The sequence below is a fragment of the Corynebacterium wankanglinii genome (assembly GCF_013601005.1).
GTDB classification, from domain to species: domain Bacteria; phylum Actinomycetota; class Actinomycetes; order Mycobacteriales; family Mycobacteriaceae; genus Corynebacterium; species Corynebacterium wankanglinii.
On the sequence record NZ_JABFED010000008.1, the window covers coordinates 1 to 57,671 of the forward strand.

Here is a 57,671-nt window from a genome sequence, read left to right on the forward strand (position 1 = left end):
TATCTCAGTCCCAATGTGGCCGTACACCCTCTCAGGCCGGCTACCCGTCGACGCCTTGGTAGGCCATTACCCCACCAACAAGCTGATAGGCCGCGAGCTCATCCCACACCGAAAAAACTTTCCACAACGGCATCCAAACCATCGTCCTATCCGGTATTAGACCCAGTTTCCCAGGCTTATCCCGAAGTGCAGGGCAGATCACCCACGTGTTACTCACCCGTTCGCCACTCGAGTAATCCCCGAAGGGATCCTTTCCGTTCGACTTGCATGTGTTAAGCACGCCGCCAGCGTTCATCCTGAGCCAGGATCAAACTCTCCACAAAAACGTTTCAGCAGAAACAGGCCGTGAAAAGCCCAAAACCCAACCAAAAACAAACCAACCAACACCACACAACGCAGTGCCGGACTGGCACAATCCAAAAATTACAAAGGTTCAAACACAACCGACCCCAACCCGACGGGGCAAAACAGGGCCGATCAAAAAACATATACGTGAAACATGTTCAACCACACCCCACGCACACTGAACCAAAACAATGACGCGATTAGTTATTGGAATTCAACCACGCCACCACCGGCACACACCCAAACACAGGCACACACCAACACAGTGCACAACAAGGCAGGCAAACACACCCACGCAACAAAAGTACATTGGCACACTATCGAGTTCTCAAACAACACCAGCACACCCCACCAACCAGAACACACCGTCCCAGCCAGCAAAGCGACTTCGCTAGAAGCTACACAACCAGGCAACCAAAAGTCAAACTCACGTTAAACCCCGGTTAACCAGACGGTAACCCCTATTCACTTAAAACCATTCCCTCCGACCAGCCGAACCGCTCGGAAGCAACGGATGGATATATAACCACGAACCAACAACCAACACAAACACCCAGGCAGAAGCAGTGTTTCAGCCTGGGTGTACGCAGTGGCAAGCGACTAGTTACACGCGCTTCGCCCCAGCGAAGTTTTTCTTGCCTCGGCGCAGGACCAGCCACGCCCCGTGCAGGTAGTCCTCCTCCGACGGGGACCAGGTTTCGTCTTCGATGCGGGCGTTGTTCACGTACGCGCCACCTTCCTTCACAGCGCGACGAGCTGCACCCTTGGAGTCGGATAGACCGGCGCCTACCAGCAAGTCGACAATGGTTACTCCATCTGCGCCGGAGAACTCGAAGACGTCCGTTTCGGAAACGGATGCCGCCAACGTTGCTTCATCCAAATCACTAAGTTCAGCGCGACCGAAGAGTGCCTGCGAAGCCAGTTCAACGGCTTCGCGTGCCTCAACGCCGTGAACCAGGTCGGTCATTTCCTGGGCCAGCCGTCGTTGGGCCTCGCGTTTGAAGGGACGCTCCTCAACCTCTACTTCGAGACGCGCAAGCTCCTCCTGATCGAGGAAAGTAAACCAGCGCAGGTATCGGATTACGTCTGCGTCGGCCGTGTTCACGAAGTACTGGTACCACGTGTACGGGCTGGTCATTTCCGGGTCGAGCCAGAGGGATCCGCCGCCGGTAGATTTGCCAAACTTCTTGCCTTCAGAGTCCGTGACTAGCGGGACGGTCAGCGCGTGGGTCTGGGCGCCGTCGATACGGCGGTTCAGATCCACACCTGCTACGAGATTGCCCCACTGATCCCCGCCTCCGATCTGCAGAATGCAGTTGTGCTCGCGACGCAACTGCACGAAGTCGTTAGCCTGCAGGAGCATGTAGGAGAACTCGGTGTACGAGATGCCATCGTTTTCCAGGCGCCGCTTGACCGTCTCGCGGCCGAGCATGGTGGAAAGGGAGAAATGCTTACCGATGTCCCTCAGGAATTCGATGGCGCTGAGATCGCGGGTCCAGTCGTTGTTGTTGACTAGTTTCGCGGCATTGTCACCCTCGAAATGCACGAACCGCTTGAGCTGACCGGAAATGCGCGCGGCCCAATCTTTCACCGTGTCTTCAGAATTCATCGAGCGCTCCCCGACCTCTCGCGGGTCACCGATCATCCCGGTTGCGCCGCCAGCCAACACGATAGGAGTGTGCCCCGCTTCTTGGAAGCGTCGGAGCATGAGCAGCGGCACGAGGTGCCCGGCGTGCAGTGACGGCCCGGTTGGATCAAAGCCGCAGTACAGGGTGATGGGCTCTGCGGTAGCGTCACGCAGGTTGTCTAGATCTGTGGACTGGTTGATCAAACCGCGCCACGTCAGCTCGTCGATGATGTTGGTGGAAGTCATGGTTACTTTCTTCTAGTTCGCCGGGGTGTGGGGCTCTGCTTCGTCGATAAGCAGGACCGGAATGCCGTCGTCGATGCGATAGGCGATGCCGAGGCGCTCATTGACCAGCAGCTGCCGGTCCTCGTCGTACTCGAGCGGCCCCTTGTCTTGAGGGCACGCGAGGACATTGAGAAGCTTCGGGTCAAGACTCATAGTTTGGGATCGTACCTGCAGCCGGTAGTAAACCGGCCGTCGCGTCTTGGAAAGACCAAGTGCTCCGCCTGCAGCAACAACTCACCCCACAAGACCACTGGGGCCCTGTGGGGTTAAAGGTTTGGCGCCGCTAACGGCGGTTTAGTTCGGGCGAACTGGTGTCGTCGCCCACGCGCGCGCTGCGGCGTTCGCCTCTCGCACGCGCTCCCGCTGTTCGACGACCCGCGGTTTCGCGGTTCCGCCGCGGGTATCGCGAGAGGCGACTGCGCCGTCGACGGTGAGCACCTCACGGACCTCAGGACGCAGGCGCTGATCGACGCTCGCCAGTTCCTCATCCGTCAAATCCACGAGATCCACGCCGCGGGACTCAGCGATGCGCACGCATGCGCCGGAGGCCTCGTGCGCCTCACGGAACGGCACGCCTTGACGCACCATCCACTCGGCAAGGTCCGTCGCCAGCGTGAAGCCAGCCGGCGCAAGCTCACGCATGCGGTCCTCGTGGAACGTCAGGGTGGAGACGAGCCCGGTGAACGCCGGTAGGAGGATGGAAAGCTGGGTAACCGAGTCCACCAACGGCTCTTTGTCCTCTTGCAGGTCGCGGTTGTACGCCAGCGGCATCGCCTTTAACGTGGCCAGAAGGCCGGTGAGGTTGCCAATCAAGCGCCCCGCCTTGCCGCGGGCGAGCTCGGGCACGTCCGGGTTCTTCTTCTGCGGCATGATCGACGAACCGGTGGACCACGCGTCGTGCAGTGTCACGTAGCCGAACTCCGGGGTTGACCACGCGATGATCTCCTCGGCGAAACGGGAGACGTCGATAGCGATCTGCGCCAGTACGTAGGCTGCCTCGGCAGCGAAGTCGCGCGAAGCGGTGCCGTCGAGGGAGTTGTCCGTCGCCGAATCGAAGCCCAGCTCCTCGGCAATCGCCTCCGGGTCGAGGTGCAGCGAAGATCCGGCAAGCGCGCCCGAGCCGTACGGCGAGACCGCCAGGCGCTTGTCCGCGTCCTGGATGCGCTCGAGATCGCGCAACAGCGGCTGCGCGTGCGCGAGCAGCGAGTGCGCCAGCAGGATCGGCTGGGCCGCCTGGAAGTGGGTCTTGCCCGGCATGATCGCGTCCGGGTGGGCTTCTGCCTGCTCCACAATCGCGTCGATCAGATCGGACACGTCCTGGGCTACTCCACGCAGCGCGTCGCGCAGCCACATGCGGAACATCGCCGCAACCTGGTCGTTGCGGGATCGACCAGCGCGCAGGCGGCCGCCGATCTCGGGGCCGACGCGGTCGATCAGGCCGCGTTCCATAGCGCCGTGGACGTCCTCGTCGGAGGGAAGCGGTCCGAAGGATCCGTCTGCGACGTCGCGGCCGAGTTGATCCAGGCCGTCGAGCATCACCGTCAGGTCCTCGTCGCCAAGCAGCCCTGCTTTGTTGAGCACCTTCGCGTGAGCTTTGGAAGCAAGGACGTCGTAGGGCGCGAGCACCCAGTCGAAGTGGGTGGACACGGAAAGGGCGAACATGGCCTCCGACGGGCCGCCGGAGAAGCGGCCGCCCCAGAGTGCGCCCTCGTTGGTCTTGTGCTGCTGCATTAGTTCTCCTGGGTGGCGGCAGCCGCCCTGTCGCGCTTGTTGGCGATCTGAGAGGACAGGCCGTGTAGGCGCACGAAGCCCTTCGCTAGCGTCTGGTCGAAGGAATCGCCGGTGTCGTAGGTGGCCAGGTTGAAGTCGTACAGCGAGTGGTTGGAGCGGCGGCCGTTGACGGTGCAGCTTCCGGCGTGCAGCACCATGCGGATGTCGCCGGTGACGTGCTCCTGCGTGGACTCGATGAAGGCATCCAGGGAGCGCTTGAGCGGGCCGAACCAGAGGCCGTCGTAGACCTCCTCGGACCAGCGAGCGTCGATGAGCCGCTTGTAGCGTGCCAGCTCGCGCTCGACGGTGACGTCCTCCAGAGCCTTGTGTGCGGTGATCAGCGCGACCGCACCCGGTGCCTCATAGACCTCGCGGGACTTGATGCCCACCAGGCGGTCCTCCACCATGTCCAGGCGGCCGATGCCCTGGGCGCCGGCGCGGCGGTTCATCTCCTCGATTGCTTCCAGGACGCTGACCTTGCGGCCGTCGATGGCTACCGGCTTGCCCGCCTCAAACGAGATGATTACCTCGTCCGGTGCGTTGCCCAGCGCCGGGTCCTCGGTGTATGCGTAGAGGTCCTTTGTCGGCGGGTTCCACAGATCCTCCAAAAAGCCGGTCTCAACCGCGCGGCCCCACACGTTTTGGTCGATGGAAAACGGCGATGCCGCAGACTGCTCGATCGGCAGATCCTTGCCCTCCGCGTACTCGATTGCCTTGTCACGGGTCCAGGCGTAGTCGCGCGCCGGCGCGATGATTTCCAGGTCCGGGTCCTGGTTGAGGAAGCCGACCTCGAAGCGAACCTGGTCGTTGCCCTTGCCGGTGCAGCCGTGGGCGACGTGGGTGCCGCCGTACTTGTGGCCGGCCTCCACCAGGTGCTTGACAATCAACGGGCGAGAGATGGCGGAAACCAGCGGGTACTCGCCCTGGTACATGCCGTTGGCCTTGATGGTGGGCAGGCAGTACTCCTCGGCGAATTCGTCTTTGGCGTCGACGACGATGGACTCCACGGCGCCGCAGTCAAGGGCGCGCTGGCGCACTGACTCCATGTCCTCGCCACCCTGGCCCAGGTCGAGCGAGACGGCGATAACCTCGCCGCCGGTCATCTCCCCGAGGTAAGGGATGGCCACGGAGGTGTCCAGGCCGCCCGAGTACGCGAGCACAACGCGGTTAGTCATGTTTGCAGATTCTCCTTATAGAAGTTGAAAAAATTATTGAGGTCGCGGCGCTTATTCGCCGGCAGTCGTCTGCAGCCCAAAGAGCTGGTGCGCCAGGTCCTTGCCAGTCAGCGGTTCTCGCCCGAGCACGAAGACCGTGTCGTCGCCGGCGATGGAGCCGACCACCTGCTCGAGACCTACGCGGTCAATGTAGCTGGCCAGGTACTGCGCAGCCCCAGGTGGGGTGCGCACTACCGCGATCTGACCGGAGAAATCGACGGATACCACAAGTTCCTCGATCATCCGGCGCAGTTTTTCCCGCGGACCGGAGTGCGCGGATTCCAGCGAGTCCGCTTCAGATCCCACGGTGTAGTAGGCACGACCTCCGGCGCGCGGCCGGACCTTCTTGGCACCCAACTCATCCAGGTCGCGCGACAGCGTGGCCTGGGTGATGTCAATGCCTTCGCCCAGGAGCAGCTCCGAGAGCTGCACTTGGGAGGACACCCGAGTCGTCTCCAGCAGCTCGAGGATTCTCGCCTGCCGCGCGGTACGGGATACAGGTTGGGTCATTCTTGGTGCTCCAAAAGCCAGGCCAGCAACGCTTTTTGGGCGTGCAGGCGGTTTTCCGCCTCGTCGAAGACGCGCGACTGTGGCCCGTCGATGACTTCTGCCGCCACTTCGCTCCCGCGGTACGCGGGAAGGCAGTGCAAGAATATTGCATTCTCCGCCGCACGCGACATCAGGTCCGTGTCTACCCCGTACGGCAAAAACGGCGTGCGCCGATCCTTGCCGTCATCCTCCATGCCCATGGACACCCAGGTGTCCGTGATCACCACGTTGGCCCCCTCCACTGCGGCTACATCCGAAGTTACAGCGACGGTGGCGCCGGTGTCTCGGGCACGACGACGGGCACGCTCGACGAATTCATTGCGTGGTTGGAATCCTTCCGGGGCAATGACGGTGATGTCCACGCCCGCCGTGGCAAACCCGATGAGGTAGGAATTTGCCATGTTGTTGTCGCCGTCGCCGAGGTAAACGGCGTTCAGCCCACGCAGGCCCGCTGGCCCGTCGTCCGGACAAAAGTTCTCCACTACGGTTTGCAGGTCTGCCAGGATCTGGCACGGGTGGAGGTCGTCAGACAGTGCGTTGACGATAGGCACTGTCGCCGTTTCGGCCATGTCCAGCAAATTCTGGTGTGCATAGGTACGCCACACGATGGCCTCCACAAACCGCGACAGAACGGCACCGGTGTCCTGGTAGCTCTCCTTCGCACCCATTTGGGAGTTGCCGGTCTCCGTGACAATTGCATGCCCGCCCAACTGCGCGATGCCCGCGTCAAAAGAAAACCGCGTACGCGTTGAGGTTTTGTCGAATAACACGGCGACGGATCTGGGGCCTTCCAGGGGCCGGTGCGAGAACGGGTGCTCCTTCAGCTCGGCCGCAAGGGCGAGAACCTCCGCCTGTTCGGACGGGGTGAGATCGTCATCGGCAAGGAAATGTCTGGCCATAATCTAGCTCCCTTCTTTCGCGTCCGCGATCGCCTCGGAAAGACGCGCAACCGCGGCACGGATTTCATCATCGCTTATAACCAGGGGCGGTGTGAGGCGAATGACGTCGTCTGCCGGCGCGTTCACGATGATCCCGCGCTCGAGCCCATGCTTGACGACGAGCTTCGCCACCGGCGCATCCAGCACCACCCCGACCATCAGGCCACGTCCGCGCACGGACGCAACCCCGGGCAGGTGCGAAGCTTCGTCCATAAGCAGCCGGCCTTTACGGCGCACCTCGGCAAGAAACTCGCCATCGATGGTGCCGAGGACCGCACCGGCCGCCGCACAAGCGACCGGGTTGCCGCCGAACGTGGTGCCGTGGCTGCCCGGGGAGAACAGGCCAGCTGCGGCCCCGCGAGCGATGGTGGCGCCGATGGGCAGCCCGCCACCCAGACCTTTCGCCATGGTGATCACGTCCGGCAAGATGCCGTCGTGTTGGAAGGCGAAGAAGTCCCCGGTGCGGCCCACTCCGGTTTGCACCTCGTCCGCGATGAGGAGGATGCCATTGGCGTCACATAGCTCACGCACCGCCGGCAAAAAACCCTCCGGGGCGGGGATAACGCCGGTTTCCCCCTGGATCGGCTCAAGGATGATTGCCGCAGTATCGTCCGGATCTTCCAACACCAGTTCCCGCAAAGCTTCGACATCGCCGTAGGGGTAGTACTCCACCCCTGCAGGGAGCGGTTCAAACGCCGCCTGTTTATCCGGCTGCCCGGTCAGCGCCAGCGCCCCCATGGTGCGCCCATGGAAGCCACGCTCTGCGGCGAGGATGCGACGGCGCCCGGTCAGGCGGGCGAGTTTGAACGCGGCCTCGTTTGCTTCGGCTCCAGAATTGGAGAAGAACACGCGAGCGGTCTCATCTCCTACTCGGGCTCGTAGCGCTTCCGCGAGCTCGACTACGGGGCGGGAGCCGAACAGGTTGGACACGTGGCCGAGGGTGGAAATCTGGCTGCTCACCGCTTCCACCACAGCCGGGTGCCCGTGGCCTAGGGCGTTGACCGCTATGCCCGCGAGCATATCGATGTACGTGTTGCCGTCCGCGTCGGTCACGGTGGCGCCTGCGCCGGACACCAGCTCCACAGGCGGTGCCGGGTACGTGTCTAGGAGCGCGCCTGACCAGCGCGCAGCGAAGTCGCTCATGCGTCATCCTTTCTAAAGATGGTCCCATCCGGGTAGTGGTTGCGGTCGTAGTCATCCGGGAGCACCATCGTGCCCACTCCACCCATAGTCAGTAGCTCGAGCAGCACAGAGTGCGCCACCCGCCCGTCAATGACATGGGCGGCCTTGACTCCCCCTTGCACCGCTGCGAGGCAGGCCTCCATCTTTGGGATCATGCCGGTAGCCAGATCGGGCAGCATCCGTTCCAGCTCCCCCGTTTCGATCTTGGATAGCAGCGAATCCTTATTCGGCCAGTCCGTGTACAGGCCCTCAACGTTGGTCAGCACCACAAGGCGCTCGGCGCCAATGGCCGCGGCAAGCGCGCCAGCTGCCTCGTCTGCGTTGATGTTATAGACCTCCCCATCAGCCCCCGGGGCGATGCCGGAAACGACGGGAATCCTGCCGGCCTCGATGATGTCCATCACTGCCGCCGGGTTCACATCAGTAATCGTGCCGACCAAACCGACGTCCTGGGCTTGTCCATCCACCTCCACCGTGCGCCGCTTGGCGGTGAACAGGCCGGCATCCTCGCCCGAGGTACCCACCGCGTACGGCCCGTGCGAGTTGATTTTGCCCAACAGGTCGCGACCTACCTGGCCGAAAAGCACCATGCGTACAACGTCAAGGATCTCCGGAGTTGTCACCCGGAACCCGCCGACGAACTCGCCGCCGTCTAAGCCCAGCCGCGCAAGCATCGCACTGATCTGGGGCCCGCCGCCGTGCACCACCACGGGTTTCGCTCCGATGGTGCGCAGAAACACCATGTCTGCGGCGAAGGCGGCCTTGAGATCCTCGTCGATCATTGCGTTGCCGCCGTATTTCACCACCACAATCTTGTCGCGGTAGTGCTGCAGCCAGGGCAGCGCTTCCGCCAGCACGGTGGCTCGCTGCTCATTGGTCAGATTCGGCATCATTATCGGCCACCTCCCTAGCTTGTGTAGGCCGAGTTGATCTCGACGTACGAATGCGACAGGTCGGTAGTGCGCACCATGGCCCGGCCCGCACCGCCGGTGCCCAAGTCCACCACCACGTCGATGTCGGCACCGCTGAGGTCCACCTCGCGCGCGCCGGGCGCACCCGTGGAGTGTTCGCAGACGGTCTGCCCGTTAAACGTCACCGAGATATCTTCCGCGTCCATTTCCGCGTCCGCCATGCCCACGGCGGCGAGCACGCGGCCCCAGTTCGGATCGGAGCCAAACATCGCCGTCTTTACCAGGTTGTCGCGACCGATCGTGCGCGCCGCGTTGAGCGCCTGCATGTTGTCCACCGCCCCTTCGACAGTGATGGTCACCCGCTTGGTCACGCCTTCGGCGTCGGATTGCATCATCGCAGCGAGCTCGGCGCACGCCTCACGCACGGCTGCATCGAGTTCCTCCTGCTCCGGGCTCACCCCGCTAGCGCCGCTAGCCATGGCGATAACGGTGTCGTTGGTGGAAGTAGAGCCGTCGATGTCCAGGGTGTCGAAGGTGGTGGCGGTGGCGCGCTCGAGTGCGGTTTGCAATGCGTTGCTGTCCACCTTCGCGTCGGTGGTAAGGCACACCAACATCGTCGCCAGCGACGGCGCCATCATCCCGGCGCCTTTCCCCATGCCTCCAAGCGTCCAGCCGTCGCCTTTGACCAGGACTTCCTTTGCGATGGTGTCAGTGGTCATGATTGCTGACGCAGCATCCGCACCGTGGTCTCCCAAGCACTGGACGACGTCCGCGATTCCGCCAGCCACTTTCTGCATCGGCAGCTGATCGCCGATGATGCCGGTGGAGCACACTGCGACCTGCGCTGGCTCAGCCCCGATCCCCTCGGCCGTCAGCCGCTGCATGGTTTGCGCGTCCTGCAGCCCCTGCTCGCCGGTGCAGGCGTTGGCGTTTCCTGAGTTGAAGACGATGGCCCGCAACTGACCAGCGGCGACGGCTGCGCGGCTGACCTTCACGGGTGCGGCGAACACTTTGTTGCGTGTAAATACCGCTGCCGCAGCGCTATCCGGACCGTCGTTGACCACGACAGCGAGATCAGTTTTGCCAGACGGTTTGATGCCAGCCTTCGCGGCGGCAGCTGAAAATCCTTGGGGCGCGGTAACTCCAATTGTGCTCATGATGAGTGGTCCTTCCAGGAATTGGATCAGCGGATGGGTCGTTGAGCCGGCGGTTACGGAGCCACCGCTGCTCGGGACAGACCCGCTCCCTCGTCGAACCCGAGCGCGAGATTCATGCACTGGACAGCCGCTCCCCCGGTGCCCTTGGTCAGATTGTCGATCGCGCTCGTGGCTACAACCCTCCGCGCCCCCTCGTCTACCTCAACCTGGAGGTGGCACATGTTCGATCCGACGACGTGCTGCGTTTGCGGCTGTTGCCCGGCCGGGAGCAGGAGGACAAAGGGCTCCTCGGCGTACGCCTGCTCGTATGCCCCGCGCACTGTTTTCAAATCCGCGCCTTCTGCCAGCGGCGCGGTCACCGTGGTGAGAATGCCCCGCGGAAGCGGCGCGAGCACAGGGGTGAAACTCACATTCACCGGCCTGCCCGCGACCTCCTCCAGGTTCTGGGCGATCTCCGGGGTATGCCTGTGGGCACCAGCGACGCTATACGCCTTCAGCGAGCCCATGGTTTCTGCCCCAAGCATTTCCACCTTGGCCTTCTTGCCCGCACCCGACACCCCGGTTACCGCGACAATGGCGAGATCCGGTTCCACGACCCCCGCCCGCAGCGCAGGCCATGCCGCCAACGTTGCACCGGTGGGGAAACAACCTGGCACTGCGATACGCGACGAGGCCGCCACCTCCTCTCTGTGGCCCGGCAACTCCGGCAAGCCATACGGCCACGCCCCCGCGTGCTCAGAACCGTAGTACCGCTGCCACGCGTGGGAGTCACGCAAGCGGAAATCTGCAGCGCAGTCAATGACGACGTCGTCCTCCCCCAGTGCCGCACCGATCTTTGCGGAGTGCCCGTGCGGAAGGCCCAAAAACACCACATCATGGCCATCGAGAACGTCGACCGTAGTTGGTTCTATGACACGGTCACCTAGTTCCGGCAAGTGCGGCATGAGTTCGCTGACCGGCTCGCCGGCATTCGAAGCCCCAGTCAGCGCACCTATGCGTAAGTTCCCAGCCTGATAGGCAGGGTGACCAACTAGCAGGCGGAGGATCTCACCGCCCGCATACCCTGTGGCCCCCGCAACCGCTACGTTCACAACCTTGCCGTCTGACATAACCGCCAGTGTATCAGTTATGCATTCGGCTGGAAGTTATTCACACGGAAATTACCCACGCATCTCCGCGCCGAACCGTTCCTTTGCTAACTCGGCGGCCTTCAGGCGGGCCTCGGAAGCTTCTTCCTCAGTCAGGGTGCGGTCCGCGGCGCGGAACGCCAGCCCGAAGGCGAGAGACTTCTTGCCCCGCCCGAGGGCTTCGGAGCGGTAGACGTCGAAAAGCGTCACCGCCTCAACGAGCTCCCCGGCGCCCTCCTGCACAGCCCTGCGCACATCTTCGGCTGCGACAGCCTCGTCCACGACAAGCGCAATGTCCTGGTTGAGCAGAGGGAACGCCGACAAACGCGGTGCCGGGAGGCGTTCGGCGAGCGGGATCGCCGTCAGATCGATCTCCATGGCGCAGGTGCGGACGGGCAGGCCGAGCTTCTCCAAGACCTGGGGGTGCAGTTCACCTGCGTGGCCGACGGTCGCTCCGTCCACCTTGAGTGCCGCGCAACGCCCCGGGTGCCACGGGAGGTGCTCCGCTGATTCCACACCCAACTCCACGCCGCAGGCGCGGGCCACTACCTGGGCAGCTTCGATCGCGTCCGACCATTCGTAGACGCGCCCCCGCCCCCAGGGGCCCTCCAACTCGGTATTGCCCAGCGCCACGGTCGCGGCGTGGAGATGTTGCTTGGGCAGGGACGCGACAAGTTCGGCCACTACCTCGTCATCAGGACGCTGCGACACATCCGGCAAGGGTGACGCATCCGCGCGCTTCTCAGCAGTCTGAGCTACAGAGTAGAGAGCCAGATCGCTGCGGCCACGTGCGACGTTGCGGCCCGCTGCCTCAAGCATCGGCGGCAGCAGCGTGCTGCCCAAGATGCCGTAGTCCGCATCCAGGGGGTTTTGCACCTTCACGGTGTTACGACGCGGATCCTCGGCGCTCAGACCCCATGTGTCGAAGGTGTCGTTGGCAATGAACGGCGTGGGGATAATCTCCGCGTAGCCCGAGTACGCCAGCGCGTGCGTCACGGCACGGCGGCGGCGCTGCAGCGGGCTCAGCCCCCGACCACCGCGAGGAGTGGGCAGGATCGACGGGATGGCGTCCAACCCCTCGAGACGGACAACCTCCTCGACCAGCTCCACCGGCACGGTGATGTCCGTGCGCCACGTCGGCGGCGTCACCAGCAAATTATCACCTTCGCCAGCGACTTCGCACCCGACCTCCTCCAAACGGCGCACAACCGCCTCGCGGCTGTAATCCACCCCGATCAACGCAGCCGGGCGTGAGGCACGCATGGCAATCGCGTCGCGGGCGACTACGCCGCCTACGAGCGTCCTGCCTGCGGTAATGGCACCGCCGGCGATGTCCACCAGCAAGGCGCACGCGATGTCGAGCGCAACCTCCACTAGCTGCGGATCCACGCCTCGCTCGAAACGGCGCGAGGCCTCAGAGCTGAGTTTGAGGCGGCGCGCTGTACGCGCCACCGTCAACGGGTCCCACGTTGCGGCCTCGAAGTGCACGTTCACGGTCTCCTCAGAAATCTCTGAGGTGGTCCCGCCCATCACGCCGGCCAAGGACTGGACGCCCTCGTCGTCGGTGATCACCACGTCCCCGGTGGTCAGCGTGCGTTCGACGTGATCAAGCGTCTCAAAGGTCTCGCCATCCGCAGCGTTGCGCACGTGCAGGCCTCCGTCGATCTTGTCAGCGTCGAAAGCGTGCATTGGCTGCCCGGTCAGCAACATGACGTAATTGGTCACGTCGGTCGCCGCGTTAACGGAACGAACCCCCGAAAGCATCAGCTCGCGCTGCATCCAAAACGGCGCCGTGGCTTTCGGGTCAATGCCCTCGACGGTGCGGATGCCGAAGCGCTGCGCTTTCGTCGATTCATCCACGGACACCGCGATGGATTCACCTGAGGCCGCGGGTACGCTCGACAGGTCAATGTTTGCAATGGACGGATCTTCGGCCACATCTGTGAACTCGAGATCGAAAGCGGATGCAATCTCGCGCGTGAGGCCGCGTGCGGATAGTGCGTAGCCCCGATCAGGCGTGACGTTGACCTCGAAGACGGTGTCGTCCGAGCCGAGGATGTCGCGCGCATCCTGGCCTGGGGTCGCGGAGCCGTCGTGAAGCGTGATGATGCCCTCACTTTTCGCGGTGAGCCCAAGCTCCGCTGCGGAGGCCATCATGCCATTCGAGATGTGGTCGTAGGTTTCACGCGCCGCGATCTCGAAGCCGCCAGGGAGCACGGCGCCCGGTAGGGAGACGACCACAAGGTCGCCCTCCGCGAAGTTGCGTGCGCCGCAGATGATGCCCTGCGGCTCGCCGGTGCCGTTGGCCTGGCCCACGTCCACCTGGCAGTAGCGGATCGGCTTTTTAAAACCGGTGAGCTCCTCAATTTCGGCGACACGGCCGATGACCAGCGGGCCGGTAATCTCCGGCAGCGGCTGGTAGCCCTCGGTTTCAAACCCGACACGGACGAAGCCCGCGTCAAGCTCTTCGTCGGTGGGATTGAAGTGTTCATTACCCGCGTTTTGCAGCAGGCGGACGATCCAGTTTTTGGAAATGAGCATTATGAGAGTCTCCTTTACGCCTGCACGCCGAACGGGATGGTGAAACGGACGTCGCCTTCGACCATGTCGCGCATGTCCGACAGACCATTGCGGAACTGCAGGGTGCGCTCCAAACCCATGCCGAATGCGAAGCCGGAGTAGACCTCCGGGTCGATACCTACGGCACGCAGCACGTTCGGGTTGACCATGCCGCAGCCACCCCACTCGATCCAGCCGGCGCCGCCCTTCTTGTTGGGGAACCACACGTCCACCTCCGCGGACGGCTCGGTGAACGGGAAGTAGTTCGTGCGCATGCGGGTTTTCGTCTCCGGGCCGAACAGCACCTTGGCCAGGTGGTCGAGTGTGCCGCGCAGGTGCGCCATGGTCAGGCCCTTGTCCACGGCCAAGCCCTCCACCTGGTGGAACACCGGAGTGTGGGTGGCGTCTAGCTCGTCGGTGCGGAACACACGCCCTGGGCATGCGATGTAGATGGGCACGTCGCGCTCAAGCATGGTGCGCACCTGCACCGGCGAAGTGTGGGTACGCATGACCTGCTTGGAGCCTTCCTCGCCGATGTAGAAGGTGTCCTGCAGCGTGCGGGCCGGGTGGTCCGGGATGAAGTTCAGTGCGTCGAAGTTGAAGTACTCCGCCTCCACCTCCGGGCCCTCCGCGACTTCCCAGCCCATGCCGATGAAGATGTCCGCGATGTGCTCGGAAAGCGTGGTGATCGGGTGCATCGCGCCAGCCTGCGTGCGGGAGGTGGGCAGGGTGACGTCCACCTTCTCCTCGCGCAGCTGACGCTCGCGGTACTCAGCCTCGCGCACCTGGTGCACACCGGCGTAGTGCTTCTCCGCCTTGCCGCGGGCTACGTTGACGAAGCGGCCGGCATCCTTTCGCTGATCCTTCGGCAGCGTACCCAGCGAGCGGCGTGCCAGGGAGATTGGCGACTTCTCGCCGAGATGAGCTCGATACGCATCTTCAAGCGCTGGCAAATCCGCAGCAGCATCGAAGGCGGCGATCGCATTCTGCGCCGCGGAATCGAGTGCTTCCTCCGTCAGTTCGACGGCCATCGCCGAGTCATTGTGAGCGTTCTTGTCTGTGTCAGTCACGTCAAACCTTTACCCAATCGGGTTGTTGAACCCCGTCCGATCAAAACGGTATCTAGCTTACCTACCCCCACGATATGGGCCTGCGACCTGTCGGGCGTCTAGTCAGGTGCCGCTCCGGGCCGGGTGGACCGGGTGGCGCTCCGCCAGCCGGCATGCCGACCCCTCCGAGCCAACAACCCGGCTCAGTTCGCTTCGTCGCGAATGGCTTCGGTGAGTTCTTTTACCGACTGCGAAAGGTGCAGCAGGTCCTGCTCCCCCAACTTTGCTGCCACGGCGTTGGCCCATTTATGCTGGCGAGGTCTGAGGGCAGCGAGTTCCGCGTATCCGTGCTTGGTGAGCGCCAGTAGCTGAGAGCGTTTGTGCTCCGGGTTCTCGCGCCACTCGGCGATACCCGTCTCAACGGCAACGTTGGCTAGGCGCTGAACGCTTTGCCTCGCGTGACCCAGACGCCGGGCAATCTCGGCGACCGACAAGGGATCGTCGATAAGCAAACCGAGTACCTGCCACATGGCGGGCGTGATCTCAGAGCCTTCGGTGATTGAGCCGGCGGCTTTGTCGAGGGCCGCCGCCAGCTCGAATACCGGCATGACTAGGCCGGTGAGCGCCTCACCCTCAGGAGTTCTGCCAGGCATCCAACTCCTCCATCAGCCGCGGGAATGCCTCGGGGTTGCCGAGGTAAAGCTCTTCCCATGCGTCCGTGAGGTCATCAGGGAACAGTTCGATCTCCCGCAGTACGGCTGCAGTGAACTGGACCGGATAGATCCCGGAGGCGGTGATCACCCCGCCGTCGTTAACTGCGGGCGTGTCTTGGTAGAGGTGCTGCCCCTTGTAACCGGTGGAATCGAGAACAATGGGCGCGTTCGAAGTGTGCTGATGGTGATCGAGCAAACCGGCCCGCGCGAGCACGAGCGTGCCGCCGCAGATCGCCGCTACCGGAATCTGGCGGGTTTCGCACTCGCGCGCGAGCTCCAGAAGCCGGCCGTGGCCCGTGTCGTACGTGTCGCCGCCGGGGATGACCAGGATGCTCAGACCCTCCAGCTCAAGGTTCTGCAGATCCTCGTCCGGCTCTATGCGCATCCCACCCAAGGTGCGCACTGCTTCCATCCCATCCCCGACAAACTGCAGTTCACTACTTTCCGGTCTCGCCTGCCGAGCTCGTTCAACATGCGTGGTCAGGTAGGCATATTCCCAATCAGCCATCGTGTCGGTTGCATACACCGCGATTCGTTTCGACATATCCGACAGCATACTGTCATTTGCGACGTCGTGAGGTCTAACCGAGAATGGTGAACGGCCCTCCCGGCCCGGCACCACGCTTCGGAGCGTTAGCCCAAGCGGTTTCAATGCTGGGACCGGCGGAACCATTCAGGGCCCACTGCTGGCGGAATTGCGGGTCATTGACCACCATCGGTTACATGCGAACGTCTTCGTCGATGTACTCGATCTTCTCACTCGTCTCAGCATTTGCACCGCCCGGTGCTAGGAATCTCTTCGTCGCCTACCGCCCGCGTGTAACGGAACGGTGGCGGAAGCGTAAACAACGAATCTGGTCGGGACTTGATAAACCCAAGCCGCTACTTAGATACACCTGAGATTTACATAAGCCCCTACAGGGAGTGCGAGGTCATGGCGATTCACATGCCATTTCTTTCTTAGAAATTGGCAGAATCACTACAGCTCGTTCGCGCCATCCTCCCGCTCGCTTGTGCGCAATGGTGATGCCGGCCGGCGATACCGCTCATCGTCACGCCTGGTATGTGACCTGTATGGTGTGGCCGAACGCCTCAACAGGCAGGAGGAACATACAGGGTGCGCAAGAATCGTCTCACGGAAGAACAGATGAACGCCATTGACCGTCTGCTCTGCGAGCCAACCTCCCACGCCATCGGCTACGTCCCCCACCGGGTGATGGCGGAGTCCTTCTTAGACCTCGACGCTTACCTGGAAGAGCACTACCTCCCGCGTTTCCTCGACCGTTACGCGTTGGTGGTGCTGGTACTTCTGTACACCTGGGCCGATCACGTGCGCATCGTGCCAGGTAAGCGCGGCCGCAACGAATACCTTCCGACGGTTATCGAAGACGACGGCACCCACTCCAGCGACGTCAAGGACATTGACAATCTCGTCCGCAGCACGCTGCTCAACGAAGGGCCGCACACGACAAACCTCTACATCGAAAGCCGGGGCATTCTGATCACGCTGCGCGGCGGCTGCGACGTCCTTTTCTTCGGCCTCGGCCCCGAAGAAGAACGCCTGGCACAGTCGCTTGCCGACGCCAACGGGCTCTTCCTTAAACGCGCCACCGAGGAAAGAACCGTCGAGGACTGCTTGAACGCGACCTCCCCGACCACCTATCCGCGCTTAGGAAGGACGGTCTCTAACCACGTCCTTCCCACTCCCAGCCCACTCCCAGCGAAGACTTCCCCGACACCGACACCCTCGGCGGGGCCAAGTTCACCCCGCAAGATTAGCCGTCCCCGAGGGCCTTCGACGATTCCCAGAGGCAGATCGCGGCGGCGGTGGCGAGGTTCAAGGACTCCGCATTCCCGTGGATCGGAATGGACACCCGCGCCGTGGCTGCGTCCAGCACCTCCGGGTCCAGCCCGTGCGCCTCGTTGCCAAACAGCCAGGCGGTCGGTTGCGTGAGCGTCTCCCCCGGGGCCGCCAGGTCCACCTCGCCGTTCATGGTGGTGGCGAAAGTTGAAAGGCCAGCGTCTTCGAGCTGCCCGATGACGCGGCGCACGTCGCGGTCGCGCGCGACGGGGATGTGAAACAGCGAGCCCGCGGTGGAGCGCACCACCTTGGGTGCCTCCGGGTCGACGGTGTCACCAGCAAAAATCACCGCGTCCGCGCCCACCGCATCTGCAATGCGGATAATCGTGCCGGCGTTGCCGGGATCGTTGGTTTCCACGCACACCGCCACCAGCTTCGGACGGCCCTTGAGAATCTTCGGCACGGTCCACAGCACAGGGCGGCACACCGCAAAAATGCCTGTGGACGTCACCGCGTCCGCGAGCGAGTCCGCGGCCTTGTCCGTGATCGCGTGCGTGTAGACGCCCATGTAGCCCGCCGCCCGCACGATTTCTTCGAAGCGTTCGGCGGCAGCTTCGGTGACAAAGAGGTCGGTTGCCGCACCCGTTGCCACGGCGGCTTCCACAGCGTTCTCGCCTTCCGCCAGGAAAGCCTTTGCTTTGCGACGAGCTTGCGCCCTCTTCAACTTTCCCGCATTAACCACACGCGGAGTGCGCTCTGTAAACGGCTGCTGGAAATCCAATGGCATAGCTCCAGACTACGTTGCGGGCGCTACGCTGTTTGCCGTGCCTACGTTTCCGGAGCTCGTGCGCGCCCGCCTTCTCTCACCGGCGGCGCGTGCTTGGCGCATCGGTTTTACGCTCGTAGTTTTCTGTTTTGCGCTTGGGCTTATGGCGCTGCCTGGAGCATCGATTGCCGTTGAATGGTCTCGCTTCGCGGTGGCGCTGTACGCGGCATTTCTCATCGTCGCCGCCTTCTTCGCACCAATCGCGGCAGGGCTGGGATACGGGTTTCTGCTGCAATTTTCCGCGGTAGCACCCGAGTTCCGCAGCGCGATCATCATCATCGGCATGTTCGCGATCGCCACTGTTGTGGGGCTACGTATTCCTGCGCGCTATAGCCTGCCACTACTGGCCTATCTCTGGTATCTCGCACAGACAGACTTTCCCTCCGGCGTCTATTTCCCCATTTCCTTTGAAACGGCAATCTTTTTGTTCGTGTTGCTCCTTGTCGCGTGGACAGTGGGCTGGATTTTTCGAGCTTTCCTTATTACTCGTGAACGGCAAGCCGAGCGGTTAAAGGCAGAACTCGAGCGTGAACGGGAGCGTACTGTGAAGGCCTTGCACGGGTCAGTGGCGTCCTCCCTTACTTCAGTTGTGCTCCGAAGCGAGGCCTTGGCGATGTCAGGTGACGACCAAACAGCAAAGGCGGCGAAACTCATCGCCGAGGACGCTCGACGTTCCATGCAGGAAGTCCGTCAGCTCATCCGGTTTATGCGTTCCGACGATCCCGCGGACTTCAGCGAGAACAACGCCATGAGCACACCCACATTGGATGACTGCTTGCGGACCTTTTCGGACACCTTGCGCAGTCACGGCTACACGGTCACGGAAAGCGGCATGCACGGCGAGGGGCTGAACTCAATTGCCTTGCGCCACGCTCCAAGCGCGTTCCGTGAGATCCAGACCAACGTGATCAAGTACGCAGATAAGCACCGTCCAGTGATCGTGGCCGCGGTCGAAGACGACCACGACGTGCAGATCTTGGTGCAGAACTTCGGCGCCCCGCAAAAGCAGAAAGTTGAGATGAGCACCGGCGTCGGCTTGGGGGAGGTCGCATCACTGTTGGCAGAAGACGGTGCCACTCTCGATGCGGGCTATCACGGCGATGCGTTCCGCTACCACCTCACCGTGCCGAAGGAACGAAAGTAGATTGCCACGTGGGCATGAAGGATACTTTCGTACCAACTTGTCCCCTAAGCGCCCGAATTAATTGCACATTGTTACCGTATGCACCCATAATTCGATGTAGCGATTTACAGCTTTAGTTCACGAAAGGACAAGCAAATGCGCAAGTTTGCTCGCCTCGCCGCCTCCGCCCTGGTTGCAACCGGCCTCATCGCCGTCGCCCCTGCAGCATCTGCAGACGCACAGACTGTGGCAACCCCCTACGCAGCTGGTGCCATCGGCGACACCTTCGAGTGCGGCGGCATGCTCGGCCGTCTGTGGTGCTAATCGCACCGAGATGACAACACCTGATCACCCAATCCGGGTTTTCCTCGTCGACGATGATCCGCTCGTCCGCGAGGTGCTGAAAAGCTATCTCGACAGCGCCGAAGGGATCACCGTCGTCGAAACCGCTTCGGACGGATCCGAAGCACTGGAGCGCATCCCCCAATTAGACGTGGATGTGGTGCTCTCGGACGTCTACATGCAGCACATGGGCGGCGCCGAGTTGTTGCGTAACCTGGTCGCGCGCGGGTCCGCCCCCGCGTTTTTGGCGATTAGCTCGTTGGACAACGACACCGCGATGCTGGACATCCTCGACCACGGCGGGCGCGGCTACATTCTCAAGAGCCAGCCGCGTGAGGAGATCATTCTTTCCGTGCGGCAGGCTGTCGCAGGCGGCACCGTGATCTCGCCTGCCGCGATGAACAAGCTGCTTCCCCACCTTTCGCAGCGGGAGCCGCAAGCTCCACAAAGTGATCGCGGAGCGCGCCCAAAGACCGCCATCGATGTCCCATCTGGTGTTTCCGATACCGAGCAAAAGGTGCTTGAGCTGCTTTGCGACGGCTTGAGCAACGCTGACATTGCAAAGCAACTGAACTACTCGGAGTCCACGGTGAAGAAGATGGTCTCCAAGCTGCTCTCGGCCTACGGAGTCTCCTCCCGCCTCGACCTCGTGGTCACTGTGCTCAACGGCCGCGGACCGCAAGTGCAGTAGCCGCTTCCTCCGCGCTGAACGAAGGTATCGGCTTCGGGAACGAAGGTTCCAAGCACCCGATTTTCTCTTGTCACGCGACAACTGCGTCCTTACATTGACCCCTGTAAGTAATCACCCCACCTGCTAGCGACGCTGGCGGTAGCTTCACAGGAAAGGACAACGTATGACCCGCAAGACCCGACGCATTACCACTGCGCTTCTCGGCGCTCTGATGGCCGGCGCTGCCATCGCTCCCGCGAACGCAACCACCATCGAGGAGTCCGCTCCCGAGACCCCGGCGAACAACGACAAGCTCCCGATCGTTCACACATACCGTGGCTCCAACCACCTGAAGGCGAACGTGCTCAACCCGCGCCCGGTGTGCAACTCCACCGAGGACTACCGCACCGTCGTGTACAAGGTGAAGGACAACTTCCTGCCGGTGGGCACCATCTCCACCACGAACCTTTCCGACGAGGCAATCCCGCTGCAGCAGGATCTCTCCCGCACTCAGACGGTCTCCGCTTCCGTGAACGGCTCCAAGACCGAGACCCTGGATCTCGGCGGCTCCGGCTCCAAGAAGGGCATCGAGGGCAACATCGGCTACTCCCTTGCCAAGTCACTCGGCTGGGATGTTTCCGCAGAGCTGTCCTGGAACGTCGGCCAGACCGTGGGCCCGTACGACGTGCCGGCAGGCAACACCGGTGAGGCCACCTACGGCTTCCGCACCGTCACCATGACCGGCACCCAGCAGCGTTGCCGCCCTAACGGCACTTGGGCAACCCCCACTGCCTGGGTTGCAAACATGCCGGTGAAAAACGAGGTTCGCGTGAAGAACTTCGACACCCCGGCTGATTCCTGGGCTCCCAACAAGGGTGCGCAGACCACCGAGGTCAAGGACGAGCCGAACGCTGAGTACGACAACGACGTTGACACCCTGAACAAGGGCGACAACATCGACGACGTGGAGAAGGTCGACGACAACAAGACCGCCGACATCAGCAACGAGGACGTCAACCTCGCCGCCGACAACGAAAACGCGGCCAAGGAGGAATCCGAAAAGGCTGACGACAATACCGAGGGCGCCATCGAGGTTGAAGCAGTATCCGACAAGAAGGAAGCTGCCACGGAGGCAGACGCTGACTCCGAGCAGGCCGAGTACGACCTGGACCTCGAGCCGTACTTCACCGTTTCCTCCGCGAAGGCACAAGGCTTCGCCGGTTCCACCGCGCTGCGCGTGAAGAACGTCGGCAACGAGCGCTACTGGGGTGAGTTCCCGGCTGTGACCTTCCGCGTCGCAGTCCGCACCGAGGACGGCCCGGAGGGCGTTGACCGTCTGATCACCACCACCACCCGCGAGGGCGGCTACGCCCGCGACCTGGGTTGGGACGAGGACGAGCAGGCGCGCATCTTCGAGGTCACTCTGTCCAACCCGATCAACCCGGGTGAGGAAGCAGACCTCGTGTCCTTCTCCTTCGGCGACGGCAACACCAAGGAAGGTCGACTGACCAACTACATCACCGTCACCCAGACTGGCCGTCTCGACGGTGACGACTCCGAGTACAACGACCAAGACGTCGACTCCCGCGACGTCACGCTCGACGACTTCGGCCGCGAGAACGAGGGCATCTTCTAAAACAGCCCCAATTCGTTGTCACGCACGAAAAAGCTCCCGCCTCACCCGATTGTTCGGGGTTGGGCGGGAGCTTTCGTCGCTAAGCAAGAAGTGCTTAAGCGGCCTTGGGGGCGTTGACGTCCTCCGGCAGAGCGTTCTTGGCAATCTCGCAGATCGCAGAGAACGCGGCAAAATCGTTGACCGCCAGGTCGGCGAGGATCTTGCGGTCCACCTCGACCTCAGCCAGCTTCAGGCCGTGGATGAGGCGGTTGTAGGTGATGTCGTTCATGCGGGCGGCCGCATTGATGCGCTGAATCCACAGCTTGCGGAACTCGCTCTTGCGCTTACGGCGGTCGCGGTAAGCATAGGTCTGGGAGTGCAGCCACTGCTCCTTGGCCTTGCGGTACAGGCGGGAGCGCTGGCCGCGGTAGCCTTTCGCGGACTTGAGGATTGCGCGGCGCTTCTTCTTAGCATTGACTGAACGCTTCACACGTGCCATGAGTCAAACTTCCTTGTCTTATCTCGTAGTCGGTTGGTTGATCGGGCAGTGCTTAGGACATGCCGAGGAGGCGCTTAGCGCGCTTGACGTCAGCCGGCGCGACGTCGGTGGTGCCGGACAGCTTGCGGCGGCGCTTCGAAGAGAGCTTCTCATTCAGGTGGCGCTTACCAGCCTGCTCGCGGCGCAGCTTGCCCTTGCCGTTGACCTTGATGCGCTTTGCGGTGCCCTTGTGGGTCTTCTGCTTCATGGTGAAAGCCCTTCAGAGTGTCGATTGTTGGAACTACTTTTTGCCCTTGCGAGCCGGTCCGAAGACCATCGTCATGTTTCGGCCGTCCTGTTTAGGACGGGACTCGACCACGCCGAGCTCCCCGATATCCTCAGCCAGGCGCTCCAGCAGGCGGTACCCCAGCTCGGGGCGGGCCTGCTCGCGGCCGCGGAACATGATGGTGACCTTGACCTTGTTGCCCTTCTCCAGGAAGCGCTCAACATTGCCCTTCTTTGTCTGGTAGTCGTGCTCATCGATCTTGGGGCGGAACTTCTGCTCCTTGACCACCGTCTGCTGCTGGTTCTTGCGGGCCTCGCGGGCCTTCTGATCCTGCTCGTACTTGAACTTGCCGTAGTCCATGATCTTGGCCACGGGCGGCTTCGCGTTCGGGGCAACCTCGACCAGGTCGAGGTCTGCCTCATACGCCAGCTTGCGGGCGTCGTCCGTACGGACAATGCCCACCTGCTCGCCGGACGGGCCGACGAGACGAACTTCAGGGACGCGGATTCGTTCATTGATCCGAGCTTCAGCGCTGATGAGAACTCCTAGAGACGTGAGAAACAATGTGTGCCGCACTCGAGCCGCAGTCGAACCCATCCCACACGAAAAACCCGCGCACCCTGGCAGGTGGCGGGAGATCGTCCATAGCGAACCGAACGGCAGGTAACTACCTCGGCTCACCGTTTGACCCGTATCCAACTCACCTATGTAAGCGGCTTGGGGTGGGATTCACTCCTCTTGCGGCCCGCGCATCCGCGTAACACGGACACGCTGGGCGGTGTGACAGGCACTGTACTCGGATGCGCCCGCATAAACCAAATCGGCGCGCCTACGCCTTGGCCAAAATGTCTCGGAGGAACTCACCGGTAAACGATCCATCCACCTTGGCGACGTCCTCCGGCGTGCCCTGTGCCACCACCGTACCTCCGCCTGAGCCGCCCTCCGGACCCATGTCGATGATCCAGTCCGCAGACTTGATCACGTCCAGGTTGTGCTCGATGACCAACACGGTGTTGCCCTTCTCCACGAGCCCGTTGAGCACGAGCATGAGTTTGCGGATGTCCTCGAAGTGCAGCCCCGTCGTCGGCTCGTCCAAGATGTAGATCGTGCGCCCGTTGGAGCGCTTCTGCAGCTCGGATGCCAGCTTCACGCGCTGCGCCTCACCGCCAGACAACGTGGTCGCGCTTTGCCCGAGGCGGACGTAGCCGAGCCCGACGTCGACAAGCGTTTGAAGATAGCGATGGATAGAGGTGATGGGCTCGAAGAATTCCGCGGCCTCCGAGATCGGCATCTCCAGCACCTCGGCAATGTTCTTGCCCTTGTAGCGCACCTCAAGCGTCTCTCGGTTGTAGCGCGCGCCGTGGCAGACCTCGCACGGCACGTACACGTCCGGCAGGAAGTTCATCTCGATCTTGATGGTGCCGTCGCCGTGGCACGCCTCGCAGCGTCCGCCCTTGACGTTGAAGGAGAAGCGGCCGGCCTTGTAGCCGCGCACCTTTGCCTCCTGCGTCTCCGCGAAGAGGTTGCGGATTTTGTCGAACACGCCGGTGTACGTCGCCGGGTTGGAGCGCGGGGTGCGCCCGATTGGACTCTGGTCCACCTGCACGAGCTTGTCCAGGTGTTCCAACCCTTCAACCTTCTTCACACGGCCCGGCACTTGCCGCGCGCCGTTGAGTTGGTTCTGCAGCGTCTTGGCAAGGATCTGGTTCACCAACGTGGATTTGCCGGAACCGGAGACACCCGTCACCGCCACAAGCACGCCGAGCGGGATGTTGACGCTGACGTTGTCCAGATTGTTCTCGCGGGCGCCGACCACCTTGAGCTGGCGCTGCTTATCGACGGGCCTTCGCTCTTCCGGCACCTCGATCACCTTCCGGCCGGCCAGATAGTCGCCCGTGAGCGAGCCCTTGGCCTTCAGAATGCCCTCCGGCTTGCCCTGGTAGACCACTTCGCCGCCGTACTCGCCGGCGCGCGGGCCGATGTCAATGAGCCAGTCCGCCTCGCGAATGGTGTCCTCGTCGTGCTCCACCACCACGAGTGTGTTGCCGAGGTCGCGCAGCTTCTTCAAGGTGGTGATCAGGCGCTGGTTGTCGCGCTGGTGCAGGCCGATTGACGGCTCGTCCAGGACGTAGAGCACGCCGGCGAGACCGGATCCGATCTGAGTGGCCAAGCGAATGCGCTGCGCCTCACCGCCGGACAGCGTGCCGGCGGAGCGAGCGAGCGTGAGGTAGTTCAGGCCCACGTCGAGGAGGAAGTGCAGGCGAGCCTGGATCTCCCGCAGCACGGCACCGGCGATCATCTCTTCGCGGTAGCCGAGCACCAGGTTGTCCAAGTACTGCGACGCTTCTTCGATGGAGAGCTCCGTCAGGCCCGCGATGGACTTTTCACCGTGCGTGGTGGATGCCAACCGCACCGCCAGAATCTCCGGCTTCAGGCGGGCACCGTTGCACGTCGGGCACGGCACCTCGCGGGTGTAGGCCAGCAGGCGTTCCTTTTGCGTATCGGATTCCGCCTGCTCCAACTTGCGTTCCAAGTAGCCGACGATCCCCTCATAGGCCGCGGTGTACGAGCGTTGGCGTCCGTAGCGGTTCTTGTACCGCACATTGACCTGGGTGGAGGAACCGTGGATGAGGTGCTTCTGTTGCGTCTTGGTCAGCGAGCTCAACGGCGCGTTCGCGTCGAACTTCTCTTCTTTCGCCAGCGCCTCGATGAGTTTGGTGAAGTACTTCTTGTTGGGGCTGGAGTTCCACGGCTGGAACGCGTCTACCGCGGGCGCGTCGGGGTCCGGGATGACCAGGTCCACGTCGATCTCCTTGCGTACGCCCAAGCCGTCGCAGGCCGGGCATGCGCCAAACGGAGAGTTGAAGGAAAACGCGCGCGGCTCGTACTCCTCCACGTTGAGCTTGTGCCCGTTCGGGCACGCCATCTTCTCCGAAAAAATCTGCACGCGCTCCGGGTCATCCGCGTCCAGCTCCACAAAGTCAAAACCGACTAGGCCGTCGGCAAGCTTCAGCGCGGTTTCCACCGAGTCAGTCAGACGCTGCTTTTGGCTGGCTTTGACGGTGAGGCGGTCCACCACCACGTCGATATTGTGCTTGATTTGCTTTTCCAGCTTCGGCGGATCCGACAGTTGGTAGGTCTCCCCGTCGACGTTCACACGCGAATATCCCTGCGCAGACAGATCCGCGAAGAGGTCCTGGAACTCGCCTTTGCGCTTGCGCACGATGGGCGCGAGCACCTGGAACTTTGTGCGCTCTTCCAACTTCAGCACGCGGTCGACGATCTGCTGCGGCGTCTGCCGCTCGATCACCGCGTCGCACACCGGGCAGTGCGGCGTGCCGGCGCGCGAGTACAGCAGGCGCAGGTAATCGTAGATCTCCGTGATCGTGCCTACGGTCGAGCGCGGGTTGCGGTTTGTGGACTTCTGGTCGATTGATACTGCCGGGCTCAGCCCGTCGATGTAGTCCACGTCCGGTTTGTCCATCTGGCCGAGGAACATACGCGCGTACGAGGACAGCGATTCCACATAGCGCCGCTGCCCCTCAGCGAAGATGGTGTCGAATGCGAGCGAGGATTTGCCGGAGCCGGACAGGCCGGTGAACACCGCCATCTTGTCGCGGGGCAGCTCGATGTCTACGCCCTTGAGGTTGTGCTCGCGCGCGCCACGCACTGTCAGCTTTTCGGCCACGTCACTCTCGCTTTCGTCGGTTGGTACTCCCAAGACGCTACCAACGTCGGCGACGGGTGAAACATTCCTGACTAGCCTGGGGCGCATGCTTGAACTGCGCCACATTTCCGTCTCAGACATGGACAACAATTGCTACCTCCTCTGCGAGGATGGGCAGGGGCTGCTTATCGACGCCGCTTCGCACGCCACCGACATCCTCGCAATGGCCGACGAGGCCGGCGTGAAGATCACCGCCGTGTTGACAACCCACCGCCACTACGACCACACGAGGGCCTTGGCGGAGGTGCTGAAGCACACCGGGGCCAAGCACTACGCACCGTTCCTCGACGCCCCCGCGATCCCCGCCCCCGCCGATGTGGAATTGCGCGACGGGGACACCATCGAGTTTGCGGGCCACTCCTTCCCCGTGTGCGTCCTGCGCGGCCACACTCCGGGCGGAGCATGTCTTGTTGCGGAGATCGACGGCACCACAAACCTCTTCGTGGGCGACTCCTTGTTCCCTGGGGGTTTGGGTAAGACCCAATCTGAGGGCGATTTCGTGCGCCTGTTCAACGACGTCAAAGAAAGGGTTTTCGACATCTACCCTGATGACAGCATCGTGTGGCCTGGCCACGGCAAACCCACCACGCTCGGCAACGAGCGTCCGGACCTGGACGACTGGTGGGACCGTCGTTGGTAAGGCCAAAAGCAGCCACTAGTGGAGCACAAAATCGCTACACTCGGCGGAAGCACATTCAGCTACAAAAAGTAAGGATTGGGTAAGAGTATGATCCGTAAAATCGCACGCCCGATGCTCGCTTCGGTCTACGTGATCGACGGCGTCGAGACCCTGCTGAACCCGGCGGGCCACAAGGAAGCCGCGGACAGCGTTTTGAAGAAGGTGCGCGCGCTGACCCCGCGCGAGTACCGCGGCTTCCTGCCGAAGAGCCCGGAGACCGCCGCTCAGATTGTTGCCGCTACCAAGGCCGGTGCAGGCGCGTCCTTCGCTATCGGCAAGTTCCCGCGCTTGTCCGCGACGCTGCTGGCCGCCACCGCCCTGCCAACCATCGTCGGCCGCCACGCATTCTGGGAGGCCGAGGACGACGACGAGAAGTCCCGCCGCCGCACCGGCGCGCTGACCGACCTCGGCCTCGCGGGCGGTGTGCTGCTGGCCACCGTTGACAATGACGGCAAGCCGGATTTGAAGTGGCGCGCCCAGCACGCCGCTCAGGCCGCGCAGAAGAACGTCAAGCAGGCGCTGCCCACGAAGTCTGAAACGGAGAAGGCGTGGAACAAGGCGTCTGACTGGTTCTCCGACGCTACCGACCAGGTCACCGACTACGTTGACGACAACAAGGGTGATTGGAAGAAGGCCGCCGCCAAGGCGGGTGGCGCGGCGAACGACTGGTTCGGAGACGCCAAGAAGCAGGCGTCCCACTTCCTGTCCGACGCAGGCGAATGGCTGGACGACGCCACAGATAAGGCCGCTGACAAGGCGGAGGACACCTACGACGACCTCAAGCCGTCCAAGGTCCAGAAGTTTAAGGCGAAGCGCAAGGTCAACGGCATCGTTGGTGACTTGCAGGACCAGCTGGACGACCTCCAGCCCTCCACCCTGGATAAGTTCAAGGCGAAGCGCAAGGTGAACAAGGCCTCCGCAAAGGCACAGGGCAAGGCCCAAGATGCGGTGGACTCGCTGCAGAAGGCTTGGGACAAGCTGGACGCAGACCCGTCCTGGATTACCAAGCTGAGGTGGAAGCGCAAGGCCAAGAAGGCTGAGAAGAAGGCGCAGAAGCTGGTGAAGAAGGCGCAGAAGAAGTTCGCGTAACCCTTTCGTGAATTCATGGCCCCGGGCTGGGAATAATCCCCGGCCCGGGGCCGTTTGTTGTGGGGATGCAGGAAACAGAGCAAGCGTATGTGGACACACTCTTCGCGCACCTCGACGCTGAGGTAGCACGAGCTCAGGCAAGGCTTGAGCAGGTGCAGCGTGATGTGGACCCGGATAACCCTGACTCGGACGCACTGGTGCGCCGCGAGACGGAGTACCACGGCCTGAACGCGAAACTTGATGCCCTCAATGTGGCGGAGACCGGCTTAGTGTTCGGCCGTATCGACGTGGCCGACCAGGACCCCGAGAATCCGGTACCGGGCCGTAGTGGCCTAGAGCGCAGGTACATCGGCCGCATGGGGATGGACGACCGGGAGGATAACTACCGGACACTCCTGCTGGACTGGCGTGCTCCCCTCGCTCGCCCCTACTACTTGGCCACTACGGCCCACCCGGAGGGTGTGGAGACCCGGCGCAACATTCGTATGCGGGGGCGAACGGTCACCGCAGTCGACGACGAGGTGCTCTCCGGCGACGGGGCTGAGACCTCCGCCGCAGGCGTCGGCTCCGAGGCGGCGCTGCGCCGCACGATGAACGAGGCCCGCACGGGACACATGCGCTCCATCGTGGAAACAATCCAGAGAGAGCAGGACGAGATCATCCGTGACCCAACTCGCGGTGTCATGGTGGTGCAAGGCGGGCCGGGCACAGGGAAGACGGCAGTTGCGCTCCACCGGATCGCCTACTTGCTCTACACCTGGCGCGAGCAGCTGACCCGTACCGGCGTACTCGTGGTTGGCCCCAACGCGACATTTTTGGAGTACATCTCGCGGGTGCTGCCGGAGCTCGGCGAGACCGGGGTCGTGCTCTCCACCGCCGACCAACTGGTGCCGGGGTTCGCGCCAGCCGGTGACGACTCGATCGCAGCCCGCGAGGTGAAGGGATCGGTCGAGATGGTGACTGTGCTCAAACGAGCAGTGCAGGCATACGAAACCGTGCCCGACACACCAGTGAAGCTGACCTTCGACTCCGTGCCGGTAGAAGCGACACCGCAGATGATCAAGGCTGCGCGGACCCGGGCGCGCCGCTCGCGGCGCCCCCACAACCAGGCCCGCGCGCATTTCGCAGAGCACCTGACTCAGTTGCTCGCCGAGACGCTGGCGCAGAGAATCGGCGAAGATCCGCTGGGTGGCGAAAACTTGCTCTCCGATGCGGACGTGGATCAGCTTCACGACGACCTTTCGGAAGACCCCCAAGTGCAGCAGCTCATCGACGCACACTTCCCCGAGCTCGACCCAGTGGAGGTGTTGGAGGCGCTGTTGACCGACCCTGAGGCCATCGCTGCGGTTGCATACGACTATGACGATTACACCCGCGCTGCGTTGTACCGCGAGCCCGGCTCCGCGTTTACCCGGTCGGACACGGCTTTGGTAGATGAGTTGGCGGTGCTCATCGGTACCGTTGACCCGGAGGAGCAGCGGCGCAAGGAAGAACAGGAGTGGCGCGAGCTAGTCGCCGAGGCCGAGGGGGCGCTTGATGTGCTGGCTTCCTCTGAATCCACGGACAACGACGACGACCAGTTCGACGCCGAGATCCTCTCCGCCGCAGACGTCATCGACGCGGAGACGCTGGCCAGCCGTCAGCGCGAAACGGACACCCGCTCCACCGCTCAGCGTGCCAGGGCCGATCAGACGTGGGCGTACGGCCATGTGATCGTGGACGAGGCGCAAGAGTTGTCGCCTATGGAGTGGCGGATGGTGTTTCGGCGCTGCCCGTCGCGTTGGATGACCCTGGTGGGCGATACCGCCCAGACCTCTTCCCCCGCTGGCGTCGATGATTGGACGGCCGCCCTTGAGCCGTTTGTGGGCGGCAGGTTCCGCCTCCACGAGCTCACGGTGAATTACCGCACACCAAAAGAGATCGCAGACTACGCGGCAGAGATTCTCGCCGAGATCGACCCGCACGCAACGGTCCCGGAGGCTATCCGCGCGTCTGGGGAGCCGGTGCAGTTTGTGGGGCGGCCGGAGGACGTCGAAAAGCGAAACGGCTTGACCAGGGTGATCGATGCGACCAATGTCGGCGAGATGAAAGGCCTGGAGTTCGACCACGTCGTAGTAGTAAACCCCGGAGAAATAAAAGAGGCCTCGCCACAGGGGTGGCAAGACCTCTACGTCGCCGTCACCCGCGCCACACAGACGCTGACGGTGGTTGGCGAATAACTAGTTGACCGTGTGGACGATCATGACGTCGCAGTCAGACTGACGGGCGACGTCCGCCGGCACGGAGCCCAGCAGGCGGCCGGTCAGCGAGTTGATCCCGCGGTTGCCAACAACAAGCAGATCAGCGTGGTTGTCGTTGACGATGGCCATGAGGGCCTGCACCGGGGTTCCCGGACGGGTCGCGGTCTGCACGTCCGGCGCGCCTACCGCACGGGCGTGATCAGCTGCACCCTCGAGGTTCTCCAGCGCCTTCTGGTCGCCGAGGATGGTCACAGAATCCTGGCGCAGCGTCTTTGCAGCTTCTTCCTCGTTCTCGTAGTAGGCGGTGCCGATGACGAGGGTGGAGCCGAAGGCTGCAGCAATCCTTGCGGCGCGCTCAACGGCCAGCAGCGAGGACTTGGAACCGTCGGAGCCGACGACGATGGTCTTGTATGGGGTATCGGCCATGGTGATCACCTTTCAAAGCTTTTGGGGCAGGACTAGTGTACCCCTCGGTTGTTTTAGTCGTGTCCCTCTGCCCTGGTATCCACGAGCATGACGTCCACCGGCGCCTTCTTGGCCACATTGCCGGGGATGTTGCCGAAGATTCGGCCCGCCATGGAGCGCATGCCCTTGTTGCCCACCACCAGGAGGTCGACGCCGTATTCCTCGACCGCTTCTAGCAGCACGTTCGCCGGTTGGCCGCCCTTGGACACCAGGTTGACCGTGCCGGCCTGCTCCTCCTTCGCAATCGTCTCCGCCTTGCTCAGGATGTCGCGCGCGTTCGTGGCAGTAACAATGTCCACCCGTGACAGCTCGGCGTTCGTGGAATTCAACATCGAGCCGGAGGCGGTGTAGTGCGCGCAGATGATGGTCAGGTCGGCGCCGTAGACGCGGGCCAAGCTGGCTGCTGCTCGTACCGCAACCATCGAGGTGGCTGAGCCGTCGGTGCCGACAGCGATGGAGTTGTAGGTGTGCAAGGCAGGGTCCTTTCGCTAATTGCCTGTGTCTTTAATACCACGCAGCTCGCGCTTCAGATCCGCAATCTCGTCGCGCAGTCGGCCGGCCAGCTCGAACTTCAGCTCTCCGGCGGCGTCGCGCATTTGGACCGTCAGGTCGTCGATAAGCTTCTGCACCTCGTCGGAGGCCATGTTGGACACGTCCGGCCGCTCCGCCACCGCCGCATCTGAGCTCAGACTTGCGGAAGCGTCCGCGTCGGCGTTCTCGTAGACCTGGTCCAAGATGTCCGCAATCGCTTTGCGCAGCGGCTGCGGGTCGATGCCGTGCTCCTTATTGTAGGCGATTTGCTTCTCGCGGCGGCGCTCCGTTTCATCGATAGCCTCCTGCATGGACTCGGTGACTTGGTCCGCGTACATGATCACTTCGCCCGAGACGTTGCGGGCTGCGCGGCCGATGGTCTGAATGAGCGACTTGGTGGAGCGAAGGAAGCCCTCCTTGTCAGCATCCAAGATGGCCACTAGCGATACCTCCGGCAGGTCCAAGCCCTCGCGCAGGAGGTTGATGCCCACCAGCACGTCGTACTCACCGAGGCGGAGCTGCCGCAACAGCTCGACGCGCTGCAGTGTGTCGATGTCAGAGTGCAGGTAGCGGACCTTGATGCCGTTGTCCAGGAGGTAGTCCGTGAGGTCTTCCGCCATGCGCTTGGTCAAGGTGGTTACCAGGACTCGCTCGTCCTTCTCCGTGCGCTGGCGAATTTCGTCGATGAGATCGTCAATCTGCCCCTTGGTGGGCTTGACGGTGACCTTCGGGTCCACCAGGCCGGTCGGACGAATGACCTGTTCGACGAATTCGCCCTGCGAGGCGGCCAGCTCATAGTCGCCCGGGGTGGCGGACATGTACACAGTCTGGCCCACGCGAGCCTCGAATTCGTCGAACGTGAGGGGGCGGTTGTCCACCGCCGAGGGGAGGCGGAATCCGAATTCGACCAGGTTGCGCTTGCGCGACATGTCGCCCTCGAACATGCCGCCGATCTGCGGCACGGTGACGTGGGACTCGTCGATGATGGTGAGGAAGTCCTCCGGGAAGTAGTCGATGAGCGTCGCCGGCGCGGAGCCTGCGGGGCGGCCGTCCATGTGGCGGGAGTAGTTCTCGATGCCGGAGCAGAAACCGACCTGCTGGATCATCTCCAAGTCGTACTCCGTGCGCATGCGCAGACGCTGAGCCTCAAGCAGCTTGCCCTTGCTCTCCAGATCCTCCAGCCGGTCCGCGAGCTCGAGTTTGATGGCCTCGATGGCCTTTTCCATGCGCTCGTCCGTGGCCACGTAGTGGGTAGCCGGGAAGATGCGCACCTCGTCCTCCTGGCTGATCACATCGCCTGTAAGCGGATGGATGTAGTACAGCGAGTCCACCTCGTCGCCGAAGAACTCCACCCGCACCGCGACCTCCTCGTAGGCGGGAATGATGTCCACCGTGTCGCCCTTGACGCGGAAAGTGCCGCGCTTGAAATCGATGTCGTTGCGCTCGTACTGCACGTCCACCAGCAGCCGCAGGAAGCGGTCTCGCTCCACCTCCTCCCCTGTGCGAAGGACGATCGAGCGGTCCAGGTACGACTGCGGGGTGCCAAGACCGTAGATACAGGACACTGAGGACACAACCACCACGTCTCGACGGGACAGCAGCGCGGACGTTGCCGAGTGCCGGAGGCGCTCCACATCGTCGTTGATGGACGAGTCTTTCTCGATGTAGGTGTCCGTCTGTGCGATGTAGGCCTCGGGTTGGTAGTAGTCGTAGTAGGACACGAAGTACTCCACCGCGTTGTTTGGCAGCAGCTGACGCAGCTCGTTAGCCAGCTGTGCGGCGAGCGTCTTGTTCGGCGCCATGACCAAGGTGGGGCGCTGCTGCTTTTCAATCAGCCACGCCGCCGTGGCGGACTTGCCGGTTCCGGTCGCGCCCATGAGCACCACGTCGCGCTCGCCGCGGTTGAGTCGCTCATCCAACTGCGCAATCGCGGTGGGCTGGTCGCCGGAGGGCTGGAACTCGGAGACGACTTCAAAGGGCTTCTCGCGCCGTTCGATCTCGCCCACGGGGCGAAATTCGGACTGCGCGAGGACGGGGTGTTCTGCAGCAAAAGCCATGCCGGCCAGTGTATCGCCAGCCCGTTTCCGGAGGGCAACGCTTGTTCACGCCCCCACCCACCACCCCCAGACGGAATACCTTTCATTTGCCTGGACCCAAAAAAGACAATACGTTTGTACTTAATATTTGCTGAGCGCGTTCACGCGCGCGATCACAGAATGTGCAGGTGAAGCGATGGTGCAAATGACGCGAAGACAGCTGCTGCGGGCGACGGCACTCGGCGGCGCGACGTTCGCCTTAGCATCCTGCTCGCCGTCCCCGGTCGAGCACTTCGACGTCGAAGGCCCACCCAAGCGCGGCGGAACGTTGCGTGTGGGACTCGTAGGCGGATCCTCCACAGACACAGTCGACGCCCACATCCCCACGAGTTCCTCAGATGCCACCAGGTTGATCAACATGTACGACTCCTTGGTCCGGCGCGATGAGAACTACGACCTGGAGTACCGCCTGGCAACCGCCGTCGAACCATCCCCCGACGCTACCGAGTGGACCGTCACCCTACGTGAGGGAGTGCAGTTCTCAGATGGACGCCCGGTCCGCCCCGAAGACGTCATCTTCTCCTACGACCGCATCCGCGACCCGGACGACCCGAAATCCGGCGCGGCGTCGATCAACCATATCGACTACATGGAGGCGACCGGACCGCGCGAGCTGCGGATAGTGCTCAGCGAGGCGGATGCAACGCTCGTCGATAGTCTCGCTGAGTACCAAATGGGCATTGTGCCGGAAGGCTACGACCCGAAAAACCCGGTCGGCTCCGGCCCGTTCAAGCTGGAGTACTTCTCCCCCGGCCAGTCGACCACGCTAGTGCGCAACGACAACTACTGGGGCAAGGCACCACTGTTGGACAGTGTGGAAATCATCGACTTCCAGGAAGAGGACGCGATGCTCAATGCGCTGCTCTCCTCCCAGGTCGATGCAATCGGCAATCTCAACCACTCGCTGGCGCGCGTGATCGAAGCAGATCCGCGTTTGTCCACCCTCGTCTCCGAAACCGGCATGTGGCTGCCGCTGACAATGCGAGTGGATGTCGCCCCCTTCGATGACGTGCGAGTACGCCGCGCCATGCGCCTCGTGGCGGACCGCACCCAGCTGGTCGATCAGGTCTACTCCGGGGAGGGCCAGCTGGGCAACGACATGTTCTCGCTCTACGACCCCGCCTATCCGAAGGATTTCCCGCAACGCGAGCAAAACATCGAAGAGGCAAAGCGTCTGCTGGCCGAAGCCGGCTACCCGGACGGGCTCGACGTCACGCTGAATGCGGCGGAGATCCAGACCGGCGCGCTGCGCAGCGCCCAGGTCTTCGCAGAGCAAGCCAGCGCTGCGGGCATTCACGTGCACATCAACCAGGTTGATTCCTCGACCTTCTTCGCTGACGGCAACTACTTGGAGTACCCGTTCGCGTTGACGTTCTACTACACGCGCAACTTCTTGCAGCAGGTCAACCAGTGCGCGACCGCAGCATCGCCATTCAACGAGACACACTGGTCGGACGATGCGTTCACCGCAAAAGCGAACAAGGCCCGCACGATTGTCGACGACGGCACCCGCCGCGAAATGATCCGTGAATTGCAGCGGCAACTCTACGACGACGGCGGATACATCATCTGGGGCTTCGCCAACCAGATCGACGCGTACCAGAATTACGTAGTGGGCTTGAAAACGCATCCGGGCGGTATCCCGCTAGGTCAGGCATTGTTCGAGCGCGTTTGGATAGCGGAGGCATAGGAACAGATGGGCAAATTCATTCTTCGCAGGCTCGGGGTGAGCATCTTCATCCTGTTCGCCGTATCCGTCATCATTTTCTGCGCCACATTGCTCCTGCCGGGCTCGCCTGCCACGGCAATTCTGGGCCAACAGGCCACACCGGAGCGCATCGCGGCGTTGGAAGCCGAAATGAACCTTGACCAACCACCACTGAGGCGCTACCTGCTGTGGCTCGGCGGGGTGTTCACCGGAGACTTCGGGACCTCGACGTCCACCGGTGGCCCAGTCTCTGCGTTGCTCGGTGAGCCGCTGGTGAATTCGCTGGTGCTCATGCTGCTGGCGGCCCTGATTTCGATCCCGCTCGGGGTGGTGCTCGGCGTTTACGCTGCCTGGTGCCGCGGCTACAAGCGCGACCAGGTGATCACCTGGGTTACGCTCATCCTCGCCGCGCTGCCGGAATTCGTCATTGGTATCGCCCTGGTGACCCTGTTCGCTACTTCGGTGTTCAAGGTCCTCCCTGCTGTAACCATGTCGCCGCCGGATAGCCACGTGTGGCAGTTCCCGTCCCAGCTGGTACTGCCGACGTTGACCCTCGCGTTCGTGGTCACGCCTTACATCGCACGAATGACCCGCGCGACCATGATCGAGACATTAGAGTCCGGTTATGTCGAAATGGCCCGCCTCAAAGGTGTGCCGGAGCGACGAGTGGTGTTCCGCCACGCGCTTCCGCACGCCGTCGGCCCGATCGCACAAGTGGTGGCGATCCAGCTGGCCTGGCTGGCGGGCGGCATCGTGGTCGTGGAGTACCTGTTCCGCTACCCCGGTCTCGGTGTAGCGCTCATCGACGCCGTGAACTACCGCGATGTGCAGGTCGTGCAGGCGGTCTCGCTGCTTATCGCCGCGGTGTACGTCGTAGTGAACCTGTTGGCGGACCTGGTGAGCCTTGCAGCCAACCCGAAATTGAGGAGTAACTGATGTCCGCACCAGTCCAACCCCAGGAAGCCGGGAGTAACGCGGAGCCTGAGCACGATGCGGCGCTCAAGACCTCCGTATCCAAGCCTGACCCACTGCTGGCTCGCATTTGGGCACAGACGGAAGGCAAGGTCGGTCTCATCCTCACGTCGGCCGTCGTGCTGCTGACCGTGTTGGGGTATCTGTTCGCGGAGCAGATTACGGGCCACAGCACCACCGAGTTCATCGGTCTGCCGTTCACAGACACCGGGCTTTTTGGCACGGACAACCTCGGCCGCTCCGTGTTCTCCCGGTTCGTCGCCGGCGGTCTCATCTTGCTTGTCACGGCGTTTTTGGCGACGCTTCTCGGCATGATCGTTGGCACCGTCATCGGCATGATCGCCGGTTACGCAGGCGGCAAGACCGACGCCGTGCTCATGCGGCTCAACGACGTGCTGCTGGCCTTCCCGCAACTCATTTTCGCCATGCTGGCGATCGTGATCTTCGGGCCGTCCGCCACGGTGCTCGTGCTCGTTATCGGTCTGACGCACGCGCCCCGCATCGCCCGCGTCGCCCGAGCTGCGACGCTGGACGTGACCAACGAGGACTACATCCTCGCCGCCCAGATGTACTCCGTGCCGCACCGGCGAATCCTCACCCAAGAAGTCGCGCCGAACATCACCGGGCCACTCGCGGTGGAGGCAGGCCTGCGCTTGACGTACTCGATCGGTTCGATCGCGTCACTGTCGTTCCTCGGCCTGGGCATCCAGCCGCCGGCCGCGGACTGGGGCCTGATGATCAACGAAAACCGCATCGCGCTTTCCCTCGAGCCGTGGGGCGTGCTGCTCCCGGTCGCAGCCGTCGCGGTGCTCACGATCGGCACCAACATGCTTGCCGACGCCACCGCACGGGCCACGGCAACCACCGCCACTGTGGCAAAGAGGGGCAAGGACAGAGATGCAGAGCCCCAGCTTCAGCCGAAGCACGACCCCATCCGCCACGACGGGTAGACAGAAAGGCGATCGGATTATGACGACCTCGATATCCGCTGGGCAGCCCGGCACATACGCGGCGGCCGACGATACCGTGCTCAGTGTGCGCAATCTGCGTCTGGGCACGATAGAAGGGGCAGAGATTCTCCACGGAGTGGACTACGAGCTCGGCCGCGGTGAGATCGTGTGCCTCGTCGGCGAGTCCGGCTCCGGCAAAACCACCGCGGGCCTTGCCGCGATGGGGCACCTTCGTCCGGGGCTACGGCTCTTTGACGGCACCGTGCACTTGCATTCCTCCAACGGCAGCGATTACGACGTGCTGAATTTGGGCAAAGACGAGCTGCGTGAGTTGCGCGGCAGCCGCATCGCCTACGTGCCACAAGATCCGGCGCTGAGTCTCAACCCGACCATGCGCATTGGCGAGCAGATCCGTGAGGTGCTCGACGTCCACGGCTACGACGGCGACCGCACCGCGCGCGTGCGCGAAGTAATGCGCGATGTCGACCTGCCGGACACCGACGAATATCTCGCTCGTTGGCCCCACCAGCTCTCTGGAGGCCAGCAGCAGCGCGTCGGCATCGCTATGGCGTTCGCCATGCGGCCGGACGTGCTTATCCTCGACGAGCCGACGACCGGCCTGGATGTGTCCACGCAGGCTCACGTTTTGGACACGGTGCGCGAGATGACGCGCAACAACGACATCGCCTCGCTCTACATCACCCACGACCTCGCAGTCGTCGCCGAGCTGGCGGACCGGGTTGTGGTGATGCTGCGCGGCGACATCGTGGAAGAGGGCCCTGCAAACGGTGTGCTCTACAACCCGAAGCACCCGTACACCAAGAAGCTGCTCGCTGCCATCCCAGACCTGCCGGGACACAAGAATATTACTGGCCACGGCCAGGCCAGCTCGGTTGCCACCGAGAAACCCGGCAGCGCTGCCCCGCTGCTCGAAGTGCGGGAACTCAAGATGGCCTACGGCGACAACACTGTGCTCCACGGGATCGACCTCACGCTCGAGCAAGGCGAATCGATCCTCCTGCTCGGTGAGTCCGGCTCAGGCAAGACAACACTGGCGCGCTCGATCGCTGGGCTCAACCCCGGCTACACCGGCGACGTCCGCCTGCGCGGCGAGGTGCTCGAGCACAGCAGCCGTAAACGCTCGCTGGATCAGCGCCAGTACATCCAGTACATCTTCCAATCGCCGTTTTCTTCGCTGAATCCTCGGCGCACTATTGGTGAATCGCTGAGTGTGCCGTTGATCATGTCGGGCAGGCTGTCGCGTCACGACCAGCGCAAAGCCGTCGAGGAAATTCTTGAGGCTGTGCAGCTCGACCGGAGCTTTTACGACCGCCGGCCAGGCGATCTCTCGGGCGGCGAACGCCAGCGTGCCGCCATTGGACGCGCACTGGTCAACGCCCCGGATGTGCTCGTCTGCGACGAGATCACATCCGCTCTAGACGTCTCCGTCCAGGCGTCTATCTTGAGCCTGCTCGCGGATCTTCGGGCCGAGCGCGACCTGTCGCTGCTGTTTGTCACCCACAACATCGCGCTTGCCCGGCACACGGCCACACGCATCGCGGTGCTGAACAAGGGCTTTATCGTGGACGAGGGGCCGGTTGATGAGGTGCTCGAGCATCCGACGCACGACTACACCAAGGCGCTCCTCGCCAACATCCCGGAGCTCTAGCGCCGTTCATCTCACGCAGCGAACACCTACTTGAAGAAAGGCGGCCGACGTGCCGATTACACCGCACCCAGAGACCCGCGACCTGAAGCCTCTGCCCGTCCCAGACCTCAACAACACGTTGGAGGGCTACCAGCGCGCTCTCGAGGCGGTGCTCGATGGCCCTGATCTTGAGCGTGCACACGAGATCACCGCGGACTTCGCGGAAGAACAGGGCCCGCGTCTCGACGACGCGCTGCGAACACGCGCGGCGCAGCGCGAATCGCAGGGCACGAACTGGCTGTCCGACGAGTGGTACTCTGCGTATCTGACCACCCGCGGCCCTTTGCCGCTGACAACCAACGTTGGCTTCCAGCTCTCGCTGCCGACGGGCGCAACCGGCCTCGACCGCGTCGTCGAACGTATTCAGCGCGCAATTGCTGTGCACTTGCAGTCCGCCTCCGGTGACCTACCGGAGAACGTGGATGCGCGCGGCAACCGGATTACGCAAAACCAGTGGTTCGTCTATGCAGGCGGACTCCGCCACCCGCGGCCCGGCGAAGACGAGATCATCGCTTCGACAGCGGGCGCCGCCAACCGCGAAATCGGCATCTTCCTCAGCGGGCGCCTATTCGCGCTCAAGGTCACGGACGATTCCGGCGCACCAATATCTGCCGCATCGCTGCGCGCCGCGCTGGAAGCGGTCCTCCAACGCGATGCTGAGCCCGGTGCCCGCACCGGCGAGCTCGATTTCAATGCGCCGTCGCTGCTCGGGTCGGGTGCGCTGGGTGAGCTGCTGCCAGAGCTGCTGTTGCGCGGTGAAAACGAGGCCGTCTACGACCGGCTTCGCGACATGCTGTTCACCGTCGACCTCATCGACGTGCACGGGCGGTCGCAGGAGACCGACGCCCAGCGCATCGAGCGCTTGACGTTCCTGCCTCGCGGAGCGTGGGTATACAAGCCGCTGAGCTACCAGTTCAGCCTGGCTGACGAATGGGCCGCGGTGCACGTCGAACACTCCTGTCAGGACGGCGCCACACTTGTTACCGCGGTAACCCGCATGCAGAACGCAACGATCCCGGCTGGAGTGGATTTGGCCGCCGGCCCCGAAGAGCTCGCCTGGAATTTCGGCGAAGATCTGTCGGAGCGCATCGCGGCCGGCGTCGCCGATGTGGCGCAGCAGGCCGGGGAGCTCCACACTGAAATTCTCGCTGTGCCGCACGATCTTCCAGCAGACCTGCCGTTCAAGTTCAGCCGCGACGCCTCCGCGCAGCTCACGATGACGATCACCCAGCAGCTGACTTACGGCAGGGTTCGCGCCGTTTACGAGGCGGTGGACATGCGCGAATACCGTGCCGGACGCACAGAGTGCCTCCGCGCCGCAACGCCGGAAGCAGTCTCGTTCGCACGCAAACTCGTCGCCGGGTCAGCACAGCAATCCGACCTCGAAGCTGCCGTCGACGCCCACCGTGCGTGGGTCAAGCGCTGTAAATCCGGCAACGGCTTCGACCGCCACATCCAGATGATGGCGACAATTGACGACTCGCACCCGTTTTTCACCGATCCCCTCGCGACCGCGGCGCGCCGCGACTTCTTGTCCACCACCTCGATCGGCGGTGCGGACCAAGTGGTGCGCTATTGCTTTGCGCCGTCGGTGCCAGAGGGCTTCGGCATCGCCTACACCCCGCTGACGGACGACGGCGAATTCTGCGTGTCGTTCAACGCGTTCACCGCGGAGCGGCCGAACGAGTTCACCGCCAACCTCACCGAGGCCGGTGCGTTGCTCTGGCGGTTCTGCGGGGAACTCTCCGCTGAATCCTAAACGGCGTATCTCCGGGCGGCGGCGAGCCATTCGTCCAGCTCGCCCGCTTCCTCCCACATCGAGTACAACGCGGAACCTCCTGGGCGCACCGCGGCCTGCGCGCGCCGGCGGATCCACCGCTTGTCGTCCATGGTGAACGGGTACTCAACCACCTCGCCCGCGTACCCCTCAGGCATGTGGCCGTTCAGCACCGCGGCTAGGGCAATAACGGACTCCGCCTCATCCGTGCCCAGCGCACCGAGACCGCACTCAAAGCGGAATTGATCCATGCGGAACGTGCCGTTGACCAGCGCAGCCACAGCGTCATTTGCAGAGTCGTTATCGAACGGCCCCGTGTTCCACGTACCCATGCCAGAGCAACGTAGGCGCACAAAGTAAATGGAACGTGTCACACCGGTAAATTTCGCCGGTATAACTTACAAATCTTTGATTTTCTCAACTAGCGCCGCGACCTGTGGTGCGAGTGCATCGAGCGGCCCGTTGTTGTCGATCACGACGTCCGCTGCCGCAAGGCGCGTCGAGTCGTCCACCTGTTGCGCCACCCGCGCCCGCGCGTCCGCTACATCGAGCCCACGCTTATCGACGAGCCTTCGGACCCTCTCATCCACATCCACACCAACCACAACGGTGAGATCCATCGTCGTGTGCAAACCGAGGTCCACTAAAAGCGGCATGTCGTATATCACGGCCTGCTCCCCCGCCTGCTCGGCCGCCGCAAACCGGCGCTCGGATTCCGCGCGGATGGCAGGATGCGTGATCCCGTTCAGTCGCTCGGTGGATTCCTTTGAGGCAAAGGCGCGGCGCGCCAGCTCCGCACGGTCAAGCTGACCGTCCTCACCGATGAGGTCGGCACCGAAGACCTCCGCCACCTCCTCTAAAACGGGCGAGCCTGGCTCCATTATTTCCCGCGCGATTTGGTCCGCGTCCACCACGACGAAACCTTCGTCGGCGAGCATCCGCGCTACCGTCGATTTGCCGCTGCCGATGCCGCCTGTTAGGCCCACTTTCTTCATGGGCCCGAAGATAGCAAAACGCCCCACCTCCACCGGTGCGGTGGGGGCGGGACGTGACGTCGCTACGCTAGCTGCGACTAGTTGCCGGCGAGCTTGTCGCGCAGAGCGGCAAGCTGCTCGTCGGAAGCCAGCGAGCCGATGTTCTCCTCAGCCTGGTCAGCCGCCGGAGCTGCAGCTGCAGACTCAGAGGAGTAGTTAGCCTGCTCGCCCTCCTGCTCCGCCGCCTCGGCGGCTGCAGCGCGGTGGCGCTCGATCTGAGCAGTGTGGGCCTGGTGGCGACGCTCTGCCTCGGCGTAGCGTGCCTCCCACTCCTGGCGAGCCTCGTCGTAGCCTTCCATCCACTCGTTGGTCTCCGGGTCGAAGCCCTCCGGGAAGATGTAGTTGCCCTGCTCGTCGTAGGAGTCGGCCATGCCGTAGCGGGACGGGTCGAACTCCTCGACGTAATCCTCGTCGGCCTGCTTGAGGGACAGGGAGATACGGCGACGGTCCAGGTCGATGTCGATGACCTTGACCATGACCTCTTCGCCGACGCCCACAACCTGGTCCGGAACCTCCACGTGGCGCTGAGCCAGCTCGGAGATGTGAACGAGGCCCTCGATGCCCTCCTCCACGCGAACGAACGCGCCGAACGGAACGAGCTTGGTGACCTTGCCCGGGACGATCTGGCCCACAGCGTGGGTGCGGGCGAACACGCGCCACGGATCCTCCTGGGTCGCCTTCAGCGACAGGGAAACACGCTCGCGGTCCAGGTCGACGTCGAGCACCTCGACGGTGACCTCGTCGCCAACTGCGACAACCTCGGACGGGTGGTCGATGTGCTTCCACGACAGCTCAGAGACGTGCACGAGGCCGTCAACGCCGCCGAGATCAACGAACGCACCGAAGTTGACGATGGAGGACACGACACCCTTGCGGACCTGGCCCTTCTGCAGCTGGTGCAGGAAGTCGGAGCGGACCGCAGACTGGGTCTCCTCCAGGTAAGCGCGGCGGGACAGGACCACGTTGTTACGATGCTTGTCCAGCTCGATGATCTTCGCCTCGAGCTCCTGGCCGATGTACGGATCCAGGTCGCGCACGCGGCGCATCTCGACCAGCGATGCCGGCAGGAAGCCGCGCAGACCGATGTCGAGGATGAGGCCGCCCTTGACGACCTCGATGACCGTACCGGTAACCGGCTGGTCGTTGGCCTGCAGCTCCTCGATGGTGCCCCACGCGCGCTCGTACTGCGCACGCTTCTTGGACAGCATCAGGCGGCCTTCCTTGTCCTCCTTGGTCAGGACAAGCGCATCAATCTCATCGCCGACCTCGACCACGTCTTCCGGGTCAACGTCGTGCTTGATGGACAGCTCGCGGGTGAGGATGACGCCCTCGGTTTTGTAACCGATGTCGAGCAGGACCTCGTCGTGGTCGACCTTGACCACGGTGCCGGTGACAATGTCGCCATCGTTGAAGTACTTGATGGACTTGTCTACTGCGGCGAGAAATTCCTCAGGGCCACCGATGTCGTTGATGGCAACCTGGGGTGCGTTGGAAGTGCGCATAAGTAGTATGTGCTCCGAAAAAATAGGAGATCGTGATTGGACAGAGGCGTCTCTCTCAGCAGAGTAAACACCACGCCAGATGATGGGGTTCGCGTCCGCCGATCTCGCGCCGAGCTGGTCACCGCACCCTCCTATTACGGTGGGCACCACCCTCGCGCATAGACACGCCCGAGCAAGCTTAAACACTTTGCCCAGCTAGAGCAAATAAAAGGGGCGGCTTTGGGATGCCACCCGGACGGCGGGCCTGCTAGTTGGGTAGCCTGCCCGCGCCGTTTACGCACGATTTGACATTAGCTTCCAATGATAAGTCCCTGACCTGCGGTGGAATACCAGAACGCTCGTCCAGATTGTCAGATCGCGCGCACGCACCGCCCTCACGAGGCGGCAGCTACCATAAAGTACGGCCGATACAGATCACCATTAATCGATTTTTCGGAGAAATTTTTATGTTCAAACGCAGCCTCGCAGTCGCTGCCTCTTTTGTAGGCATCGTTGTCGGTGCCGGTTTCGCCTCTGGCATGGAGGCGCTGCAATACTTCGTTGCCTACGGGACGAACGGGTTTTACGGCGTCATCCTCGCCAGCGTGACAATGCTGTTCGCCGCGACGGCGTTCATGTCGTTCGGCTCATACTTCCTCGCCAGTGAGCATAATGAAGTGTTCTACAACGTCACGTCCAAACCCGCCGCGTTCATCATGGACTGGTCCGCGGTGGCCTGTATGTTTTCAGTCGGATTTGTCATGTTCGCCGGTGCCGGGTCCAACCTCAATCAGGCATTCGGGTGGCAAGTTTGGGTCGGTGCTGTTGCCATGCTGGCCCTCATGCTTATTGTCGGGCGATTCGACGTTGACAAGGTCTCTTCCGTTATCGGATGGGCCACCCCGCTACTCGTGGTGTTTGTGCTCATCGGCTCCATCTATTCCTTCACCCAGGTGGATGTGAGCTGGACCGAGGTAAACGATTACGCGCAACATGAGGTCAGCCGCGCCGACGGCACTCCGTACTGGTGGCTGGGCGCGCTCAACCACACCGGCCTAAACGCACTTTGCGGCGTCTCCATGGCGTTGGTGATGGCCGGCGACGAGTTCGACACGAAGAGTTCGCGCATCGGAGGCGTCCTGGGCGGTGTGATTTACGCAGTCATGCTGGCTCTCCTGGTGGCGTCTCTGCTCCTTCAAGTCGAATCCGTCAACGGCGACGACATGCCGCTGCTCTCCGTGATCGAAAACGTCGACCCCGTACTTGGCTTGGTGATGACCTGGGTCATCTTCCTCATGGTCTTCAATACGTGCTTGGGCATGTTCTACGCACTGGCGAAGCGCCTCACCCGCAAGAAGCCGGAGCGCTTCTACCCCGTCTACGCCATCGCCTGCGTAGTGGGCTTTGGATTGTCATTTGCAGGTTTCCAGCCGCTGGTAAGCAGCCTCTACCCCATCCTGGGTTACCTCGGGCTGTTCGTCATGGCGGTAATGACCGTGATGTACCTCCGCCACAGGAGCGAGCTAAAGGAAGAAGGTGAGCGACGCGCCGAGGCCGTGGAGGGTGAGAGCGATGTCGACGAACTTGCGAGCGACTCCAACCTGGAGGACGAAGAGTTCAAGGATGCACTGCAGGATGAAGTCGACGACGCTGACGAAAAAGATCAGAAGCGCTCGCTCAACGATCTGCTCTAGCGGACCGGGGGGACGCGTTGGGGGTGAAATGGCCAGTTACCAGCAGGTGAACTGCTGGTAACTGGCCTCGTTTCGTAGCTGGTCACGCGTCCAACTATGCGCGCGTCTCGGATGTCTAAAACGGCGCCCCTGAACTTTTACTGTGCATTCGTTGAGCGAGTCCTTAACCATCGGTAAGGTAACACATGGCTTTCGGGGGACGACCTGGCCAGGGGTGAAATCTAAGCCTCAGCTGGGTCCCGCGCACCCCTGGCGGCCCCTTCCCCCAAGGGGAGGTAGACAACTAAATAGTGACGGGGCTGCTGGGGGAGGCCCCAACTGGGGGCACGGCAACTGGGGAGGGTGCCGTGGGGCAAGGCGGGTAGGAACACTTTCACTGTGTTCCTACCCGCCTCTGCTCACCGCCTGAGACGTCGCGCGCTAGTGGGCGGCCTCGTCCCAGTTACCGCCGGTGCCAGCGGAGACTTCGAGCGGAACAAGCAAGTCGATCGCCTCGTCCATCTCCCGCTCCACGATGTCGCGCACCTGGTCCAACTCCCCCGGCGCTACTTCCACAACAAGCTCGTCGTGGACCTGCAGCAGAACCCGGGATTGCTTATCGGCCAAGGCGGCATCCACCCGCAGCATCGCCACCTTAATGATGTCGGCCGCGGTTCCCTGAATGGGAGCGTTCAACGCCGCGCGCTCGGCGTTCTCCCTCGCCACGCGGTTGTCGCTGGTCAGTTCCGGTAGGTATCGCCGGCGCCCGAACAAGGTGGAGGTGTAGCCGTCTCGGCGCGCTTGTTCCACAACCTCGTCCAGATAGCGCTTCACACCGCCGAACCGCTCAAAGTAGCTTTCCATAATGTCTTTCGCCTCGCCGGCGGAAATGGAGAGCTGGTTGGATAAGCCGTACGCGGAGAGGCCGTAGACGAGGCCATACGACATCGCCTTCACGCGGCGACGCAGCTCCGGGGTGACCTGATCAATGGGCACATCGAACACGCGGGAGCCGACGAAGTTGTGCAGGTCCTCCCCTGCCCGGTACGCCTCAATCAATCCCTCATCCTGGCTCAGGTGTGCCATGACGCGCATCTCAATCTGCGAGTAATCCGCTGTGAGCAGGCACTCGTAGCCCTGCCCAACGACAAACGCGGAGCGGATCGTGCGACCCGCCTCGGTGCGGACAGGAATGTTCTGCAGGTTCGGCTCCGCAGAGCTCAACCGCCCGGTGGACGCGACGGTCTGGTTAAACGTGGTGTGGATGCGGCCGTCCGGCTGCACGGTCTTGATAAGCCCCTCGATGGTGGACTTCAGCTTCTGAATTTCACGGTGCGCAAGCAGGTGATCCAGAAACGGGTGCGGGTGCTTTTCCGCCAACGCCTCGATCTCACCGGCGGCCGTGGAGTAACCGGTTTTTGTCTTCTTCGTCTTCGGCAGCTCCAGTTTGTCGAAGAGCACCGTGGACAGCTGCTTCGGGCTGGAGAGGTTCAACGACGGCTCGTCCACAAGCTGGCGCGCCTCCTGCTCGATCTGCTCCACCTTGAGCGTGAACTCCTTACGCTGATTCTCCAGGACGTCCACATCCACGGCGATACCGGTGTGTTCCATGTCCGCCAGCACCGTCACCAGCGGAAGCTCCAGGTCGGCGTACAGCTCGTAGGAGGACATCTCCCGCAGCTCTTTCGCCAACTCGGCAGAAAGCTCGAGGATGGCGGCCGCCGCGTCCGCGTCCGCAGTGTCGCCGAGCAGGCTCATTTGATCAGACCCGACGCTAAGCTGCCGCTGCAGGTGGCGTTGGTAAATGTCCTCCAGGGCGTACGTCCGCTGGCCCGGGCGCAACAGGTACGCGGCAATAGCGGTGTCGTGCGCAATGCCGCGCAGCTTTATGCCCCGACCGCGCAGCATGTGGTACGCGGCCTTCGCTTCGTGCATGAACTTCGGCGCGTCGGACTCGAGCCAGCGCTTCAGCGCCGCGTCTTCGTCGGCGCTCAGGTCCGCCGCCAGCTTGCTCACCGCGTGCCTCTGCTTATCGACGATCGCCAGCGCCACCACATCACCCTGCCCCGGCGTGGCGCTGCCGGTGATGTAGACAGCCAGGCCGTCAGCTGCCCGCTCCTTGAGCCAGGTGTCCAAAGGTTCGTCATCAAGCGTGATGTCCTCGAGTTCGACCACCTCGGACTCGGGCGCGGCACCTTCGGTAGGCACCGCAGCGAGAACGCGCTCGCGGAGATTGACGCCGAACTCCAGGTCGTCGAAGCGTGAGGCAACCTTGGTGACATCCGCCGGTTTGAGCTCGAGATCACGCGGCGCGACCGGTAGCTCCACGTCCGTGACCATCTGCGTGAGCTCGCGGTTGAGCCTGACCTGCTCGATGCGCTCCCGGAAATTGTTCGCGGCCATGCCCTTGAGCTCGTCGGCGTGCTCAATGAGGCCGTCGAGGGTGCCGTACTGCGAAATCCATTTCGTGGCTGTCTTCTCTCCCACTTTGGGGATGCTTGGCAGGTTGTCCGACGGGTCCCCGCGCAGCGCCGCGAAATCCGGGTACTGCAGTGGAGTGAGGCCATACTTGTTCTCTACCTCTTCCGGGGTGAAACGGGTGATGGTGGATACACCGCGCGTCGGGTACAGCAGCGTCGTGTTCTCGTCCACGAGCTGGATGTAGTCACGGTCGCCGCTGACCAAGACGATCTCGAAATCACCCTCAGCACGCGCCTGAGTGACCAGCGTGGCAACAATGTCATCCGCCTCGAAGTTCTCCTTGCTCAGCGTGGTTATGCCAAGATCCCCCAGCACGTCCTCGATGATCGGAACCTGGCCCTTAAATTCCGGCGGGGCCGATTCGCGCTGCGCCTTGTACTCCGGGAAGCGCTCCGTACGGAACGTCTTCCGCCCCACATCGAAGGCCACGGCAGCGTGCGTCGGCTGCTCATCCGCCACGATGTTGGCAAACATGGAGAGGAACCCGTAGACCGCGTTCGTGTGCTGGCCTCCTGAAGTGGAGAAGTTCTCCGCAGGCAGCGCGTAGAAAGCGCGGAAGGCCATCGAGTGGCCGTCGATAAGCAGCAATCGCTTCTGGTTCTCGGGTGTAGTGCTCACGGTTGGCCAGTCTAGCGGCCGCCCCGACACGCCCTGAGTCGCGCATTTGCTAGGGGATTTCGCAGCCGGGACTGCGCTGGGATACACTTTCGCCCGACGCCCCAGTAGCCCAATTGGCAGAGGCAACGGATTCAAAACCCGTCCAGTGTGAGTTCGAGTCTCACCTGGGGCACAAACCATTACGGGGGTTTCAGAAAACTTTCGGGAGACGCTGACCGGACGTTCGGCGGTGCACTCAATCGCGGGCGATGAGCTCGTCGCGGTTGATTTTCCCCGCGAGGGAACGCGCCACAATGAACGGCACCCAGATCATCTGGCAGTAAACGACCTTCGCGAAGAAGAGTGCGACGGAAAGCCCATCTGGTTCCACCCAGAAACGCGTCGCAAACGCCACCACCCCGCTGAGGACGAACGTCGCCAGCGAAAGGCCGAGCGACCAGCGCAATCCGTCCTCCCGGGCCTCGAGATGACGCTTCAGCTCGTACTCGTCAAGCTCCGCCTCCGGAAGATCGGAGTGGCCGATCGACTTCCTCAGTGCGTAGATGCCGAGCGCTGCCGCAAGGCTGCCGAGCATCCACAGCAGGTTCGACACGCCTTGCGCTGGGAAGTGCAGCGCAGCCGCCATTACGAGGGCGGCGACCGCACCGTCGCCTATCCGCATCGCACGTTTGCGCTGGGAGACTGTTCCAGGGATCGAGGAGGTGGTCATTTCGTGTCCTTCCGGTACATCTCGGTCGACATTGGGCTGAACTCGGTTCTGGAGAAGACCGCTTCCACTGGGAGGTTGAACACCTCGCACACCCGAAACGCGAGACTCAGGCTCGGGTTGTGGTCGCCGCGCTCCAAGGCGCCGATCGTTTGCACATTGACATCAACCGCGTCAGCGAGTTGCTGTCGCGACATGTCCCTTTCAACCCGCAGCAGTCTCACCCGGTTGAAAATGGGCTCAGTTGCAGACTTTTTTAGGGGCATAGGGCAAATTGTTGTCTAAATACAACATTGTGTCAAGACTTCCTAACCACTTCGCCAATATTCACGGATTGGATAAGATACGGCCCATGCGCAAGTCTCTCATCGCCGGCGTTACCGCCGGAGCACTCGTCCTCGCAGGCCTCCAGGTTCCATCCTCGGCTGCAGAGCCAGCCCAGAGTGAGCCAACCCGTAACCAAGTAGGCAACGACCAAGCGGGCGATCTCGCAGCGTCGTTGGAGACCACTGCCGACGCTTTCGGGAAGCTCTCGGCGCAGGAAAACTCCTCCAGCAGCAACGATAAGGGTGCTGCCACGACGGACAACACCCCCAGGAAGCCTGGGGACCCTGCTGAGAGCCTGGAGTGGCTTGACCGTGATCCGGAAAACGACCCGCTCTACATCGACCCGGAGAAGAACCCGCTGAAGGAGATCTCTTCTTCCGACATGTTCCTCGAGTGGACCGATGGCATGGAGGAAGGTGAGGGCAAGGATTTCGTCCAGGCGTGGGCGCGCAACTCCTCCGTCCCGGACACCGCAAACCCTGTGGAGCTGTGGAAGCAGGAGGCTCAGGGCTCGGCGATGATGTCATCTGGCTTGTTTACTGGGGATTTCGCGCAGTCTTCTGCGGGTTCCAGCCAGGCCACCTCGGTGCTCATCCCTGTTTTCCTGGGTGTGCTGGTAATCGGCTCGCTGATTGAGCTGGTTATGCGCGGTATTCGCATGGTGCAGCAGTAGCCGAATCGTTTGCGTATCGACGGCCACAGGGGTGCCCTTGGGCCGTCGTTACGCATTTGCACCCCCGGTGTAATATACGATGCATTGTAAATATTCATCGTGTATTGGAGCCGGTATGCAACACACCACCTCCCTGCGCGTCGCCGCGTGCTTGGCCGCGACGACGCTGCTCGCGGGTTGCGTAACCAACGAGGAGGGCGGCAACCCGGACGGCTGGGAACCGATCGTCCCCGACGCTGTGCCTGAAATCGCGGCCATGGTGCCACCCGAGATCGCCGCGGACGGCGTGCTCAACGTTGGCACCAACCCGCCGTTCGCCCCGTTCGAGTTCAAAGATTCACACGGCCAGATCATAGGGGTAGAGATGGACCTCGCCCGCGCCGTCGCCGGCGTCATGGGGCTGGATTTTCAAGCCGAGGACATGGACTTCGCCATGATCCTGCCCGCTGTATCCGCGGGCAGTTTGGATGCCGGCGCGTCCGGGTTCACGGACAACGAGGAGCGCCGCCAGTCCTACGACTTTGTCAATTTCCTCTACGCCGGCGTGCAGTGGGCCGCGCAGCCGGGCAACGATGTGGACCCCAACGACGCCTGCGGCCTGACCGTGTCGGTCCAGCGCACCACGGTCTCCGACACTGACGACGTGCGCCCCAAATCTGAAGCCTGCGAGGCAGCGGGCAAAGAACCGATCACCGTGCTCGCGTTCGACACCGCCGATAACGCCGCCCTTGCCGCGCTGGTGGGGCGCGCAGACGCGTACAGCGCGGACTCCCCCGTCTCTGCGTGGGCTGTAGAGCGCTCCGACGGCGAGCTGGAGATGATCGACGAGATGTTTGACGCCGCACCCTACGGTTTCGCCGTGCCGAAAGGCTCGCCGCTTGCGCCCGCCATGGCCGCGGCGATGCAGCACCTCATCGAGAACGGCGAATATGCGCGCATTCTTGACCAATGGAACATCGACACGGGCTTACTCGACCGCGCCTTGATCAACGAACAACCCTTGGGAGGACAGTGAGCATGAGCACCCCCTATTCCGAATATGCCGCTAAAAACGCGCAGCAGGGCGAGCGCACCCGTCCCGAGCGCATTGAGGCGAAACCCCTGCGCCACCCCGGACGCTGGGCGCTTGCGGCGGTGCTCGTCGCGCTCGTGGTGTGGTTCATCATCGGTGCCGCGCGCAACGACGCCTACGGGTGGGACACCTACTTCACCTACCTCCTGGATAGCCGGATAGCCACCGCGGCGCTGCACACGATCGCCATCACTGTTCTCGCCATGGTTTTTGGCGTCGTGGGCGGCGTGCTGCTCGCCGTGATGCGCATGAGCCCGAACCCGGTGTTCAAGACCGTCTCTTGGGTGTTTCTTTGGGTCTTCCGAGGAACGCCGGTGTACGTGCAGCTGATGTTCTGGGGGCTCGTGGGAGCGATCTACGACACGATCAACCTCGGCTTCACCGAGATTCCGCTCGACCCGTTCACGTCCTCCGCCTTCGCACTCGCCGTGGTGGGCTTGGGGCTGAACGAGGCCGCGTACATGGCTGAAATTGTCCGCTCCGGCGTTTCTGCCGTACCGGAGGGACAGGTAGAGGCGTCCAAGGCACTCGGCATGAGCTGGGGCCAAACCATGCGCAGGACGGTGCTGCCGCAGGCCATGCGCATCATCATCCCGCCGACCGGCAACGAGTTCATCTCGCTGCTGAAGACCTCATCCCTCGTCGTGGCAGTCCCCTACTCCCTCGAGCTCTACGGCCGCTCCATGGACATCGCCGCAGCGCTGTTTGAGCCGGTGCCACTGCTGCTCGTAGCCGCAACGTGGTACCTGGTGATCACCTCGGTACTCATGGTCGCCCAGCACTACTTGGAGCGCTACTTCGACCGTGGCGCCACCCGCCAGCTCACCGCCCGCCAGCTGGCAAGCCTTGCGGACGCCGAGGGCACCATTCCCAACAACGTTGAGATCGTCGAAGACCCGCAGAAGAAGGGGCAGCGCTAATGACCATCAAGCAAACGCCAATGATCCAAGCCGTGGACGTGTGGAAATCCTTCGGCAACCTCGACGTGCTCAAAGGCATCGACATGGAGGTCTACCCCGGCGAGGTCGCGTGCCTGATCGGCCCCTCCGGCTCCGGCAAATCGACGCTGTTGCGCTGCGTGAACCACCTTGAGAAGGTGAACGCGGGCCGACTGTACGTGGACGGCGAGCTGATCGGCTACAAGGAGCGCGACGGCGTGCTGCACGAGATGAGCGAGAAAGATGCCGCGAAACAGCGCCGCGACATCGGCATGGTGTTCCAGAACTTCAACCTTTTCGGACACCGCACTGTGATGGACAACATCATCGAGGCTCCCGTCCACGTGAAAGGCGAGCCGGTGGAGCAAGCCCGTGCTCGTGCGATGGAGCTGCTCGAGATGGTCGGCCTCGGCTCCAAAGCGGATGCGTACCCCATTCAGCTTTCCGGCGGCCAGCAGCAGCGCGTCGCCATCGCGCGCGCCGTTGCGATGGATCCGAAGCTCATGCTTTTCGACGAACCGACCTCGGCCCTCGACCCCGAGCTCGTCGGCGAAGTGCTACGCGTGATGCGTGAACTGGCAGAGCAGGGCATGACCATGCTGGTGGTCACCCATGAGCTGGCTTTCGCCCGCGAGGTGGCGGACAAGGTCGCGTTTATGGACGGCGGCCAGATCATCGAGTACGGCACCCCTGAAGAAGTACTCGACAACCCGCAGCACGAACGCACTAAGGCGTTCGTGTCCACCCTGTTCTAGCAGGAAGAAAGGCGCCGCCAGAACAGTGCGGTGCCCAGCGCTGATCCAGACGGCGCTACCGGTACTTTTCCAGCATCGCCTCGCGGACGGTGTCCGGGACCAAGCCGGTGACGTCCCCGCCGTACTTTGCCACCTCTTTGGTCAGCGACGAGGAAATGTATCCGTATTTTTCGTCGGTGAGTAAGAAGTACGTATCCACGCCGGTGAGACGGCGGTTCATCTGCGCCATCGGCAGCTCGTACTCGTAGTCCAGCGAGGAGCGCAGTCCCTTGACCAGGGCAGTGATGTGGTGGGCGGAGGTGTAGTCCACCAGCAGCCCGCCCCAGCTATCCACGCGCACACCGGGCAGGTGGCCGGTGGCCTCGCGGATCAGCTCCACACGTTCCTCGACGGTGAACAACCCTGAAGTCTTCGTCGGGTTGCCGGTCACTAGCACCACAACCTCATCGAAGTGACGTGAGGCGCGGGTGACAATATCAAGATGGCCGTTCGTGATCGGATCAAACGAACCGGGGCACACTGCAGTAGTCATCTAGTCCTCCACCTCTGCTTCGGGGTCCGCGTAGACGGCCATGTCCATACGCGCGATGCCGTACAGACGCTTCTTCAGCTTCTGGCCGGTCGGGGTGAACTCTGCAGGCCATGCCGTTTCGGGGCTTTCACGGTGGCGTTCGACAACAACCACAGCGCCGTCGCGAAGCGTGGGCTTGAGCGCCTCGACCATCTCGGTAACGGCTTCGTCGATAAGCTCGTACGGCGGATCAGCGAGAACCATGTCGAAGTGCTTGCGCGGGGCCCGGGCCAGGTAGGTCGACGCCTTAACCGGCTCAACTCGCGTGTTGGGATGGCCGACCACGCTAGCGTTGTATTCAATGACCCGCACGGCTTCGGGATTGTTTTCCACCAGCACCACCTCCGCAGCACCGCGAGAGGCCGCCTCGAGTCCGAGCGCCCCAGAGCCCGCGAAAAGGTCGAGCACATTCATGTCCACGAACCCGAAGCGGACCTGGAGGGAGGAAAACAGTCCCTCGCGGGCTCGGTCCGAAGTGGGTCGCGTGCCCTCTGGCGGCACCTTGATCTTGCGGCCTCTGGCTTCGCCGGAAATGATGCGGTTCATGCGGACAACTTTAACGCGCTAGCTCTTATCCAAATACTCGAAGTCTTCAGCGACAAAGTGCGCGGTGGCCGCGCGGGCGTATTCCAGGTTGTCGGTGACCAGTCGCTCGGCGTCGTCGTAGGCGCGCCGGACCAGCTCGTAATCCTCTACGAGGTTCAGCAGCTTCAGCGTGCGGTGCTGGCCCGACTGTTCGGTGCCGAGTACGTCACCTTCGCGCCTGTTCAGCAGATCCAGTTCCGCCAGAGCAAAGCCATCGGTGGTGGCAGCGACCTGGGACACGCGCTCGAAAGACGGGGAATTCTCTTCCGCCAACGTGTGGAACAGGCACAGCGACTGGTTGCCGCCGCGGCCCACACGACCGCGCAGCTGGTGCAGCTGGGACACACCGAAGTGCTCGGACTCGCGCACCATCATCACGGTGGTGTTTGGCACGTCGACGCCCACCTCGATCACGGTGGTGGCGATAAGCACGTCCACCCCGCCAGCAGCGAAGTCCGCCATCACGCCGTCCTTCTCCTCACCCTTCATGCGCCCATGCAGCACAGCCACGTTGAGGCCCGCGAACTCGGTGGCGGACAGCTCAGCGAACACTTCGAGCACGCCACCCTCGCCCTCGATGCGCGGGCACACCACGTAGGCCTGGTGGCCGGCGGCGACCTCCTCCCGGATCTTCTCCCACGCACGCGCCACCCAGCGCGGCTTGAACTCCGGCACCACGGCGGACTGGATGGGTTTGCGCCCACCCGGCAACTCGCGCAGGGTGGAGACCGCGAGGTCGCCGAAGACGGTCATCGCGATCGTGCGCGGGATCGGGGTTGCCGTCATCACCAGCAAGTGGGGGGTGGTCTCCCCCGCCTTGGCGCGTAAGGCGTCGCGCTGCTCCACGCCGAAGCGGTGTTGTTCATCCACCACCACCAGCCCGAGGCGGAAAAACTCCACGCCATCTTGGATAAGCGCATGGGTGCCCACAACGATGTCGGCCTCGCCGGAGACGATCTTGAGCAGCGCGTCTTGTTTCTGCGCCACGGTCATAGATCCGGTGAGCGCCACGACGCGGGTAGGCAGTCCTGCGTTCATCAGCACCCGGGTCATAGACCGGGCGTGCTGCAGCACCAGCACCTCAGTGGGAGCGAGGAACGCGCACTGCGCGCCGTTGTCCACCGCCTGCAGCATGGCAATCAGCGCCACGATCGTCTTACCGGAGCCCACCTCCCCCTGGAGCAGCCGGCTCATGGGCACAGTCTGCGACATGTCTCGGGTGATCTCCGCGACGACCTCGTCCTGGCCCGATGTGAGCGGGAACGGCAAGCGCTGCACTAACAGGTCCTGGTCTCGGCCGACTACCCGCGGGAGGGCTGGTGCCGAACGTGCTTCCGCATCCGCCCGGCGCACGCCCATCGCTAGCGCCACCGAGAGCGCTTCGTCGTACTTCAACCGCTGCAGAGCACGCGAGGGCCCCTCCGGGCCGGGCTCGTGGATCTGATGGATGGCAGAGTTCAACGGCAAAAAGCCGATGGGGGTGAACCCCAAAGGCTCGTCGATAGGCGGCAGCGTTTTCAGCACCGCGTGCACCGCGCCCATGATGGTCCAGGTGCTCACATTTTTCACCGCCGGGTAGATGGGCAACCATTCCCGCCCGCTCATGATCTGCTCGATGTCGCCGAAGTGACCCAGCTGTTTGAGGGAGCCGGTGGCTTCCGTGGGCCCGTCGAGGAGCACGAAATCAGGGTGTGAAAGCTGCGGCTGGTTGCGGAAGACGTCGTACTTGCCGGTGAACATCACCCGGCGCCCCTCTTTGAGCACACGCTGGGCGTAGTGGGAGCCGAAGAAGGTGGCCTGAAACACTTGGCGGCCGTCGTCAACGTAGACCTTGTAAATCGGCCGTTTTGGCTGTTTATTCGTGTAAAACTGCTCGGTGGCGGTGACGGTTCCAACGATGTTCAGCGTGTCTCCCGGTTTCACCCCAGACAGGTCGGCACCGGTGCCGTAGTGGAGGTAGCGGCGCGGGTAGTGGCGCAGCAGTTCGCCGCAGGTGTGGATGTCGAGGTGCTTGCCTATCGCCTTGTCCTGTTTCAGCGGAATGACCAGGTTGAGCGGACGAGTGTCCTCGAACCCCAGCATTTACTCCACCCCAATCTCCGCGCAGGCTTGCAGTCCGTCCGCAGGATAAACCATGACGTCGACACCCAGCCTCTCCGCAAGATTTTCGAGCTGGTCCGCCTGCAGCTCGCCGGGATCGAAGAGGATGCTCACCTGCTCGCCACCGTGCTCTAATAGACGGCGGCAGGCGCGCTCAACAGCTTCCATCGGCTCGTCCGCCACCAGCATGTGCTCGCCGCGGGAGGTGACCACCACATCTCCCTTCGCCACGGCGCCGCTGAGTGTGAGCGCTCCCTTTTGCGCCCGAAACGCCAACGCGGTGCGCATCTCCCCGGCCGCCTCAGACATGGTGAATGCCGCTGTGGCTAGCGGCTGCGCGGGATCGTGGACGGACAGCGCCGCGATCCCGGAAACCAGCCGCACCGTGGGCAAGATGGTGATGGTTTGTTCGACAGCGCGGACAGCGTGCTCCACTTCGGCCAGCTCGGCGTTGCTCAGCTGGCCGTTGGGCAGCACAATGACCTCATCGCTGCCGGAGCGGGTAATCGCGTCGAGCATCGTGGCGGCCACATTCCGGCCCGGCGCGACAGTGACTGCGCCAGACGCGGCGTAAAGCGAGGTTACGGAGCCGGGGGGTGTGACTGCGATGATGAGCCGCTCGGGTTGGCCTGCCGGTAGCAGGCTCGGCAGGACTTCTAAGCGGAGGTGCGACACCGCGCCGGAGGCGAAGGCTTCCTCGATAACGTTTCCGGCTTCGCGGGAGTGGATGTGCACTCTGCCGTCGGTATCGCTGATGCGCGCGATGATCAGGCTGTCGCCCATGTCTTCGAGCCGTCCTTGGAGTGCGTCGAGGTCGCCGCGGAAGTCAAACATCACTTCCAGTTCGGCCTCCGTGCCGTGGCTTTCGGCACCATGCCAATCGACGTCCTTCGGTTCCCTCTCCCCCGGTTGCCCGTCCGTCAACGTCTCCAGTACCGCGAGGAGACCTGCGCCACCCGCGTCCACGACGCCTGCCTCGCGCAACGCTGGCAGCTGTGTCCGCGTCATCTCCAATGCCTCGCGCGCAGCTTGCGTCGCGGCCGCGGCGACGCTGCCCACGCGGCTCCCGACGGCACCCCGCGCAGCGTCGGCTGCGGCGCGCAGCACGGAGATGATGGTGCCCTCGACCGGATCTGCAATCGCGCGGTCCACAAAACCGACTGCGTTGGTCAGGGCTATGGCGAGCATCTCCCCTTCAGACTCGCCGTAGTGGGCGGCCTGAGCGAACCCGCGGAGCACCTGGGATAGCACCACGCCGGAGTTGCCGCGCGCGCCGCGAACAGCACCGACGGCCAGTGCTTCGGCGACGTCGGCCAGGCCCGCTTCTGCGGGGAGTGCGGATGCTTCCTCCACCGCCGCGGCCATGGTGTGCGCCATGTTGGAGCCCGTATCGCCGTCGGGCACCGGGAACACGTTGAGTTCGTTGATCTCAGCCCGCTTGCGTTCCAGCTCGCCAGCTGCGCGACGAGCCCAAGCGAGAAGGCTTGGGCCGTCAGCGAGCGGAGATACAGACATGCTGGGAGAGTTTACAGGGTCTGCTTACAGCGCCCAGTTCACTGGCTGGGCACCCATGGCCTCCAGTGCCTGGTTCGCCCGCGAGAACGGCCGGGAGCCGAAGAACCCTCGGGACGCTGACAGTGGCGAGGGGTGGGCTGACTCAATGCGCGGTGTATCGCCCAGAAATTTCGCGGCAGTCTGCGCGTCGCGGCCCCAGAGGATGGCCACCAACGGAGCGTCGCGAAGCACGAGCGCTTCGATGGCGGCCTGCGTGACCGCCTCCCACCCCTTGCCGCGGTGTGAGGCGGGTTTGCCTGGACGCACGGTAAGCACCCGGTTGAGCAGGAGAATCCCCTGTTTCGACCAGGAGCTTAAGTCCCCGTCTGCGCGCGGCGGCACGCCGATGTCCGCCTCGAGCTCTTTGTAGATGTTCACCAGCGAGCGCGGCGGCGCAACACCAGGTTGTGTGGAAAACGCCAAACCCATCGGGTGGCCCGGGGTGGGGTACGGGTCCTGGCCAACGATGAGCACCCGCACATCGTCGAAGGGGTCGGCGAACGCGCGCAGGATGTCGTGGCCGCGCGGCAGGTACTCCCCCTGCGCGCGGAGGAAATCCCCCATCGCGTGAATCTGGTCTTCTACAGGGGCGAG

Annotated in this window: 51 protein-coding genes, 1 tRNA gene and 1 rRNA gene (1 of these 53 running past the window's edge); 18 read left to right on the plus strand and 35 right to left on the minus strand. The window is 62.9% G+C overall.

Annotation, left to right across the window (positions count from 1 at the left end):
- The 17 genes from HMA55_RS09855 to HMA55_RS09935 form a co-directional block, all read right to left on the minus strand.
- Positions 1-323: ribosomal RNA gene (locus HMA55_RS09855) — 16S ribosomal RNA — on the minus strand; the annotation flags it as partial.
- A 626-nt stretch (positions 324-949) separates the two neighbouring features.
- Positions 950-2,218 (minus strand): tyrosine--tRNA ligase, encoded by a 1,269-nt coding sequence (tyrS, locus tag HMA55_RS09860; RefSeq protein ID WP_181192881.1) that lies wholly within the window; start codon positions 2,216-2,218, stop codon positions 950-952.
- 12 nt (positions 2,219-2,230) lie between these two features.
- Positions 2,231-2,410: a Trm112 family protein gene (locus HMA55_RS09865; protein ID WP_181192882.1), complete on the minus strand. Its 180-nt coding sequence runs from the start codon at positions 2,408-2,410 to the stop codon at positions 2,231-2,233.
- Positions 2,411-2,551: 141 nt separating this feature from the next.
- Positions 2,552-3,988: an argininosuccinate lyase gene (argH, locus tag HMA55_RS09870; RefSeq protein WP_181192883.1), complete on the minus strand. Its 1,437-nt coding sequence runs from the start codon at positions 3,986-3,988 to the stop codon at positions 2,552-2,554.
- Positions 3,988-5,202: an argininosuccinate synthase gene (locus HMA55_RS09875; RefSeq protein WP_181192884.1), complete on the minus strand. Its 1,215-nt coding sequence runs from the start codon at positions 5,200-5,202 to the stop codon at positions 3,988-3,990. The genes argH and HMA55_RS09875 overlap by 1 nt, the downstream gene beginning before the upstream one ends.
- Before the next feature lie 51 nt (positions 5,203-5,253).
- Positions 5,254-5,751: an arginine repressor gene (locus HMA55_RS09880; protein ID WP_181192885.1), complete on the minus strand. Its 498-nt coding sequence runs from the start codon at positions 5,749-5,751 to the stop codon at positions 5,254-5,256.
- A complete protein-coding gene (gene argF, locus HMA55_RS09885; RefSeq protein WP_181192886.1) occupies positions 5,748-6,689 on the minus strand; it encodes an ornithine carbamoyltransferase in 942 nt (313 codons plus the stop codon). Before argF ends, HMA55_RS09880 begins: the two co-directional genes overlap by 4 nt.
- Before the next feature lie 3 nt (positions 6,690-6,692).
- Positions 6,693-7,871, minus strand: a complete 1,179-nt coding sequence (locus HMA55_RS09890; RefSeq protein ID WP_181192887.1) for an acetylornithine transaminase — start codon at positions 7,869-7,871, stop codon at positions 6,693-6,695.
- Complete coding sequence (argB, locus tag HMA55_RS09895; RefSeq protein WP_181192888.1) at positions 7,868-8,803, minus strand: acetylglutamate kinase; 936 nt, start codon at positions 8,801-8,803, stop codon at positions 7,868-7,870. Before argB ends, HMA55_RS09890 begins: the two co-directional genes overlap by 4 nt.
- Before the next feature lie 14 nt (positions 8,804-8,817).
- Positions 8,818-9,978: a bifunctional glutamate N-acetyltransferase/amino-acid acetyltransferase ArgJ gene (argJ, locus tag HMA55_RS09900; RefSeq protein WP_181192889.1), complete on the minus strand. Its 1,161-nt coding sequence runs from the start codon at positions 9,976-9,978 to the stop codon at positions 8,818-8,820.
- A gap of 53 nt (positions 9,979-10,031) precedes the next feature.
- Positions 10,032-11,087 carry an N-acetyl-gamma-glutamyl-phosphate reductase gene (argC, locus tag HMA55_RS09905; RefSeq protein ID WP_181192890.1) on the minus strand — a complete coding sequence of 352 codons (1,056 nt, stop codon included), beginning with the start codon at positions 11,085-11,087 and terminating at the stop codon, positions 10,032-10,034.
- Between the two features lie 51 nt (positions 11,088-11,138).
- On the minus strand, positions 11,139-13,646 hold the full coding sequence (gene pheT, locus HMA55_RS09910) for a phenylalanine--tRNA ligase subunit beta (RefSeq protein WP_181192891.1): 2,508 nt from the start codon (positions 13,644-13,646) through the stop codon (positions 11,139-11,141).
- Positions 13,647-13,660: 14 nt separating this feature from the next.
- The gene (gene pheS, locus HMA55_RS09915; protein ID WP_181192969.1) at positions 13,661-14,695 is read right to left on the minus strand and encodes a phenylalanine--tRNA ligase subunit alpha; all 1,035 of its coding nucleotides are present in this window, start codon (positions 14,693-14,695) and stop codon (positions 13,661-13,663) included.
- Between the two features lie 221 nt (positions 14,696-14,916).
- Positions 14,917-15,366, minus strand: coding sequence for a MarR family winged helix-turn-helix transcriptional regulator (locus HMA55_RS09920; protein WP_181192892.1), 450 nt, complete (start codon positions 15,364-15,366; stop codon positions 14,917-14,919).
- Positions 15,347-15,970, minus strand: a complete 624-nt coding sequence (locus tag HMA55_RS09925) for a DJ-1/PfpI family protein (RefSeq protein WP_181192893.1) — start codon at positions 15,968-15,970, stop codon at positions 15,347-15,349. Before HMA55_RS09925 ends, HMA55_RS09920 begins: the two co-directional genes overlap by 20 nt.
- A 687-nt stretch (positions 15,971-16,657) precedes the next feature.
- A complete protein-coding gene (locus HMA55_RS09930; RefSeq protein WP_181192894.1) occupies positions 16,658-16,891 on the minus strand; it encodes a hypothetical protein in 234 nt (77 codons plus the stop codon).
- 310 nt (positions 16,892-17,201) lie between these two features.
- Positions 17,202-18,014 carry a TrmH family RNA methyltransferase gene (locus HMA55_RS09935; protein WP_181192895.1) on the minus strand — a complete coding sequence of 271 codons (813 nt, stop codon included), beginning with the start codon at positions 18,012-18,014 and terminating at the stop codon, positions 17,202-17,204.
- A 37-nt stretch (positions 18,015-18,051) separates the two neighbouring features.
- On the opposite strand from HMA55_RS09935, the gene HMA55_RS09940 reads away from it, so the two are divergent.
- The 4 genes from HMA55_RS09940 (at position 18,052) to HMA55_RS09955 (ending at position 21,824) form a co-directional block, all read left to right on the plus strand.
- Positions 18,052-19,197: a sensor histidine kinase gene (locus tag HMA55_RS09940; protein ID WP_181192896.1), complete on the plus strand. Its 1,146-nt coding sequence runs from the start codon at positions 18,052-18,054 to the stop codon at positions 19,195-19,197.
- A 135-nt stretch (positions 19,198-19,332) separates the two neighbouring features.
- Complete coding sequence (locus tag HMA55_RS09945) at positions 19,333-19,500, plus strand: hypothetical protein (RefSeq protein WP_181192897.1); 168 nt, start codon at positions 19,333-19,335, stop codon at positions 19,498-19,500.
- Positions 19,501-19,510: 10 nt separating this feature from the next.
- The gene (locus HMA55_RS09950) at positions 19,511-20,209 is read left to right on the plus strand and encodes a response regulator (RefSeq protein WP_181192898.1); all 699 of its coding nucleotides are present in this window, start codon (positions 19,511-19,513) and stop codon (positions 20,207-20,209) included.
- 163 nt (positions 20,210-20,372) lie between these two features.
- Positions 20,373-21,824: a hypothetical protein gene (locus HMA55_RS09955; RefSeq protein WP_181192899.1), complete on the plus strand. Its 1,452-nt coding sequence runs from the start codon at positions 20,373-20,375 to the stop codon at positions 21,822-21,824.
- Between the two features lie 94 nt (positions 21,825-21,918).
- Here HMA55_RS09955 and rplT read toward each other — a convergent pair whose 3' ends face one another.
- From rplT to uvrA, 4 genes are all read right to left on the minus strand, one after another.
- Positions 21,919-22,302 carry a 50S ribosomal protein L20 gene (gene rplT, locus HMA55_RS09960; protein WP_181192900.1) on the minus strand — a complete coding sequence of 128 codons (384 nt, stop codon included), beginning with the start codon at positions 22,300-22,302 and terminating at the stop codon, positions 21,919-21,921.
- A 52-nt stretch (positions 22,303-22,354) separates the two neighbouring features.
- Entirely contained in the window at positions 22,355-22,549 is a 195-nt protein-coding gene (gene rpmI / locus HMA55_RS09965; RefSeq protein ID WP_181192901.1) for a 50S ribosomal protein L35, read from the minus strand.
- Positions 22,550-22,582: 33 nt separating this feature from the next.
- Positions 22,583-23,143 carry a translation initiation factor IF-3 gene (infC, locus tag HMA55_RS09970; RefSeq protein ID WP_374680615.1) on the minus strand — a complete coding sequence of 187 codons (561 nt, stop codon included), beginning with the start codon at positions 23,141-23,143 and terminating at the stop codon, positions 22,583-22,585.
- 253 nt (positions 23,144-23,396) lie between these two features.
- Positions 23,397-26,255 carry an excinuclease ABC subunit UvrA gene (uvrA, locus tag HMA55_RS09975; protein ID WP_181192903.1) on the minus strand — a complete coding sequence of 953 codons (2,859 nt, stop codon included), beginning with the start codon at positions 26,253-26,255 and terminating at the stop codon, positions 23,397-23,399.
- An 85-nt stretch (positions 26,256-26,340) separates the two neighbouring features.
- Between uvrA and HMA55_RS09980 the strand changes: the two genes are divergently transcribed.
- The 3 genes from HMA55_RS09980 (at position 26,341) to HMA55_RS09990 (ending at position 30,281) form a co-directional block, all read left to right on the plus strand.
- Positions 26,341-26,934, plus strand: coding sequence for an MBL fold metallo-hydrolase (locus HMA55_RS09980; protein WP_374680614.1), 594 nt, complete (start codon positions 26,341-26,343; stop codon positions 26,932-26,934).
- A gap of 87 nt (positions 26,935-27,021) precedes the next feature.
- Positions 27,022-28,062, plus strand: a complete 1,041-nt coding sequence (locus tag HMA55_RS09985; RefSeq protein ID WP_181192904.1) for a DoxX family protein — start codon at positions 27,022-27,024, stop codon at positions 28,060-28,062.
- Positions 28,063-28,127: 65 nt separating this feature from the next.
- Positions 28,128-30,281, plus strand: coding sequence for a HelD family protein (locus HMA55_RS09990; RefSeq protein WP_181192905.1), 2,154 nt, complete (start codon positions 28,128-28,130; stop codon positions 30,279-30,281).
- Here HMA55_RS09990 and HMA55_RS09995 read toward each other — a convergent pair whose 3' ends face one another.
- From HMA55_RS09995 to uvrB, 3 genes are read right to left on the minus strand one after another with little or no spacing between them, the layout of a single operon-like run.
- On the minus strand, positions 30,282-30,728 hold the full coding sequence (locus HMA55_RS09995) for a universal stress protein (RefSeq protein WP_181192906.1): 447 nt from the start codon (positions 30,726-30,728) through the stop codon (positions 30,282-30,284).
- 53 nt (positions 30,729-30,781) lie between these two features.
- Positions 30,782-31,240 carry a universal stress protein gene (locus HMA55_RS10000; RefSeq protein ID WP_181192907.1) on the minus strand — a complete coding sequence of 153 codons (459 nt, stop codon included), beginning with the start codon at positions 31,238-31,240 and terminating at the stop codon, positions 30,782-30,784.
- A 15-nt stretch (positions 31,241-31,255) separates the two neighbouring features.
- Positions 31,256-33,355 carry an excinuclease ABC subunit UvrB gene (uvrB, locus tag HMA55_RS10005; protein ID WP_181192908.1) on the minus strand — a complete coding sequence of 700 codons (2,100 nt, stop codon included), beginning with the start codon at positions 33,353-33,355 and terminating at the stop codon, positions 31,256-31,258.
- A 184-nt stretch (positions 33,356-33,539) separates the two neighbouring features.
- Between uvrB and HMA55_RS10010 the strand changes: the two genes are divergently transcribed.
- The 5 genes from HMA55_RS10010 to HMA55_RS10030 are packed head-to-tail and all read left to right on the plus strand — an operon-like array spanning position 33,540 to position 40,491.
- The gene (locus HMA55_RS10010; protein WP_235961931.1) at positions 33,540-35,084 is read left to right on the plus strand and encodes an ABC transporter substrate-binding protein; all 1,545 of its coding nucleotides are present in this window, start codon (positions 33,540-33,542) and stop codon (positions 35,082-35,084) included.
- A 6-nt stretch (positions 35,085-35,090) separates the two neighbouring features.
- Entirely contained in the window at positions 35,091-36,038 is a 948-nt protein-coding gene (locus tag HMA55_RS10015) for an ABC transporter permease (RefSeq protein WP_181192910.1), read from the plus strand.
- Positions 36,038-37,024 (plus strand): ABC transporter permease, encoded by a 987-nt coding sequence (locus HMA55_RS10020; protein ID WP_181192911.1) that lies wholly within the window; start codon positions 36,038-36,040, stop codon positions 37,022-37,024. Before HMA55_RS10015 ends, HMA55_RS10020 begins: the two co-directional genes overlap by 1 nt.
- Before the next feature lie 19 nt (positions 37,025-37,043).
- On the plus strand, positions 37,044-38,693 hold the full coding sequence (locus HMA55_RS10025; protein WP_181192912.1) for an ABC transporter ATP-binding protein: 1,650 nt from the start codon (positions 37,044-37,046) through the stop codon (positions 38,691-38,693).
- A 49-nt stretch (positions 38,694-38,742) separates the two neighbouring features.
- Complete coding sequence (locus HMA55_RS10030) at positions 38,743-40,491, plus strand: choline/carnitine O-acyltransferase (RefSeq protein ID WP_181192913.1); 1,749 nt, start codon at positions 38,743-38,745, stop codon at positions 40,489-40,491.
- Here HMA55_RS10030 and HMA55_RS10035 read toward each other — a convergent pair.
- The 3 genes from HMA55_RS10035 to rpsA form a co-directional block, all read right to left on the minus strand.
- Positions 40,488-40,841 carry a DUF4259 domain-containing protein gene (locus HMA55_RS10035; RefSeq protein ID WP_181192914.1) on the minus strand — a complete coding sequence of 118 codons (354 nt, stop codon included), beginning with the start codon at positions 40,839-40,841 and terminating at the stop codon, positions 40,488-40,490. The genes HMA55_RS10030 and HMA55_RS10035 overlap by 4 nt on opposite strands.
- Positions 40,842-40,907: 66 nt before the next feature.
- The gene (gene coaE / locus HMA55_RS10040; protein WP_181192915.1) at positions 40,908-41,504 is read right to left on the minus strand and encodes a dephospho-CoA kinase; all 597 of its coding nucleotides are present in this window, start codon (positions 41,502-41,504) and stop codon (positions 40,908-40,910) included.
- A gap of 77 nt (positions 41,505-41,581) precedes the next feature.
- Positions 41,582-43,045, minus strand: coding sequence for a 30S ribosomal protein S1 (rpsA, locus tag HMA55_RS10045; RefSeq protein WP_181192916.1), 1,464 nt, complete (start codon positions 43,043-43,045; stop codon positions 41,582-41,584).
- Between the two features lie 446 nt (positions 43,046-43,491).
- Here rpsA and HMA55_RS10050 point away from each other — a divergent pair, with 446 nt between their 5' ends.
- On the plus strand, positions 43,492-44,718 hold the full coding sequence (locus HMA55_RS10050) for a YkvI family membrane protein (protein ID WP_181192917.1): 1,227 nt from the start codon (positions 43,492-43,494) through the stop codon (positions 44,716-44,718).
- 420 nt (positions 44,719-45,138) lie between these two features.
- Here the strand turns inward: HMA55_RS10050 and polA are convergent, their stop codons facing one another.
- Positions 45,139-47,796 (minus strand): DNA polymerase I, encoded by a 2,658-nt coding sequence (polA, locus tag HMA55_RS10055; protein WP_257802593.1) that lies wholly within the window; start codon positions 47,794-47,796, stop codon positions 45,139-45,141.
- Positions 47,797-47,894: 98 nt separating this feature from the next.
- Between polA and HMA55_RS10060 the strand changes: the two genes are divergently transcribed.
- A tRNA-Leu gene (locus tag HMA55_RS10060) sits at positions 47,895-47,968 on the plus strand.
- Positions 47,969-48,031: 63 nt separating this feature from the next.
- Here the strand turns inward: HMA55_RS10060 and HMA55_RS10065 are convergent.
- Positions 48,032-48,505 (minus strand): hypothetical protein, encoded by a 474-nt coding sequence (locus HMA55_RS10065; protein WP_181192918.1) that lies wholly within the window; start codon positions 48,503-48,505, stop codon positions 48,032-48,034.
- Positions 48,502-48,768 carry a helix-turn-helix transcriptional regulator gene (locus HMA55_RS10070; protein ID WP_181192919.1) on the minus strand — a complete coding sequence of 89 codons (267 nt, stop codon included), beginning with the start codon at positions 48,766-48,768 and terminating at the stop codon, positions 48,502-48,504. The genes HMA55_RS10065 and HMA55_RS10070 overlap by 4 nt, the downstream gene beginning before the upstream one ends.
- Positions 48,769-48,854: 86 nt before the next feature.
- Between HMA55_RS10070 and HMA55_RS10075 the strand changes: the two genes are divergently transcribed.
- From HMA55_RS10075 to HMA55_RS10090, 4 genes are all read left to right on the plus strand, one after another.
- Complete coding sequence (locus tag HMA55_RS10075) at positions 48,855-49,502, plus strand: hypothetical protein (protein ID WP_181192920.1); 648 nt, start codon at positions 48,855-48,857, stop codon at positions 49,500-49,502.
- Positions 49,503-49,617: 115 nt separating this feature from the next.
- Positions 49,618-50,517 (plus strand): ABC transporter substrate-binding protein, encoded by a 900-nt coding sequence (locus HMA55_RS10080; RefSeq protein ID WP_181192921.1) that lies wholly within the window; start codon positions 49,618-49,620, stop codon positions 50,515-50,517.
- A 2-nt stretch (positions 50,518-50,519) separates the two neighbouring features.
- On the plus strand, positions 50,520-51,494 hold the full coding sequence (locus tag HMA55_RS10085) for an amino acid ABC transporter permease (RefSeq protein ID WP_181192922.1): 975 nt from the start codon (positions 50,520-50,522) through the stop codon (positions 51,492-51,494).
- Positions 51,494-52,267 (plus strand): amino acid ABC transporter ATP-binding protein, encoded by a 774-nt coding sequence (locus HMA55_RS10090; protein WP_308239997.1) that lies wholly within the window; start codon positions 51,494-51,496, stop codon positions 52,265-52,267. The genes HMA55_RS10085 and HMA55_RS10090 overlap by 1 nt, the downstream gene beginning before the upstream one ends.
- 55 nt (positions 52,268-52,322) lie before the next feature.
- Here the strand turns inward: HMA55_RS10090 and coaD are convergent, their stop codons facing one another.
- The 5 genes in view from coaD to HMA55_RS10115 are tightly spaced (at most 24 nt apart) and all read right to left on the minus strand, a layout consistent with a single transcriptional unit that may run on beyond the window.
- On the minus strand, positions 52,323-52,799 hold the full coding sequence (gene coaD / locus HMA55_RS10095; RefSeq protein ID WP_181192923.1) for a pantetheine-phosphate adenylyltransferase: 477 nt from the start codon (positions 52,797-52,799) through the stop codon (positions 52,323-52,325).
- Positions 52,800-53,384 carry a 16S rRNA (guanine(966)-N(2))-methyltransferase RsmD gene (gene rsmD, locus HMA55_RS10100; protein ID WP_181192924.1) on the minus strand — a complete coding sequence of 195 codons (585 nt, stop codon included), beginning with the start codon at positions 53,382-53,384 and terminating at the stop codon, positions 52,800-52,802.
- Positions 53,385-53,402: 18 nt separating this feature from the next.
- On the minus strand, positions 53,403-55,505 hold the full coding sequence (locus tag HMA55_RS10105) for an ATP-dependent DNA helicase RecG (RefSeq protein WP_181192925.1): 2,103 nt from the start codon (positions 55,503-55,505) through the stop codon (positions 53,403-53,405).
- Positions 55,506-57,038 carry a DAK2 domain-containing protein gene (locus HMA55_RS10110; protein WP_181192926.1) on the minus strand — a complete coding sequence of 511 codons (1,533 nt, stop codon included), beginning with the start codon at positions 57,036-57,038 and terminating at the stop codon, positions 55,506-55,508.
- A 24-nt stretch (positions 57,039-57,062) separates the two neighbouring features.
- Positions 57,063-57,671: the 3' portion of a uracil-DNA glycosylase gene (locus tag HMA55_RS10115; RefSeq protein WP_181192927.1), read on the minus strand. 48 nt of this gene lie beyond the right edge of the window; only the last 609 of its 657 coding nucleotides appear in the window; its start codon lies beyond the right edge, outside the window; it ends in the stop codon at positions 57,063-57,065.

Coding starts and splice junctions, on each gene's coding strand:
- HMA55_RS09935 (WP_181192895.1), bottom strand. CDS start 18,014: ATGCCATTGGATTTCCAGCAGCCGTTTACAGAGCGCACTCCGCGTGTG.
- HMA55_RS09955 (WP_181192899.1), top strand. CDS start 20,373: ATGACCCGCAAGACCCGACGCATTACCACTGCGCTTCTCGGCGCTCTG.
- HMA55_RS09990 (WP_181192905.1), top strand. CDS start 28,128: ATGCAGGAAACAGAGCAAGCGTATGTGGACACACTCTTCGCGCACCTC.
- argJ (WP_181192889.1), bottom strand. CDS start 9,978: ATGAGCACAATTGGAGTTACCGCGCCCCAAGGATTTTCAGCTGCCGCC.
- HMA55_RS10010 (WP_235961931.1), top strand. CDS start 33,540: ATGACGCGAAGACAGCTGCTGCGGGCGACGGCACTCGGCGGCGCGACG.
- tyrS (WP_181192881.1), bottom strand. CDS start 2,218: ATGACTTCCACCAACATCATCGACGAGCTGACGTGGCGCGGTTTGATC.
- HMA55_RS10020 (WP_181192911.1), top strand. CDS start 36,038: ATGTCCGCACCAGTCCAACCCCAGGAAGCCGGGAGTAACGCGGAGCCT.
- HMA55_RS09880 (WP_181192885.1), bottom strand. CDS start 5,751: ATGACCCAACCTGTATCCCGTACCGCGCGGCAGGCGAGAATCCTCGAG.
- coaE (WP_181192915.1), bottom strand. CDS start 41,504: ATGAAGAAAGTGGGCCTAACAGGCGGCATCGGCAGCGGCAAATCGACG.
- HMA55_RS10015 (WP_181192910.1), top strand. CDS start 35,091: ATGGGCAAATTCATTCTTCGCAGGCTCGGGGTGAGCATCTTCATCCTG.
- HMA55_RS10080 (WP_181192921.1), top strand. CDS start 49,618: ATGCAACACACCACCTCCCTGCGCGTCGCCGCGTGCTTGGCCGCGACG.
- uvrB (WP_181192908.1), bottom strand. CDS start 33,355: ATGGCTTTTGCTGCAGAACACCCCGTCCTCGCGCAGTCCGAATTTCGC.
- rplT (WP_181192900.1), bottom strand. CDS start 22,302: ATGGCACGTGTGAAGCGTTCAGTCAATGCTAAGAAGAAGCGCCGCGCA.
- pheT (WP_181192891.1), bottom strand. CDS start 13,646: ATGCTCATTTCCAAAAACTGGATCGTCCGCCTGCTGCAAAACGCGGGT.
- HMA55_RS10025 (WP_181192912.1), top strand. CDS start 37,044: ATGACGACCTCGATATCCGCTGGGCAGCCCGGCACATACGCGGCGGCC.
- argC (WP_181192890.1), bottom strand. CDS start 11,087: ATGTCAGACGGCAAGGTTGTGAACGTAGCGGTTGCGGGGGCCACAGGG.
- rpsA (WP_181192916.1), bottom strand. CDS start 43,045: ATGCGCACTTCCAACGCACCCCAGGTTGCCATCAACGACATCGGTGGC.
- HMA55_RS10090 (WP_308239997.1), top strand. CDS start 51,494: ATGACCATCAAGCAAACGCCAATGATCCAAGCCGTGGACGTGTGGAAA.
- HMA55_RS09980 (WP_374680614.1), top strand. CDS start 26,341: ATGCTTGAACTGCGCCACATTTCCGTCTCAGACATGGACAACAATTGC.
- argB (WP_181192888.1), bottom strand. CDS start 8,803: ATGATGCCGAATCTGACCAATGAGCAGCGAGCCACCGTGCTGGCGGAA.
- HMA55_RS10070 (WP_181192919.1), bottom strand. CDS start 48,768: ATGCCCCTAAAAAAGTCTGCAACTGAGCCCATTTTCAACCGGGTGAGA.
- HMA55_RS10050 (WP_181192917.1), top strand. CDS start 43,492: ATGTTCAAACGCAGCCTCGCAGTCGCTGCCTCTTTTGTAGGCATCGTT.
- coaD (WP_181192923.1), bottom strand. CDS start 52,799: ATGACTACTGCAGTGTGCCCCGGTTCGTTTGATCCGATCACGAACGGC.
- rpmI (WP_181192901.1), bottom strand. CDS start 22,549: ATGAAGCAGAAGACCCACAAGGGCACCGCAAAGCGCATCAAGGTCAAC.
- pheS (WP_181192969.1), bottom strand. CDS start 14,695: ATGGCCGTCGAACTGACGGAGGAAGCACTCGATTCCGCGGCGCAGAAT.
- HMA55_RS10035 (WP_181192914.1), bottom strand. CDS start 40,841: ATGGGTACGTGGAACACGGGGCCGTTCGATAACGACTCTGCAAATGAC.
- HMA55_RS09890 (WP_181192887.1), bottom strand. CDS start 7,871: ATGAGCGACTTCGCTGCGCGCTGGTCAGGCGCGCTCCTAGACACGTAC.
- HMA55_RS09945 (WP_181192897.1), top strand. CDS start 19,333: ATGCGCAAGTTTGCTCGCCTCGCCGCCTCCGCCCTGGTTGCAACCGGC.
- HMA55_RS10085 (WP_181192922.1), top strand. CDS start 50,520: ATGAGCACCCCCTATTCCGAATATGCCGCTAAAAACGCGCAGCAGGGC.
- argF (WP_181192886.1), bottom strand. CDS start 6,689: ATGGCCAGACATTTCCTTGCCGATGACGATCTCACCCCGTCCGAACAG.
- HMA55_RS09995 (WP_181192906.1), bottom strand. CDS start 30,728: ATGGCCGATACCCCATACAAGACCATCGTCGTCGGCTCCGACGGTTCC.
- HMA55_RS09920 (WP_181192892.1), bottom strand. CDS start 15,366: ATGCCTGGCAGAACTCCTGAGGGTGAGGCGCTCACCGGCCTAGTCATG.
- argH (WP_181192883.1), bottom strand. CDS start 3,988: ATGCAGCAGCACAAGACCAACGAGGGCGCACTCTGGGGCGGCCGCTTC.
- HMA55_RS09950 (WP_181192898.1), top strand. CDS start 19,511: ATGACAACACCTGATCACCCAATCCGGGTTTTCCTCGTCGACGATGAT.
- HMA55_RS09925 (WP_181192893.1), bottom strand. CDS start 15,970: ATGTCGAAACGAATCGCGGTGTATGCAACCGACACGATGGCTGATTGG.
- HMA55_RS10105 (WP_181192925.1), bottom strand. CDS start 55,505: ATGCTGGGGTTCGAGGACACTCGTCCGCTCAACCTGGTCATTCCGCTG.
- HMA55_RS10075 (WP_181192920.1), top strand. CDS start 48,855: ATGCGCAAGTCTCTCATCGCCGGCGTTACCGCCGGAGCACTCGTCCTC.
- HMA55_RS09985 (WP_181192904.1), top strand. CDS start 27,022: ATGATCCGTAAAATCGCACGCCCGATGCTCGCTTCGGTCTACGTGATC.
- rsmD (WP_181192924.1), bottom strand. CDS start 53,384: ATGAACCGCATCATTTCCGGCGAAGCCAGAGGCCGCAAGATCAAGGTG.
- HMA55_RS10065 (WP_181192918.1), bottom strand. CDS start 48,505: ATGACCACCTCCTCGATCCCTGGAACAGTCTCCCAGCGCAAACGTGCG.
- HMA55_RS09865 (WP_181192882.1), bottom strand. CDS start 2,410: ATGAGTCTTGACCCGAAGCTTCTCAATGTCCTCGCGTGCCCTCAAGAC.
- HMA55_RS09875 (WP_181192884.1), bottom strand. CDS start 5,202: ATGACTAACCGCGTTGTGCTCGCGTACTCGGGCGGCCTGGACACCTCC.
- HMA55_RS10110 (WP_181192926.1), bottom strand. CDS start 57,038: ATGTCTGTATCTCCGCTCGCTGACGGCCCAAGCCTTCTCGCTTGGGCT.